Source organism: Neisseria sp. HMSC078C12 (assembly GCF_001838065.1).
Lineage (GTDB): Bacteria > Pseudomonadota > Gammaproteobacteria > Burkholderiales > Neisseriaceae > Neisseria.
Map to the genome: position 1 here is coordinate 90,945 of NZ_KV835608.1, position 56,828 is coordinate 147,772.

General features: G+C 48.2%; 56 protein-coding genes, 2 tRNA genes and 1 riboswitch (1 of these 59 only partly in view). Of the genes, 33 read left to right on the forward strand and 25 right to left on the reverse strand.

The window, feature by feature from the left end; genetic code table 11:
* Window positions 1-48 precede the first annotated feature (48 nt).
* From HMPREF2596_RS05460 to rlmD, 9 genes are all read right to left on the reverse strand, one after another.
* Window positions 49-1,608, reverse strand: coding sequence for a TerC family protein (locus tag HMPREF2596_RS05460; RefSeq protein ID WP_049323927.1), 1,560 nt, complete (start codon window positions 1,606-1,608; stop codon window positions 49-51).
* Between the two features lie 534 nt (window positions 1,609-2,142).
* Entirely contained in the window at window positions 2,143-2,538 is a 396-nt protein-coding gene (locus HMPREF2596_RS05470; protein WP_070850132.1) for a hypothetical protein, read from the reverse strand.
* Window positions 2,539-2,783: 245 nt separating this feature from the next.
* Window positions 2,784-2,859 (reverse strand) — tRNA-Asn (locus HMPREF2596_RS05475).
* A 98-nt stretch (window positions 2,860-2,957) separates the two neighbouring features.
* Window positions 2,958-3,317 carry a roadblock/LC7 domain-containing protein gene (locus tag HMPREF2596_RS05480; protein ID WP_003679682.1) on the reverse strand — a complete coding sequence of 120 codons (360 nt, stop codon included), beginning with the start codon at window positions 3,315-3,317 and terminating at the stop codon, window positions 2,958-2,960.
* Window positions 3,318-3,356: 39 nt separating this feature from the next.
* Window positions 3,357-3,998 (reverse strand): hypothetical protein, encoded by a 642-nt coding sequence (locus tag HMPREF2596_RS05485; RefSeq protein ID WP_003748732.1) that lies wholly within the window; start codon window positions 3,996-3,998, stop codon window positions 3,357-3,359.
* Between the two features lies 1 nt (window position 3,999).
* Entirely contained in the window at window positions 4,000-4,536 is a 537-nt protein-coding gene (locus tag HMPREF2596_RS05490) for a GTP-binding protein (protein ID WP_003748733.1), read from the reverse strand.
* A gap of 10 nt (window positions 4,537-4,546) precedes the next feature.
* Window positions 4,547-5,650: a response regulator gene (locus tag HMPREF2596_RS05495; RefSeq protein ID WP_070850134.1), complete on the reverse strand. Its 1,104-nt coding sequence runs from the start codon at window positions 5,648-5,650 to the stop codon at window positions 4,547-4,549.
* Window positions 5,651-5,673: 23 nt separating this feature from the next.
* Complete coding sequence (locus tag HMPREF2596_RS05500; RefSeq protein ID WP_070850136.1) at window positions 5,674-7,161, reverse strand: 23S rRNA methyltransferase; 1,488 nt, start codon at window positions 7,159-7,161, stop codon at window positions 5,674-5,676.
* A gap of 124 nt (window positions 7,162-7,285) precedes the next feature.
* Window positions 7,286-8,611, reverse strand: a complete 1,326-nt coding sequence (gene rlmD / locus HMPREF2596_RS05505; RefSeq protein ID WP_070850137.1) for a 23S rRNA (uracil(1939)-C(5))-methyltransferase RlmD — start codon at window positions 8,609-8,611, stop codon at window positions 7,286-7,288.
* A gap of 139 nt (window positions 8,612-8,750) precedes the next feature.
* Here rlmD and HMPREF2596_RS05510 point away from each other — a divergent pair, with 139 nt between their 5' ends.
* Window positions 8,751-9,812 (forward strand): L,D-transpeptidase, encoded by a 1,062-nt coding sequence (locus HMPREF2596_RS05510; RefSeq protein ID WP_070850139.1) that lies wholly within the window; start codon window positions 8,751-8,753, stop codon window positions 9,810-9,812.
* A gap of 95 nt (window positions 9,813-9,907) precedes the next feature.
* Here the strand turns inward: HMPREF2596_RS05510 and queC are convergent, their stop codons facing one another.
* Window positions 9,908-10,567, reverse strand: coding sequence for a 7-cyano-7-deazaguanine synthase QueC (gene queC, locus HMPREF2596_RS05515; protein ID WP_070850141.1), 660 nt, complete (start codon window positions 10,565-10,567; stop codon window positions 9,908-9,910).
* A gap of 3 nt (window positions 10,568-10,570) precedes the next feature.
* Window positions 10,571-10,616, reverse strand: a riboswitch (PreQ1 riboswitch).
* Window positions 10,617-10,686: 70 nt separating this feature from the next.
* Between queC and HMPREF2596_RS05520 the strand changes: the two genes are divergently transcribed.
* Window positions 10,687-11,286, forward strand: a complete 600-nt coding sequence (locus tag HMPREF2596_RS05520; protein WP_070850143.1) for a CDP-alcohol phosphatidyltransferase family protein — start codon at window positions 10,687-10,689, stop codon at window positions 11,284-11,286.
* Window positions 11,287-11,425: 139 nt separating this feature from the next.
* Here HMPREF2596_RS05520 and HMPREF2596_RS05525 read toward each other — a convergent pair whose 3' ends face one another.
* Together HMPREF2596_RS05525 and HMPREF2596_RS05530 are read right to left on the reverse strand one after the other, a co-directional pair.
* Entirely contained in the window at window positions 11,426-13,288 is a 1,863-nt protein-coding gene (locus HMPREF2596_RS05525; RefSeq protein ID WP_070850144.1) for a Pycsar system effector family protein, read from the reverse strand.
* Window positions 13,289-13,454: 166 nt separating this feature from the next.
* The gene (locus tag HMPREF2596_RS05530) at window positions 13,455-13,739 is read right to left on the reverse strand and encodes a PepSY domain-containing protein (RefSeq protein WP_070850146.1); all 285 of its coding nucleotides are present in this window, start codon (window positions 13,737-13,739) and stop codon (window positions 13,455-13,457) included.
* A gap of 442 nt (window positions 13,740-14,181) precedes the next feature.
* Between HMPREF2596_RS05530 and HMPREF2596_RS05535 the strand changes: the two genes are divergently transcribed.
* From HMPREF2596_RS05535 to HMPREF2596_RS05575, 9 genes are all read left to right on the forward strand, one after another.
* Entirely contained in the window at window positions 14,182-15,924 is a 1,743-nt protein-coding gene (locus HMPREF2596_RS05535) for a bifunctional alpha/beta hydrolase/class I SAM-dependent methyltransferase (RefSeq protein WP_070850147.1), read from the forward strand.
* Window positions 15,925-15,987: 63 nt separating this feature from the next.
* The gene (locus HMPREF2596_RS05540) at window positions 15,988-17,274 is read left to right on the forward strand and encodes a phosphatase PAP2/dual specificity phosphatase family protein (protein ID WP_283140407.1); all 1,287 of its coding nucleotides are present in this window, start codon (window positions 15,988-15,990) and stop codon (window positions 17,272-17,274) included.
* 2 nt (window positions 17,275-17,276) lie between these two features.
* On the forward strand, window positions 17,277-17,651 hold the full coding sequence (locus tag HMPREF2596_RS05545) for a hypothetical protein (RefSeq protein WP_049348283.1): 375 nt from the start codon (window positions 17,277-17,279) through the stop codon (window positions 17,649-17,651).
* Between the two features lie 62 nt (window positions 17,652-17,713).
* Entirely contained in the window at window positions 17,714-18,421 is a 708-nt protein-coding gene (locus tag HMPREF2596_RS05550; RefSeq protein WP_070850151.1) for a lysophospholipid acyltransferase family protein, read from the forward strand.
* Complete coding sequence (locus tag HMPREF2596_RS05555) at window positions 18,418-19,407, forward strand: phosphatidate cytidylyltransferase (RefSeq protein WP_070850153.1); 990 nt, start codon at window positions 18,418-18,420, stop codon at window positions 19,405-19,407. Before HMPREF2596_RS05550 ends, HMPREF2596_RS05555 begins: the two co-directional genes overlap by 4 nt.
* Before the next feature lie 108 nt (window positions 19,408-19,515).
* Window positions 19,516-20,136 (forward strand): DUF2238 domain-containing protein, encoded by a 621-nt coding sequence (locus HMPREF2596_RS05560; protein ID WP_070646683.1) that lies wholly within the window; start codon window positions 19,516-19,518, stop codon window positions 20,134-20,136.
* A 334-nt stretch (window positions 20,137-20,470) separates the two neighbouring features.
* Window positions 20,471-21,478: a ubiquinone anaerobic biosynthesis protein UbiU gene (locus tag HMPREF2596_RS05565; protein ID WP_070814894.1), complete on the forward strand. Its 1,008-nt coding sequence runs from the start codon at window positions 20,471-20,473 to the stop codon at window positions 21,476-21,478.
* Between the two features lie 10 nt (window positions 21,479-21,488).
* The gene (locus tag HMPREF2596_RS05570; RefSeq protein WP_070850155.1) at window positions 21,489-22,406 is read left to right on the forward strand and encodes a U32 family peptidase; all 918 of its coding nucleotides are present in this window, start codon (window positions 21,489-21,491) and stop codon (window positions 22,404-22,406) included.
* On the forward strand, window positions 22,393-22,839 hold the full coding sequence (locus tag HMPREF2596_RS05575; RefSeq protein WP_049348276.1) for a ubiquinone anaerobic biosynthesis accessory factor UbiT: 447 nt from the start codon (window positions 22,393-22,395) through the stop codon (window positions 22,837-22,839). Before HMPREF2596_RS05570 ends, HMPREF2596_RS05575 begins: the two co-directional genes overlap by 14 nt.
* Before the next feature lie 149 nt (window positions 22,840-22,988).
* Here HMPREF2596_RS05575 and ccoP read toward each other — a convergent pair whose 3' ends face one another.
* From ccoP to ccoN, 4 genes are read right to left on the reverse strand one after another with little or no spacing between them, the layout of a single operon-like run.
* Window positions 22,989-24,335: a cytochrome-c oxidase, cbb3-type subunit III gene (ccoP, locus tag HMPREF2596_RS05580; protein WP_083324989.1), complete on the reverse strand. Its 1,347-nt coding sequence runs from the start codon at window positions 24,333-24,335 to the stop codon at window positions 22,989-22,991.
* Window positions 24,335-24,532, reverse strand: coding sequence for a cbb3-type cytochrome oxidase subunit 3 (locus HMPREF2596_RS05585; RefSeq protein WP_003748776.1), 198 nt, complete (start codon window positions 24,530-24,532; stop codon window positions 24,335-24,337). Before HMPREF2596_RS05585 ends, ccoP begins: the two co-directional genes overlap by 1 nt.
* A gap of 4 nt (window positions 24,533-24,536) precedes the next feature.
* The gene (gene ccoO, locus HMPREF2596_RS05590; RefSeq protein ID WP_003748778.1) at window positions 24,537-25,148 is read right to left on the reverse strand and encodes a cytochrome-c oxidase, cbb3-type subunit II; all 612 of its coding nucleotides are present in this window, start codon (window positions 25,146-25,148) and stop codon (window positions 24,537-24,539) included.
* A gap of 24 nt (window positions 25,149-25,172) precedes the next feature.
* Window positions 25,173-26,606 carry a cytochrome-c oxidase, cbb3-type subunit I gene (gene ccoN / locus HMPREF2596_RS05595; RefSeq protein ID WP_003748780.1) on the reverse strand — a complete coding sequence of 478 codons (1,434 nt, stop codon included), beginning with the start codon at window positions 26,604-26,606 and terminating at the stop codon, window positions 25,173-25,175.
* Window positions 26,607-26,938: 332 nt separating this feature from the next.
* Here ccoN and HMPREF2596_RS05600 point away from each other — a divergent pair, with 332 nt between their 5' ends.
* From HMPREF2596_RS05600 to nqrM, 18 genes are all read left to right on the forward strand, one after another.
* On the forward strand, window positions 26,939-28,690 hold the full coding sequence (locus HMPREF2596_RS05600; RefSeq protein WP_070850157.1) for a M61 family metallopeptidase: 1,752 nt from the start codon (window positions 26,939-26,941) through the stop codon (window positions 28,688-28,690).
* A 78-nt stretch (window positions 28,691-28,768) separates the two neighbouring features.
* A complete protein-coding gene (locus HMPREF2596_RS05605; protein ID WP_049323902.1) occupies window positions 28,769-29,209 on the forward strand; it encodes a TIGR01244 family sulfur transferase in 441 nt (146 codons plus the stop codon).
* A gap of 422 nt (window positions 29,210-29,631) precedes the next feature.
* Complete coding sequence (locus tag HMPREF2596_RS05610) at window positions 29,632-29,928, forward strand: helix-turn-helix domain-containing protein (RefSeq protein ID WP_070850159.1); 297 nt, start codon at window positions 29,632-29,634, stop codon at window positions 29,926-29,928.
* A gap of 19 nt (window positions 29,929-29,947) precedes the next feature.
* Entirely contained in the window at window positions 29,948-32,506 is a 2,559-nt protein-coding gene (gene glnD / locus HMPREF2596_RS05615; protein WP_070850161.1) for a [protein-PII] uridylyltransferase, read from the forward strand.
* 789 nt (window positions 32,507-33,295) lie between these two features.
* Entirely contained in the window at window positions 33,296-33,763 is a 468-nt protein-coding gene (locus HMPREF2596_RS05620) for a pilin (protein WP_049344893.1), read from the forward strand.
* A gap of 99 nt (window positions 33,764-33,862) precedes the next feature.
* On the forward strand, window positions 33,863-34,336 hold the full coding sequence (locus tag HMPREF2596_RS05625) for a pilin (RefSeq protein ID WP_053088865.1): 474 nt from the start codon (window positions 33,863-33,865) through the stop codon (window positions 34,334-34,336).
* Window positions 34,337-34,739: 403 nt separating this feature from the next.
* Window positions 34,740-35,222 carry an Lrp/AsnC family transcriptional regulator gene (locus tag HMPREF2596_RS05630; RefSeq protein WP_003684427.1) on the forward strand — a complete coding sequence of 161 codons (483 nt, stop codon included), beginning with the start codon at window positions 34,740-34,742 and terminating at the stop codon, window positions 35,220-35,222.
* A 117-nt stretch (window positions 35,223-35,339) separates the two neighbouring features.
* Entirely contained in the window at window positions 35,340-35,936 is a 597-nt protein-coding gene (locus HMPREF2596_RS05635) for a DUF1415 domain-containing protein (protein WP_070850163.1), read from the forward strand.
* 13 nt (window positions 35,937-35,949) lie between these two features.
* Window positions 35,950-36,309, forward strand: a complete 360-nt coding sequence (locus tag HMPREF2596_RS05640; protein ID WP_070850165.1) for a YbaN family protein — start codon at window positions 35,950-35,952, stop codon at window positions 36,307-36,309.
* A gap of 440 nt (window positions 36,310-36,749) precedes the next feature.
* Complete coding sequence (locus tag HMPREF2596_RS05645; protein WP_070850167.1) at window positions 36,750-38,168, forward strand: sodium:proton antiporter; 1,419 nt, start codon at window positions 36,750-36,752, stop codon at window positions 38,166-38,168.
* A 336-nt stretch (window positions 38,169-38,504) separates the two neighbouring features.
* Window positions 38,505-39,848: a Na(+)-translocating NADH-quinone reductase subunit A gene (locus HMPREF2596_RS05650; RefSeq protein ID WP_070850169.1), complete on the forward strand. Its 1,344-nt coding sequence runs from the start codon at window positions 38,505-38,507 to the stop codon at window positions 39,846-39,848.
* Between the two features lie 2 nt (window positions 39,849-39,850).
* Entirely contained in the window at window positions 39,851-41,083 is a 1,233-nt protein-coding gene (locus tag HMPREF2596_RS05655; protein ID WP_070850171.1) for an NADH:ubiquinone reductase (Na(+)-transporting) subunit B, read from the forward strand.
* Complete coding sequence (locus HMPREF2596_RS05660; protein WP_003748805.1) at window positions 41,076-41,852, forward strand: Na(+)-translocating NADH-quinone reductase subunit C; 777 nt, start codon at window positions 41,076-41,078, stop codon at window positions 41,850-41,852. The genes HMPREF2596_RS05655 and HMPREF2596_RS05660 overlap by 8 nt, the downstream gene beginning before the upstream one ends.
* Window positions 41,852-42,478, forward strand: a complete 627-nt coding sequence (locus HMPREF2596_RS05665) for an NADH:ubiquinone reductase (Na(+)-transporting) subunit D (RefSeq protein ID WP_003684313.1) — start codon at window positions 41,852-41,854, stop codon at window positions 42,476-42,478. The genes HMPREF2596_RS05660 and HMPREF2596_RS05665 overlap by 1 nt, the downstream gene beginning before the upstream one ends.
* Window positions 42,479-42,481: 3 nt before the next feature.
* Window positions 42,482-43,075 (forward strand): NADH:ubiquinone reductase (Na(+)-transporting) subunit E, encoded by a 594-nt coding sequence (gene nqrE, locus HMPREF2596_RS05670; protein WP_003684365.1) that lies wholly within the window; start codon window positions 42,482-42,484, stop codon window positions 43,073-43,075.
* 13 nt (window positions 43,076-43,088) lie between these two features.
* Window positions 43,089-44,306: an NADH:ubiquinone reductase (Na(+)-transporting) subunit F gene (gene nqrF, locus HMPREF2596_RS05675; protein WP_003748808.1), complete on the forward strand. Its 1,218-nt coding sequence runs from the start codon at window positions 43,089-43,091 to the stop codon at window positions 44,304-44,306.
* Between the two features lie 132 nt (window positions 44,307-44,438).
* Window positions 44,439-45,509, forward strand: a complete 1,071-nt coding sequence (locus HMPREF2596_RS05680; protein ID WP_070850173.1) for an FAD:protein FMN transferase — start codon at window positions 44,439-44,441, stop codon at window positions 45,507-45,509.
* 17 nt (window positions 45,510-45,526) lie between these two features.
* Window positions 45,527-45,748: a (Na+)-NQR maturation NqrM gene (gene nqrM, locus HMPREF2596_RS05685; RefSeq protein WP_070590364.1), complete on the forward strand. Its 222-nt coding sequence runs from the start codon at window positions 45,527-45,529 to the stop codon at window positions 45,746-45,748.
* 228 nt (window positions 45,749-45,976) lie between these two features.
* Here the strand turns inward: nqrM and rpmG are convergent, their stop codons facing one another.
* The 6 genes from rpmG to HMPREF2596_RS05720 form a co-directional block, all read right to left on the reverse strand.
* A complete protein-coding gene (rpmG, locus tag HMPREF2596_RS05690; protein ID WP_003684373.1) occupies window positions 45,977-46,132 on the reverse strand; it encodes a 50S ribosomal protein L33 in 156 nt (51 codons plus the stop codon).
* 30 nt (window positions 46,133-46,162) lie between these two features.
* The gene (rpmB, locus tag HMPREF2596_RS05695) at window positions 46,163-46,396 is read right to left on the reverse strand and encodes a 50S ribosomal protein L28 (protein ID WP_002216391.1); all 234 of its coding nucleotides are present in this window, start codon (window positions 46,394-46,396) and stop codon (window positions 46,163-46,165) included.
* 250 nt (window positions 46,397-46,646) lie between these two features.
* Window positions 46,647-47,975, reverse strand: a complete 1,329-nt coding sequence (brnQ, locus tag HMPREF2596_RS05705) for a branched-chain amino acid transport system II carrier protein (RefSeq protein ID WP_070850176.1) — start codon at window positions 47,973-47,975, stop codon at window positions 46,647-46,649.
* Window positions 47,972-48,874, reverse strand: coding sequence for a segregation and condensation protein A (locus tag HMPREF2596_RS05710; protein WP_070850178.1), 903 nt, complete (start codon window positions 48,872-48,874; stop codon window positions 47,972-47,974). The genes brnQ and HMPREF2596_RS05710 overlap by 4 nt, the downstream gene beginning before the upstream one ends.
* Window positions 48,875-48,966: 92 nt before the next feature.
* Window positions 48,967-49,434: a hypothetical protein gene (locus HMPREF2596_RS05715; RefSeq protein WP_070850180.1), complete on the reverse strand. Its 468-nt coding sequence runs from the start codon at window positions 49,432-49,434 to the stop codon at window positions 48,967-48,969.
* A gap of 13 nt (window positions 49,435-49,447) precedes the next feature.
* Window positions 49,448-50,224: a tRNA threonylcarbamoyladenosine dehydratase gene (locus tag HMPREF2596_RS05720; RefSeq protein ID WP_070850182.1), complete on the reverse strand. Its 777-nt coding sequence runs from the start codon at window positions 50,222-50,224 to the stop codon at window positions 49,448-49,450.
* Between the two features lie 186 nt (window positions 50,225-50,410).
* Here HMPREF2596_RS05720 and HMPREF2596_RS05725 point away from each other — a divergent pair, with 186 nt between their 5' ends.
* Window positions 50,411-50,875 carry a universal stress protein gene (locus HMPREF2596_RS05725; RefSeq protein WP_003748822.1) on the forward strand — a complete coding sequence of 155 codons (465 nt, stop codon included), beginning with the start codon at window positions 50,411-50,413 and terminating at the stop codon, window positions 50,873-50,875.
* A 78-nt stretch (window positions 50,876-50,953) separates the two neighbouring features.
* Here HMPREF2596_RS05725 and hemL read toward each other — a convergent pair whose 3' ends face one another.
* Window positions 50,954-52,237 carry a glutamate-1-semialdehyde 2,1-aminomutase gene (hemL, locus tag HMPREF2596_RS05730; protein ID WP_070850184.1) on the reverse strand — a complete coding sequence of 428 codons (1,284 nt, stop codon included), beginning with the start codon at window positions 52,235-52,237 and terminating at the stop codon, window positions 50,954-50,956.
* A gap of 198 nt (window positions 52,238-52,435) precedes the next feature.
* Here hemL and HMPREF2596_RS05735 point away from each other — a divergent pair, with 198 nt between their 5' ends.
* The 3 genes from HMPREF2596_RS05735 (at window position 52,436) to HMPREF2596_RS05745 (ending at window position 55,765) form a co-directional block, all read left to right on the forward strand.
* The gene (locus tag HMPREF2596_RS05735; protein WP_004519559.1) at window positions 52,436-52,831 is read left to right on the forward strand and encodes a hypothetical protein; all 396 of its coding nucleotides are present in this window, start codon (window positions 52,436-52,438) and stop codon (window positions 52,829-52,831) included.
* A 71-nt stretch (window positions 52,832-52,902) separates the two neighbouring features.
* Entirely contained in the window at window positions 52,903-54,225 is a 1,323-nt protein-coding gene (gene miaB / locus HMPREF2596_RS05740) for a tRNA (N6-isopentenyl adenosine(37)-C2)-methylthiotransferase MiaB (protein ID WP_070850186.1), read from the forward strand.
* Window positions 54,226-54,454: 229 nt separating this feature from the next.
* A complete protein-coding gene (locus HMPREF2596_RS05745) occupies window positions 54,455-55,765 on the forward strand; it encodes an NCS2 family permease (protein ID WP_049333916.1) in 1,311 nt (436 codons plus the stop codon).
* A gap of 83 nt (window positions 55,766-55,848) precedes the next feature.
* Here the strand turns inward: HMPREF2596_RS05745 and HMPREF2596_RS05750 are convergent, their stop codons facing one another.
* Both HMPREF2596_RS05750 and HMPREF2596_RS05755 read right to left on the reverse strand, forming a co-directional pair.
* A complete protein-coding gene (locus tag HMPREF2596_RS05750; protein ID WP_070850419.1) occupies window positions 55,849-56,406 on the reverse strand; it encodes a hypothetical protein in 558 nt (185 codons plus the stop codon).
* Between the two features lie 392 nt (window positions 56,407-56,798).
* A tRNA-Glu gene (locus HMPREF2596_RS05755) sits at window positions 56,799-56,828 on the reverse strand; it runs 45 nt beyond the window's last position.

Below are 56,828 nucleotides of genomic sequence, written 5' to 3' on the forward strand. Positions count from 1 at the left end.
AAAGGCCGTCTGAACATTTTCAGACGGCCTTTACTAATTAGCCTTCACTTATTCTTCTTCCGGCAAACGGTTGATTTTCACACGGGCAATCCGTTGTCCGTCTTTTTCAACCACTTCAAAACGCCAGCCGTGATAATCGATGAAATCGCCTACATCAGGAATACTTTGCAACTCTTCCATAATCAAGCCGGCAACGGTATGAAAGTCCGCATCTTCCTCTTGGGCAGGCAAATTCAATTGAGAAGCCAATTCCACATACTCCAATGCACCATCCACAGAAAGCGTTTCATCCTGACTGGCTGGAGCAGCTTCTTCTTCCTCACGCTCAAACTCTTCGGGGAATTCTCCGGCAATGGTTTCCAACAAATCTTTCATGGTCACCATACCCAGCACTGCACCAAACTCATCCACCACCAGGGCATAATCCGCGCTGCTTTGACGGAACAATTCAATCGCATTCAACGCCGTCGTACTGTCCGGCAAAATCAACGGCTGGCGCAAGGCCGTCTGAATATTGATTTCTCCCGATTCAAGCAGCTGGTTCAGCAAATCTTTTTTACTGATATAGCCCAAAGGCTCATCTACACCTGCCTTACCGACAACCAACAAACGGCTATACGGCGTATTTTTCAACTGCGCATTTTGTTCTTCCCGACTTTGGGAAATATCCAATTTCTCGATTTCCCGACGCGGAATCATCACACCCATAATCGGACGCTCCGCCAAAGTCAGCACGCTGCGAATCATGGATTTTTCGTTTTCTTCAAAATGCTCGTCATCGCCGCCATTATCGCCTGCTTTTGCCAAAATGCTTTCGCGGATACCCATCATGCCCAACACATTTTCAGCGGTGCGCTTACGCCAAGAAGTACTGATGTAGTCATTTTTGCGGGCATTCTTTTGCGAAACCTGATTAAACAGTTCGATCAAAATCGAGAAGCCGATCGCCGCATACAAATAGCCTTTCGGAATATGGAAATGGAAGGCTTCCGCAATCAGGCTGAAACCAATCATCAACAAGAAACCCAAACACAGCATCACTACGGTCGGATGCTTGTCCACAAAGGCGGTCAACAGTTTGCTGGCGGAAATCATCACCGTCATTGCCACAACCACTGCACCCATTGCCACCACAATATGATCCACCATCGCCACTGCCGTAATAACAGAATCGATAGAAAAAACCGCATCCAAAATCAAGATTTGCGCCACAACGCCCCAAAAGGAAGAATGCTTCTTCTGCCCTTCAGCAACAGCAAATTGATTGTGGCCTTCAAGTCGTTCGTGCAGCTCGGTAGTCGCTTTATAAAGCAGGAAAATACCGCCGGCAAACATAATCATGTCTTTGCCGGAAATCTCCAAGCCGCCCAGTTCAAACAAAGGGCGCGTCAGCGTCATGATGTGCGCCATGAAGCCCAGCATGAAAATCCGAATAACGACAGCCAAACCCAAGCCCGTTATCCGCGCCCTATCCCGTTGCGACGGTTTGACCTTGTTTGCCAAAATCGCTACGAAAACAAGGTTATCAATACCTAAAACAACTTCCAAAACCAGAAGCGTGGCAAAGCCTATCCAAGTATGCGGCTCAGCCAACCAACTGAAATCCATAATGATTGCGTTCCTTTAAAATACAAAAAGGCAGCCGTTCCGCTTAAAACGGACAGACTGCCAAATTTCGGGCATAAATAAAGGGAAAGAAGCGGTATAACAACTACTCTGCTCTGCGTCTTTCATGAAAAATTTATGCCCCGGTCAAAAATAATGGCAAACAGTTTATCAGTTTGACGAAAGAAAGGCAAAGTCTGACAGCATATTTTCTTTTAAAAACAGCCTACAGCTGCCAACAAATCACTTTCTCCAGCGTTAACAAAAGGAATTGGTCGATATATTTGGTGATCATGGTTTGTGCGGTTTGCTGGAAGAAGGTGGTCATGAGAAATCCCCTAAATGTCTTGGTAGGAATTTAGGGGATTTTGGGGGATTTTGGGGAATTTTGCAAAGGTCTTCAGCTATATCAAAATAATCATCAGCCTATATAGTGGCATGTGGTATTACTCGGAAAAATAAAAAATGCCGTCTGAAATTAAGATTTTCAGATGGCACGGTTTATATAGACAATAATTTTCTTAGAAAATATAACGATTATATTCTTTCAGAAATTACGGATATACTTAATCTCCATACAGTTAAAGTAATTAATCTGCCATCTAAATAAGAATATTCTAATTGAAGAGCATCATCTTCAAAGCAAATATTTCCAGCTGTAAATGTATTGCCATCTAGCCTACCTGTTATCTTATATTGTGTACTATCACCTATTCTTTCAAAAGGAATAATAACAGATTCATCTGTATTAACCTCTTCCAATATAAACTTATCAATAATGAAATAGTCAAGTTCCACATTGTAAACTTTATTTACTTCAATAGCCATTGGACAATAATCAAGGAAACAATATAGATCGTTATTTTCTATAGAAAAATATGCAAATTCCTCAACTATTTCATCCATTTTTTTTAGCTTTGCTGAGTAAATCATTTTTAACCTTTCATAAATTATTTTACTTCATAAATTGCTTTATCTTTTGGATTGCTACGATTTATAGATCTCCAAAAGTCTTTTCCACTTTTCACATGGATGGTTGTGATGTAACCTTGATGATTTGTTCCTATAAAGGCTGATGAATTAAGTGTAATCATTTAATCAATTATCATCAAAATATCTTAAAATATTAACCAATAGATAAAATAAAAACCACCATACAAGATGGTGGTTTTCAAATCTGGCTCCCCGACCTGGGCTCGAACCAGGGACCTGCGGATTAACAGTCCGTCGCTCTACCGACTGAGCTATCGGGGAATTAAAAATGAGATTATATAGAAAATATCAGAAACCTGTCAAGCAACAATCTATATAAAAACAAAAATATTTTTATATCTTTTTAATTTATAAAACTTTTATAAGATTTCAGCAATTTGTTTGGCCGCACGTTTCGCATCCAACAAAATCAAACCCAATTTACCGCTTTCTTTTGCCATCAATGCCAACACTGCATTTTCACCTGCCTGACTCAGCAGAATATAGCCATTTTTACCTTTAACCATTACCTGATCCAACTCACCGCAAGCCAACTCGTGTACGGAACGATTACCCAATGCCAAAAGCGTTGCCGACATCGCACCTACACGGTCTGCATTCAAATGCGAAGGCAGCATGGTTGCGATCGGCAGGCCGTCTGTAGAAATAACTGCAGAAGCAGTGATATCCGCAGAGGTATTGTTCAAATCGCTTAATACAGAGATCAATAGTTGTTGCATAGTCGCTCCATTCTAAAATAAATATCGGTCAGGCAAAAATCAACGGCTGCCGTATCGGTGGTACAGCACTTTAACCAAAGTAACAAAAGCCTCTTTATTTAAATCAGGCATTCCGCCAATTACCAAAATCAGTTTGGTCATGCCAATATACAGTGGGAAAAAGGTCAATTCACTTTGGCCTGAAGGATCGCAAATACCCCATGCGCTATTATTGATATGCAGGTTATTGCGAATCAAAAGACGGTGATTGTCTTCCATTTTGGCCACTTCGCTCGCCAAAAGGCCCAATTCTTCTGCTGCCTCATGATGGAAATTGGCATTGGCAAAATACAAACCGTTTTCATCAGCCAATAAAGCTTTGCCAGAATTAGACAACTGTTCCAATAATGTCGGTAATTGTTCGTCAGTCAGATGGATGTCCTCTGTGCTGATTTCCTCATCACCGTACAAAAACTCCAAGCGTTGGAGGCGATATAACAAGTTTAAAGCGGTATTGATATCGCTGGTGTCTGCCCACGCCAAAAGTTTTTCACTACTGATGGTTTCAGACGGCTCTGCGCGCAACAAACCATACAATAAAGTTCTGCTGGCGCTGGGCGTATCACTTGAAACGGCATAATACGCACCTGCCGGTGTAATCTTAGGATATAAATTTGATTGTAAAGAGAGTGTCGCTTCCATCTTATACCTCTAATCCGGGGTCAATTGAGAACAACATGGCAGTAACCAATTGTTTTACATCGTCTTCTCGACGTGCATCAATCTCAAAAACCGGTACATTAAAATTATTCTGTGCTAAATATTTTTGATAAACATCTACGCTTGGCAAGGAGCGGATATCCATCTTCGTTACCCCTACAACCAAAGGCGCTTTTTTCAGCAACTCGCGGAACGCATCCAAGAAGAATTGCAAGTCTTTCAATGGGTTGCTTCTTGTATTATCTAAAAGAAGCACTAAGCCCATACTGCCTTGGCTCAGAATTTCCCACATAAAATTAAAACGCTCCTGACCAGGCGTGCCGTAAAGGTGAACCTTGGTTTCCTCATCCAAATGAATGACACCGTAGTCCATTGCCACAGTCGTGTACCCCTTGCGGACAAGTGTCATATCGGATGCGGATGCATCGGTTTGAACCGGCGGTTCATCAGATAAAGCTGAAATTGCAGTGGTTTTACCTACGCCGACAGGACCGGTAAAGATAATTTTATTTTCTTTCATGACGTGTCCTTTACGATTTACCCAGCAACTTACGCATCAGGCGTTGCAACAGGCCGCGAGGTTGTTCTTTAGACGGACCGGCAACTTTCTGAGCCTCTTTGCTCATTGCTGTTTCAGGTACGTCTTTGCTATTCACATCAATCTGTTCATTCAAGGAAGGCGTATTGTTCGCATCTGTTGCAAACTCTGTATCTGTCGCCAAAAAGCCTGTTATATATGTTGCCGATAAATAATTCAAAATATCAGGCATCTCTAATGGCATGACTTTATAGAGAACATTCAGATTAACGGATGTTTTCGTCAGAAATGCCGACAGACGCATAGATTCCGGAACATGCGCCAAACGGGTTAAGTTTGGCCAACGCTTGAGCGTAAAGACAGTTTGCGGCGTCATCGGATAAATCAGACGGCCTGATGCAGTCCAAATAGCCATCTGCCACAAGCATGACATAATGGTGACTTTGGCTTTTTCTTTCCATTGCGGATTATCAGGAACAGCCTTACACACAACTGCCAAGTTATCGTTTTTACACAATTTCTCCAGCTCATTGGCACTGACTGTCAGCAGCACACGTTGAATACTGGGAAACACGATCAATATCGGCTTGCCTTCATGCAAGACGGCAATATCTTGGTGTCCTTGACTGGCAAATTTCAGCGCACCCAACAAGCCTTTATTTGGATTAAATCGGCGAATGGTGGCTTTTCTTGCGCCATCGGAATTTGATTGTCCTTTATTCTCTTCAGCCGCTTGTTGTTCAGACGGCTCAAAAACATTCCCGCCCTGAGCCAGGCTGCGCAAAACAGGAAACAAGGTATCGAATTTAACCGGCTTGGCCAAATAAGGAGTCGTTACGGTTGGCAATTCAGAAGAAAACATCGCCACAGGTACTTCCGGATAAGTTTTCTTCGACTCTTTCCAAGCTTCTACACCTTCCGGAGTATCGGTATCAACCAATACCAAATCCGGCTTTTCATCAGAACCAGGAGAAACGATGACGTAATTCGTCGTATTGTGCATTTTAAATGCCATACGGAATACCGCCTGCTGTTGCTCACCCATCTCCTGTAACATAACCCGTATGGTTTTAATTTTTGGTAAATGATTATTCATTACTCGTACTTTCTACGATTATCTTATTTTTTTGAATATTGGTTCATTCGTTGCAAGAGACGGCTCATTGCCAAGACAACCTCTTCAGGCAGGCTGACAACACGCTCGCGCAACAAGCGCAGGAATTGCTCCAAACGTCCCCAGTCTTCGACGCGTTCGTACAAATCAAACAAGATGATGTACAGCTGCGATTCTTGAGGATACTGCAAAACAGCTTGTTCCAGAGTGCTGATAGCCAAATCCAACTGACCGTAGGCCAACAGAGATTCCACTTCTTTCAGAGCTTCATCGGCAGGTGAAGAGCTTGCGCTGATGACAGAAGAATCTTTTTGAACCAAATCGCGATATTTGGCTTTCATCTGCAAAGAACTTGGCTGAATATAACCGCGCTTCAAACCAATCTCTTTAATTTGCTGTTCAGACGGCCCTTTTTCCAAATCATCAAAAATTTCGTGATAACCAAGGCTATAACCCCAACCAAGCATACGTTCTTTTACTTGACGGCCATATTGGCCCAAAGAGTGGTAAAGCTTCCACAGATGCTTGGCAAACTGCCCTACTTCTTCATTCTGATAATCCAGACGCAAGGCATCGATAATGAGACCAGCAGGTTTCGCAGAAGTTTGGATTGCTTTGTTGTATTGATGCAAAGCAGTCTCGTAACTAATTTTGTCTTTCAGGATTTTTGCACTGCGCTCCGGCTTGGCAAAACCAATCACCGCGCCCATCTCTTCAGGGCTGATTTCGCCAAAGTCTTTCTTGCCTAATACGATAGGCGCGCGTTTGCCCATACCTGGCACGACAATACGTTCGGCCGAATCGTTTTCAAAGACAATATGCTCGTCGGAAGCAACTTCCAAACCGCTTTGTTCGCCAATTTGACGATCCACTTCCTGCATATTCCAACCGAGATGATGTTCGGCAAAAACGCGCAAGCGCAGGTTGGTTGAATCTAAAGCCAAACCGGCTTTCAAGTATTCGGCTACGCTGTCTTCAGAAAGGGAAGCACTATGGCGCTCAAGCGTATCTGCCAACATATCGATATTGCCGACGCGCAGATTCAAACCGATTAATTCATGAACCAGTTTTTCCGGTGCACCGTCTTCCAAAGTATTGAGATAACCGGCCAAAGACTCTGCAGCCTTACTCTCATAACCGAACTGTTTATAAACCTGGTATTCGGTCAATGGATCGACTTCTTGTGCAGAAACAGAAGCCGTAGCATTGCTTGAGCCGCTTCCGCCCCATTCCCAATCTTGATTATCTGCATTGGAAACTGTCTGGTTGACTTTCTCAATCCAGTCGTTTCCATCCTCAGAGGAGGCTGTATGAGCGGCAGATTTATGGCCGCCTTTTGATGCATGTGCGCTTTGTTTGCCTGAGTTGCCTCTTTGTTCGCTACTTTGTTTATGACGAACAAAAAACAACACCAGCAAAAAAAGCACCAGCAAAAAAATAGTTAAAAGTTGATAGTTCAAGAACACCTCCCGGTCTTGTGCTGCAAACTGCATTTATTAACATCTGTTGCTTTACACGCAACTTCAACATTATGAATTCCCCAAACGAATGATGATAACATGAATGCACTCATTTTTACATTAAAAACCCTACTCACATAAAGGACTTGATACCAATTTACAACTCAAACACACCGATGGATTCAACATGCGAGGTTTGTGCAAACATATTCATGATTCCTGCCGCCTTAAACTTATAGCCCTTATCCACCAAGACACCGGCATCCCGTGCAAATGTTGATGGATTGCATGAAACATATACTATCTTCTGAGGCAAAAACGGTTTGTGTAGTGATTTGACAACAGCATAAGCCCCGCTTCTCGGCGGATCCAGCAACATCTTGTCAAATTTTCCCCACGACTCAACAGTCTTTTCATCGGTATCGAACAAGTCGGCAACAGAAAACGTCATATTCTCGGCACAACGATTCAGGCGGGCATTTTCCCTTGCCCTATCTACCAAATAATCGGCGCCTTCAATACCGACAACCGATGCGCCACTTTTCGCCAGCGGCAAACTGAAATTGCCCAAACCGCAAAACAAATCGGCAATCCTCTCCCCTTTTTGAGGGTTTAAAAGCCTGACCGCCCTTGCCACCATCACTTCGTTTAATTGCGCATTAATCTGCGTAAAATCACCCGGCTTGTAAGGCATTTCTACATCAAACTGAGCAAAATTATAGTTCAGAGCAGGCACATTCTCGGGATAAAACGGCAAGGACTCGGCATGATCCTGCAGCCATATTTGCCATGCTTTTTCAGCACCCGACAATATCTTATCAAACCAATTACGCAATTCGCTTAATATTTGTCCAAACGGTTGATTTACGAAACGAATGTTGAGTACGGTTACATTTCTCCCGCAATAAAACTCAACAAATTTCACTTTTACACCGTCATCATGCAGTTTTTGCAGCAAATTTCGGACATCAGGCAATTTATCGGAAACATGTTTAGGCAAAATAGAACAATGGCAGATATTGACGACATCATGGCTTTTTTTAGCCTGAAAACCGAGTTTCAGACGGCCTTTTTTATCCACTGCAACACTTAAACGTGCCCTATCGCGATAATACCAGGAGAAACCATATAAAGGAGGCAAAATTATCTCCGGCTTGACCTTACCTATCCGTTCCAACTGTTCTTCCAAAATCCGTTGCTTTAATGCAACTTGCGCACCAAAGGAAACATGTTGGAGCGAACAGCCGCCACATGTATCAAAATAGCAACAAGCGGGTTCAACGCGTTCGGAAGAAGGTTTTAAAACCATTTCGACCTGAGCTTCTGCAAACTGCTTTTTTTCTTTATGAATGGCAAACGTTACACGCTCTCCGGGCAGCGCACCGCCGATGAATACAGTCTTCCCATCGACTCTGGCAACACCCCTTCCCTCATAATCCAAAGAAAAAACTTCCGCCTCTTGATACCGTTCTTTCACACTCATACCGTTTCCGTCAGACAGCCGCTTACCGGCCGTCTGACTGTCTTCCAATACCGAAAGCACATATTTTCTCACAAAAACACAGAGTTTCAGGTATCATGCGCCAAAAACTTTCATTTCAATCCCTACAAAAAAAGACGACATGAAAAAATTATTCCTTGGCCTGACAGCCGCTCTTCTGACCTCGGCCGCTGCTGCAAACACACTTATTCCAGACGTCTCTCCCGCCTCTTCCGGACAACACGTCGTTATCAATATTACGCAACAGCGTCTATTCCTCTACGACAACGGCAAACTGAGCAAAATTTATCCTGTTGCCGTCGGCAAAGCCATGACCCAAACCACTCTGGGTGAACACAAAATCGGCGCCAAAGCCTACAACCCGGTTTGGCACATCCCTAAATCCATCCAAAAAGAACGCAATGACGGCGTAAAAAGCGTACCGGCCGGCCCGAATAATCCGCTGGGTCCGGTATTTGTCCGTCTTGGCGACCCTAAATTGAGCCTGGGCATTCACGGCACCAATGCCCCTGCCAGCGTGCCCGGCGTCCGCAGCCATGGTTGCGTGCGCATGAAATCGCCTGACGCATTGGAATTTGCCAAAACCATCGCAACAGGTGCTCCTGCCTCCGTTATCTACCAAATGGCAAGCCTGAACGAAGATGCCAACCAAAACTTGTGGCTGGCTGCCTATCGTGACCCATACGACAAGAAAAACCTTGATACGGCTGCCCTGAAAAAAAGCATTGCCGCTTGGGCAAAAGCGCACGGCAAAACCATTCCTGCCACACGTGTGGATGCAATCCTGAAAGGACGCACCGGCGCGGCAAACTGTCTGACCTGCGCCAAAGGCGTGAAACTCAAATCGCCTTTAAAATCTTTGGCATGGACCAGCGGCACGGATGCTTACAGCAAACCAAAAGTCATGCCGAAACCGGCTCCTGCTAAAGATGTGGTATTGCCTCAAGGCACCGAAATCGAAGTCGATGCTACCGACGATACAAACAAGGCAGCATCCGAACCGAAACAAAGCGTTCGTCCGACTCCGGTGAAACCGGCAAAACCGGCTGCCAAACCGGCAACCACTCCGGCCGAGACGCCTGCTTCAGCGCCTAAAGCCGCTTCCGAACCGGCTACTGCCCCTGCCTCTGCGCCTGTGAAAGAGGCTCCGGCAAGCAGCGAACCGGAAGATTTGCTGTTCTAAGCAGAACAAAACACATAACCAAAGGCCGTCTGAAACGAATTGTTCAGACGGCCTTTTCGTATTACTGGATATTGGAAATAGATGCCCCTCTTAATTCAGACGGCCTTTTTGCTTTCCAAATATTCTGACAAGCCGCGCTCGCGCAAAATACAGCTCGGGCATTCATGACAACCGCCGACCACGCCGTTATAACAAGTATGCGTATGCTCGCGAATATAATCCAACATACCCATTTCATCCGCCAATGCCCAAGTTTGCGCTTTGGTTAAATACATCAAGGGCGTGTGGATTTGAAAAGCGTAATCCATAGCCAGATTCAGCGTAACATTCATCGACTTGACGAACACATCGCGACAGTCGGGATAACCCGAAAAATCGGTTTCGCACACGCCGGCAATGATATGGCGTATCCCCTGCCCTTTGGCGTAAATGGCGGCATAAAGCAAAAACAAAGCATTGCGCCCATCTACAAATGTATTGGGCAGGCCGTCTGAAGCCGTTTCAATGGACGCTGTATCATCCATCAACGCGTTATGCGTAATCTGTTGCATCAGGCTCAAATCGAGTACGGTCTGCTTCACGCCTAAATCTTGGGCAATCCAACGCGCGCGCTCCAATTCGATGGCGTGGCGTTGCCCATATTGAAAAGTGATGGCCTGCACATTTTCACGGCCATAGGTTTGAATTGCCTGAATCAGGCAGGTTGTTGAATCCTGCCCGCCCGAAAAAATAACGAGGGCTTGCTGTTTTTCCATTGTAAATTCCTAGTTTTGTTAACGCGGGAGGTTTGCGAACCGCGTGATTCGAAGATTGACGGATTATAACGGATTTCGTCTATAATCACGGCACTTCATTTTCTTTATATAGCATAATCATGAGCATCTACGCCCTGAAACCAAAATTCCAAAACCTGTTGCGCCCCATTGTTAAGAGACTGTATCAAAAAGGCATTACTGCCAATCAGGTTACCCTGTCTGCCTGCGCCGTTTCCATTTTGATCGGTTTGCTTTTAGCATTGTTTGCAGGTGTATCCACATTATTCTGGCTTTTACCGATCTGGTTGTTTGTCCGTATGGCACTGAATGCGATGGACGGTATGCTGGCACGGGAGTTCGGCCAACAATCGGCATTGGGCGGTTATTTGAATGAAATCACCGATATTGTTGCCGATGCTGCTTTGTATCTGCCTTTTGCCTTTATCGCACCCTTCGACGGTGTGCAAATTGCCCTGTTTATTTGGCTGGCGGCAATGACTGAGTTTTGCGGCGTTTTGGGGCAAGTTCATGGCAACGGCCGACGTTATGACGGGCCATTCGGCAAAAGCGACCGTGCATTCTTTATCGGCGCATTGTCCGTATGGTATGCAATCGCCGGCAGCTTCCATTCGACTTTCTATATCCTTATGTGGCTGGCATGCGCGGCACTGGTTTATACCTGCTACAAACGTGTCATCAATGGCTTGAAGACCGTCTGAAATTTATCCACGTTCTTGGGTTTATCATCATTGATTAGAGTATTCAAACCCATCAACCTGTTTTACTGAAAACAAGAAGGCCGTCTGAAACCATAAACTATCGGTTTCAGACGGCCTTTTATTCAGCAGCCAAGATAACTTACTGTTTACCCAGTTGACTGTAATCTACCAACATATACTTGGCAGTAATTTTCTGCGAAGCATTGCCTTCGTCGCCCATCAAAATCATCTGTGGCTTGCCGTTAACGGTAATCGAATCGACGGCTTCAACGTTGGTGATGTGTTGCAGATTAGGCAGAGAGATTTTTTGCGGCTCATCGGTCGGGTTACCGCTCCAAGTCCACAGTTGCGAGAATTTCTGTCCATTCTCATCCTTCACTTCATTGGCAATTACGTAGGTTTTCAACACAGGATCATAGTTGAGGGAACGGATACCTCCACCATCAATATCAATCACGGCCACTTCATCAAACTCAGGCTTGGCATTGTGCTCAAATACATCTTTCGGATTGCTGATAAACGCGACCAAAGCCATGTTGTTGAACTCAGGATCACGGAAGCCCAAAACGAGACGTTTTTTCACTGGATCAAACGCCATGCCCTCAATATTGATTTCTTCAAAAGAAACCTCAGCCTTAGTTCGCTCGCGAATCAAATCATGCAGCTTGTGATCGGTTTCCAAAACTTGCGTCAGATTGTCGTAGCTGGTCAGCCCCAACACATTGCCGTCTTGGATTTTAAAGCGCATCAGGTGTTCGCGGTCGGGCGAACGGTTGCCTTTACGGGTGCGCGAATGTGAAGTCAGCGCGTAGATAAAGCCTTCATCGTCGCACGCCAAAGCCTCCAAGTCACTGAGACGGCGTTTGAAACCGGTAATCACGCGCGTATCCAATGCCTCGTCTTCCACAAACCTGCCCGTTTTATCAATGCTGACAATACTGAACGCATGGTTGGGTTCGTCTTCCGCAATCAGCAAATTCCCGTCCGGAAGCTGTTGTACGGCGGAAGGCTCGTACACACCGTTAAACATATTGATTCCCATCGAACGCAGCTCTGCCGCATTGTTGGCCGGCGGTATCAGCAATGACGGCAATGTTTTCACGCCGATAAATGCCACCAGTGAAGCCAGCAAGCCCCAGCGGAATACCGCGTAAGACAAATTGATGTATTTGAACTGTTTGTCCGCCAACAAACCAAGCCAATAAAGATGGTCGCTCATCTTTTCATAGATTTGTTTACGGTCGCCCATAATCTCCTGCATCATTTCCCAATATTGATCTTTTTGCAGTTTCACACGGTCCTCATAAATCAAAATATTGGGTTGGCTGCCGCCAAAAAAGCGCGTTTCGGTACTACTGAGGCGGGTTTTCAAATCCCGCAGCTTAGAACGGCCGCGGATAAAATCCTTAAACCATGTCCGCGCCGCCTGCATTTTGCCGATACGTTCCGGCGAAGCAGAAAGCAATGCAAACACGATAGACGCGGCGGCAGTAATCATAAACGTACTGGCCGGAATCAAAAATTCGGGCGACGATGAAAAAATAAACGCACCCGAAATCATCAGTGCAGACACGATAAAACCATTCAACGAAATCATAATATTCGCTTTGGTTGCCGCCAGCGCCAACAATTCCATCTCCGAGCGTACAGCGTTGCGGAACATGGTTTCCACGCCCTTATTCGTACCTAACAAATCAGGCACATTCAAATCCTCGGCTTTATTTTTTTTCTTTTTCGCCTTGTCTTTTTTGCGTTTGGCTTTCTTTTCACTTTTTTCAGACGGCATCTCAGGATGTTCAACTGCTTCCTGATCTTCTACCGCCTCCTGAATTTCTACCGTTTCAGCCGCAACCTCAACTTCGTTTTCAACAGTATTGTTTCGATTGCGATCCCAAAAATCAACGTCCTGTTGGGAATCGGCAGATACACCGTCGTTTAAAGGTTTGCCTTGGTCGCCCATCTGCTTCGGCCGGCCATTCTCCTTCCAATCATTCAAATCCATATCATGATTCCCAACATCAAACACTTTGAATTAAATGGAAAATAAAAAACATATTTAGTTCATTTATTTTAGGTAATTTACATGCCGCTTACACTCTTTAAATACCTAAATAGCAAACTGTCGCAGAACCCAAAAGCCCTGCGACAATCCGCCTTGCATCAAAATATTAATAGTCGATGCGTTCTTTAATAATTTTCAAATCAGGGTAAGACAAAACAATGTCGTACTCACGACCATCTTTAAAAGCCTCGATATCCAACACAGGCTGGCCTCGACGGCTATCGGCGTCAATATCGTGAACTTGATAGCCACGTTGTTCCAACATTTTTACGGCTTTAGCACGATTTTGCTCGAAGTTTTTGTCGCTGTAGATTTTTTGTTCAATGTAATCGCTGGCACCGGCAGTAGCGGCAGACAAAGCAACGATGGCGGTCAATAAGAGTTTTTTCATGTTTGATTTCCTTTTCAAATGTGTATTCGGGTTTCGATGGATGTATTAAAACACAGTAAAATTAGCAGTTAATTAGTGCTTGGTTAAACGCAGTAAAGGCCGTCTGAAAACTATTCAGACGGCCTAAGCGATTCCCTTCCAGAAGAAATAAGAGAAAAAATTTGGCAATAATATGATAACGATAAGTCCCGTCTGACTGTATTTCGTAAATTAATGGCGAAACAAAAAGTTTATGATGATATGTCGGTAGTAGTTTGTAAGGTTATCCAAACGCCCTCTATCTAACTCTTTTAACAATCACTGTCATCAGTTTTAAGTGAAATTTGAAACCATCTTTTACCATATCTCTCCATCATTGCATTCGTCCGTCTATCGGATAATCATTGCATTTATTCGATATGTCATGATACTGTTCAAGAAATATGACTATTAGGAGCTTCTTATGTCCGAACAGCAAAAATACTTTTCTACCCAAGACGGGACTTCGCTTTTCTACCGCTATCGCCCTGCTGCCGACGGTTCTTCCGACAAAGCCATCGTGCTGTTTCATCGCGGACATGAGCATTCCGGCCGGATGATGTTTGTGGCGGATGAGCTGGGTTTTGATGATTTTGCCTATTTCGCTTGGGACGCGCGCGGTCATGGTTACAGCCCTGGTGAACGTGGCGATAGTCCGAGTATTGGCACTTCGGTTGCTGATGTAGATGATTTTATCCGACACATCCAAAGCGAATACGGTATCAAACCTGAAAACATTTGCGTGATTGCGCAAAGTGTCGGTGCGGTATTGGTTTCTACTTGGTTGCACGATTACGCGCCGAAAATCCGTTGCGCCGTATTGGCTTCGCCTGCGTTCAAAGTCAAACTCTATGTTCCGTTTGCCCGTACCGGTTTAAAAATTATGCAAAAATGGCGTGGTAATTTCTTTGTCAACAGCTACGTCAAAGCCCACTATCTGACCCACAATAAAGAACGCCAAGACAGCTACGATAACGATCCGCTTATTGCCCGCGCTATTTCTGTACGCATCCTGCTGGGTTTATATGAAGCGGCCGAACGCGTCGTTGCCGATGCACAAGCGATTACTACGCCTGTACAACTGTTGATTTCAGGCAGCGATTGGGTCGTTCATCACAAACCACAACACGATTTCTACAACCGTTTGGGCAGCCATATTAAAGAGCGCCATATCCTGCCAGGTTTCTACCACGATACTTTAGGTGAGCAAGACCGTGAAATCGCGTTTGTGGAAATGCGCCGTTTTATCCGCGAGCGTTTCAACCAACCTTTGCAACCAGCTGATTTAACCCAAGCCCATTTGCACAGCGACAGCCGCCGCGAAGCTGACGAACTGGCTACGCCTTTGCCTATTTGTTCGCCACGCGGCGCATTTTGGGCAATATATCGTGCCTCGCTCAAACTGGGGGCGAGCTGGAGTGAAGGCTTGAGAATCGGTCAAGAAACAGGTTTTGATTCGGGCAGCACGCTGGATTACGTCTACCGCAATCAACCGCAAGGCAGCAACGCTTTCGGCGTATGGGTGGACAAATACTATCTCAACGCCATCGGCTGGCGCGGCATCCGCCAACGCAAAATCAATATCGGCAAAGCCATTCAGACGGCCTCAGCCAAACTGCGTGAAGCAGGGAAACCTGTACACGTTTTGGATATTGCGTCCGGTCATGGCCGCTATGTATTGGATGCCCTGACTGCCGACACATTGCCTGATTCCGTACGCTTGCGCGATTACAGCCCGATTAATGTCGAAGCCGGACGCAAACTGATTGCCGAGCGTGGTTTGCAAAACACGGTAACCTTCAATGAAGTCAATGCCTACGACCGCGCCAATTATCACGATTTGCAACCGCGTCCAACATTGGGCATTGTATCTGGTTTACACGAATTATTTGCCGACAACGATTTGATTTTGAACTCGCTCTACGGCTTCGGCGAAGCCATTGAAACCGGCGGCTACCTGATCTACACCGGCCAGCCGTGGCATCCGCAACTGGAAATGATTGCCCGTGCCCTGACCAGCCACAAAGCAGGCAGTCCTAACTGGGTAATGCGCCGCCGCAGTCAGCAGGAAATGGATCAGTTGGTTGAAAAAGCCGGTTTTGAAAAAATCCATCAATGGATAGACGAAGACGGTATTTTCACCGTGAGCTTGGCAGTGAAGAAATAAAAATAAAGGCCGTCTGAACATTTTTTAACTTTCAGACGGCCTTATTAAACCATGTACCTATCCATGAAACCCTCCCTAAAAACCTCCCTACTCAAGCTGATTTTAGTCGGTATCCTGTTCTACACCAGCTACGGCCTGTCCAATCATTACACGGCATCGCTGGACTATGTGCCTGAAATCGCTTTTGCATGGGAGCGCAATATTCCGTTTTGGGCATGGACGATTGTGCCTTATTGGTCGCTAAACCTGATGTATGCCGCGGCTTTTTTCCTTTGCCGTGATACACATGAACAAAACCGATATGTAGCGCACCTTGTAGCCGCCCAACTGATTGTGACTCTTTGCTTTGTGCTGTTTCCGCTGCGTTTCGGGTGGCCTAAACCGCCTGCCGATGGGCTGTCAGGCTGGCTGTTTGATTCATTGGCTGCATTTGATTTGCCGTACAACCAAGCGCCATCTTTGCATATCGCGTTGGCGATTATCGTGGGTGCATTTTATTGGACGCGCTTTCCTAAAATCCGCCTGCCGCTTTTCTTATGGCAAAGCCTGATTGCCTTGTCAGTACTGACGACTTATCAACATCATTTTATTGACGTGCCAACCGGAGCATTGCTCGGCTGGCTGGTGTTGTGGGCTTTCCCGCGTCAGATGGCTTCGCCGTTAAAACTGGGTTCAAGTAATGTACACTCAAAAAAGATTGCGCTGCTGTATTTGCTTGGTGCGTGTTTGATGGCTTTACCTGCGCTGCTGGGTGGTGTGTGGCTGTGGTTGATATGGATGAGCGTGTCTTTGCTGATGATGACCTTTGCCTATTTGACTGGAAATGTAAACGTATTCCAAAAACAGGCTAACGGTAAATTATCGGCAGCTGCGACAGTTTTGCTGTTGCCTTATCTGGTGGGCGTACGGCTAAACATGGCGTATTGGTTACGCGGTAAAGCAAAAACGGCACCAGTCCGCCATGATGTATTGATTGGCAGCATTTTAGGGATTTCAAACCATCTGCCTGCGGTATTGGATGTATGCGCCGAATATCCCTGCCGTAGCCATCAAGGAGAATATCGCGCTCTGCCTTTACTGGATATGGTAACGCCGTCTGAAAACGATTTGGTTCAGACGGCCTTGGTATTGGAAACCTTGCGCCAAAAACACGGCAAAGTATTGGTATGTTGCGCTTTAGGTTATGGAAGAAGTGCCGCGGTGGTGCTGACGTGGCTGCTGGTCTATGGTGACTGCAAAAACTTGGCGCAGGCGAAGGCCGAACTCAAACAGGCTCGGCCGCAAATGGTATTATCGCCGGCCACTGACCAGGTAGTCGAAGCTGCGGCCAACCGTTTAAAACAAGGATGATGATGGACAACGCAACCGATAGCCGTATTACTGCCCACCTACTCTCTACCGCACATTATGTTGCCGCCTGCAATGCCTTGCTGCTCGCCTTGTCGGCAAAATATGGCGGCACATGGTTTGCAGTGCAACTTGTCTTAGCAGCGGTTTTGTTGTACTGCCATATCCGCGTTCACTTCGACCGCCGCGTGTTCCAAGACTTTGCCGACAACTGCTACTCGCCTGAAGACTTTGACCAATCCTTACAGCAAAACGGTTTGCGTCAAATTTCAGGCAGCCGCACTTTGACCCAACGGATAAACGGCGCACTTTCCTTATGGCGCAAAAGCTTATACCTGACCGCCGCACAATTTTTAATTTTGCTTATCCAAAGCATTTGATTATTTTGCTGATTTACCCAAACTGAATCCTTAGCAGTATCTCACCTCCAAAGGCAGAAATAATGAAAAACTTCCTTAAAAAACAACTTGCCTGGCTAACCGACCAAGCCTTGTGTCTGTCGGTCTCTTTTCTTACGGGCGTACGTCCTAAAAGTCCGCGCGAGCTGACATTCAATCAGCACCAAAAAGTTTATTACGCCAATCACGGCAGCCATGGTGATTTTGTGTTGGTATGGATTTCCCTGCCCCGCCGCTGGCGTTTGTCCACGCGCCCTGTCGCCGGTTCGGATTACTGGCTGACGAGCAAACTCAAACGCTTCATCATTCAAAACGTTTTCAATGCCTTGCTGATTCCGCGCCATAGCGATAATCCGCAAGCGATTACCGAACAGATGAAAGACGCGCTGAACGCAGGCGACTCCTTGATTATTTTCCCTGAAGGCACGCGTAACACTGACGACAACACCTTCCTGCTGCCGTTCAAGTCCGGCATTTATCATCTGGCAAAAAGCAAACCCAATACCGAATTTGTTCCGATTTGGATAGACAACATCAGCCGCGTACTGCCCAAAGGCAAAATCCTGCCTATACCGCTTTTGTGTGAAGTCCATATCGGACAGCCGCTTACCTTGCAGGAAAACGAAGACAAAGACAGTTTTTTGACACGCAGCCGTGAAGCGCTGCTGGCACTCAGGCCGTCTGAAAACGACCGCAGCGAGCTTCGCCAAAATAAACCTGAAGTTCATCAAAACAAAGGAGGACAAGCATGAGCCTTTCTACGACTTCCCAACAAATCATTGTCGAACAAGCCGCCGCTCATCTGACTCCGCAAGCCGGCTATATTTTTGTCAGCGTATTTGCCGTATTGTGTTTCGCCAGCATCATCGGACAATGGCTCAAGCGCAAAAACGGTGCAGATAATGCCACCATCGCCAACCTCAACGCCCGCATTTACGCATGGTGGCTGATGACGCTGGTGTTGCTGGGCGCGTTTTGGTTCGGCAAAATCGGAACGGTTGTACTGTTTTTCCTGATTTCATTTGCCACACTGCGCGAATTCATGACCCTCGTCTATCGCCGCCGCAGCGACTATTACAGCATGGTGGTCTGCTTTTACCTGCTGCTGCCAGTGCAATACTATTTCGTCTATGACGGCTGGTACGGCATGTTCAGCATTTTTATTCCGGTTTACGGCTTTTTGATACTGCCGATTATTGCCAGCCTCAGCGGCCAAACCGCGCACTTTTTGGAACGTGCCGCCAAAACACAATGGATGGCGATGATTTGCATCTTCTGCCTGTCCCATGTTCCGGCGCTGATGTTTCTAGACTTGGACGGCTTCGACAACGGCAACAATATCCTGTTGCTGATTTTTCTGATTGGCGTGGTACAAGTATCGGATGTATTGCAATACGTTTGGGGCAAACTGATTGGCGGTGCAAAAATCATGCCTTCGCTTTCGCCGTCAAAAACCATTTCCGGTACAGTCGGCGGTATTTTGTCGGCCACGGCCATTGCCGCGTTGATGGCGCCGATTACGCCTTTCTCCCACGGCCAAGCGGCCGTTATCGGCTTCATCGTCTGCATGATGGGCTTCTTTGGCGGCCTGGTTATGTCTGCCATCAAACGCGATTACGGTGTCAAAGATTGGGGCAATATGATACGCGGCCACGGCGGCATGCTTGACCGCGTGGATTCGATTTGCTTTGCCGCACCCGTGTTTTTCCACATCACCCGTTATTTCTGGAACGGCTAAACTTCAGGCCGTCTGAAAACTATTTTTCAGACGGCCTTTAATATCCGAAACTGCCAATCCACCGATTCGTTATACAATACGCAACCCTTGTTATTACATACACACAATATGAATAAACCCTCTCCAATCTTTCCCATTTTTCTTGCTACGATTATCTTCGCCCTCATTGTTTGGTCAGGTATCAATCCCCATGACCGCGCAGTCTGGTACGCCGAAATCATCCCCGTAGCCTCCGTATTCTTCCTTCTGGTTGCCACCTACCGCATTTTCCGCTTCAGCAACCTGGCCTACTTATTCATGAGCTTCTGGCTGATTATGCATTCCATCGGCGCATACTATACTTTTGCCGATGTACCGTTTGAATCCATCAACCGCTTTGTCGAACCGATTTTGGGCGAAAACCGCAATCATTACGACCGTATTGCCCACTACATCATCGGCTTTTATGCCTACCCGATGGCCGAATGGCTGCTGCGCCGCAAGCTGTGTAATCTGCCGCTGGCCTTGTTTTTCTCCCTGTTCTTCATCATGAGCGTGGCTGCCGCCTATGAAATCATCGAATGGCAATATGCCGTTATCGACGGCGGAGAGGCCGGACTGGAGTTCTTGGGTTCTCAAGGCGATATTTGGGACGCGCAAAAAGACATGCTTGCCGATACTTTGGGCGCGTTAACCTCGCTGTTTATTTTTGTGTTTACCCGACCCGATAAACGTTTGGGTTTCTCTTAAATATATCCCTTTAAAGCAAAAGGCCGTCTGAAACCAGATTTTCAGACGGCCTTTTTTCATTTTTCTATCGCTATTATTGTAAAAATTAATAAATACGATAGTTAAAAACATAAGCCGATTTTGAAACAAAATCCGTCATCAAAATTTTTAAGCACATGAAATATATAAAAAACAACGTCTGTTAAGATTTTGTAAACAATATGCCTACGTCAACCTGAATTTTTCAATTTGATTTAAATCAGCATATCTTGTGTCATTAATCCATAAAATATCCGGAATTCTACAAAATATTGATTAACCCGATAGAGGTTATCATCAAGACGAGGAACACAAAATGCAGAAAATTCCAGAATTGGTCTGCCCCGCCGGCAACCTGCCTGCACTGAAAACCGCTGTGGACAACGGTGCGGACACGGTTTACATGGGTTTGAAAGATGCGACCAATGCACGAAACTTTCCGGGACTGAATTTCGATATGAAATCGGCGCGGGAAGGCGTAGCTTACGCCCATGCGCGCGGGCGCAATGTACTGATGGCCATCAATACATTCGCACAAGCGGGCCAAGTGGAGCGTTGGCACGCCGCTGTGGATACGGCGGCGGATTTGGGTGCCGATGCGATTATTGTTGCCGACCCCGCCATCATGGCGTATGCGGCAGACAAACATCCGAATTTACGCCTGCATATGTCGGTACAAGGTTCGGCCACCAATTACGAAGCCATCAATATGATGAAAGAGCTGTTCGGCATCCGTCGTGCCGTTTTGCCGCGCGTACTGACCATCGATCAGGTCAAACATGTGATTGACAATACTGATGTGGAAATTGAAGTCTTTGGCTTCGGCAGTTTGTGTGTGATGGTGGAAGGCCGTTGCATCTTGTCGAGCTATGCAACAGGCGAATCGCCCAATATGCAAGGTGTCTGCTCTCCGGCAAAATCCGTCCGCTGGGAACAACTGCCCGACCGCATGAACGTACGTCTAAACCAGGTATTGATAGACCAATACAAACCCAATGAACCGGCAGGTTATCCAACCTTGTGCAAAGGCCGCTTTGAAGTCAATGATGAAACTTACTATGCTTTGGAAGAACCGACCAGCCTGAATGTTTTGGAAATGTTGCCCGAACTCATCAAAATCGGTGTGTCCGCCATCAAAATCGAGGGACGCCAACGCAGTCCGATGTATACGGCGCAGGTAACCAAATCCCTGCGCCAAGCACTGGATGCAGCCGCAGCCAACCCGTCGCATTTCAAAGTCAATCCGTCCTGGAACAATGCCTTGAGCAAAGTTTCGGAAGGTCATCAGACAACTTTGGGCGCATACAACCGCCCATGGAAATAAGGGGAAAAAAATGAATTCATTGAAATTGTCGCTGGGCCCTATTTTATTTTTCTGGCAAAAAGAAGCCCTGCTGGAATTTTACGTTTCCATGCTGGATACGCCGTTGGATACGGTTTATTTGGGTGAGGTAGTCTGCTCACGCCGTCAGAAAATGCGCTTTGCCGACTGGTTCGGACTGGCTGAAGACCTGGCAGAAAGCGGTAAAGAGATTATTCTTTCCTCACAAGTCCTGCTTGAAAGCGAATCCGATCTGAAACGCCTGCGCAAAATCACGGAGCAGGGAAAGTTTAAAGTTGAAGCCAACGACATGGGTGCGGTCAAATTGGCACGCGAACACGGCATCCCGTTTGTTGCCGGAGCAAGCCTGAATATCTACAACGAAACCACTTTGGACGTATTCCGAAAATTAGGGGCATTCCGCTGGATTGCACCGTCCGAGCTGAGCCGCGATAAGGTTGCCGAAATCATCAAGGCTTCAGACGGCATTGAAACCGAACTCTTCGCTTGGGGCAAAATGCCGCTCGCCTATTCATCACGTTGCTTTACCGCCCGCCATTACAATCTGAATAAAGACAGTTGCGAATTCCGCTGCCTCGACCACGAGCACGGTATGGCCATGAATACGCGCGAAGGCCAGCCGTTTCTCACCATCAACGGCATCCAAACCATGTCTTACGGCTGCCAAAACCTACTGCCCCACTATGAAGATTTGAATAAAATCGGCGTGAATATGCTCAGACTGTCGCCACAAATGCACGGCATGGCTGAAATTATCCAAATTCACCGCGATGTATTGGACGGAAAAGCCACATGGGAAGATATCCGCCCCGAATTGGAACGACTGACTACCGGAACACTGGTTGACGGCTATTGGCGCGGTCAGCCCGGTATTGAAACCGTGAAGGAGGCATATTATGGCGCTGCCTGAAATCGTATTACCCAAATGGATGGCGAAAATCGGTACCAAACTTCCTGGCAAACCTCCGCGCTTTGTTTTGGTCTCTGTATTGAATACCATGCTGAAAAAAGGTTTACTGCCTGCCGATATGGAACTTTTTGCCGGAAGGAAATTTGAAATCGAAGTTTTGGATGCCGGTATCAAAGTGCGGTTTAGTGCCGATACGGAAAAATTCCTGGACGACAACTTCAGCGGCGCTCCCGATCTGAGATTGGCTGCCAACGGCATAGACTTCATGCGTATGATGATGCGCGAGGAAGATCCCGACACCTTATTTTTCAACCGTAAATTGCAAATCGAAGGCGATACGGAACTGGGGTTAATTACCAAAAACTTACTCGACAGCGTCGAGTGGCCTTTCAGCGAATGGTTCCTGAAACGCAGTACGTCCACTTTGGATTGATTAATTTTGGTTGAACCAAGAACAAAGGCCGTCTGAATGTTTCAGACGGCCTTATATATTTTGCCTCTTTGATATGTTTTTCTTATTGGTTTTATCAAATATAAAAAAGCGTACCTTGTTAGGTACGCTTTTTTCAATCCGACTCAAAATTAGAATTTTGCACCGGACTCATTTGCCATAAAGTCTACAGCCGCTTTAACTTCATCGTCACTCAAGCTGCTGTTGCCGCCTTTGGCAGGCATTGAATTAAAACCTTCAAGCGCGTGTTTGTGCAAAGTATCTTTACCTTGCTTAATTCGAGGAGCCCAGTCGTCTTTTTTACCGACAACAGGTGCGCCCGGAATCATACCGCCATGACATGTTTTACAGTTGGCTTCAAAAACAGCTTTGCCGTCTACCTTAACCGGAGCTGCTTCTGCTTTTTCAGCAGGTTTGGCTTCAGTAGCCGGAGCAGCTTTGGCATCTGAAGCAGCTTTATCGGCAGCAGGAGCCGAAGCGGCCGCCGGAGCAGAAGCATCGGCAGGTTGAGCTGCCGGAGCAGGCTCAGCTTTTTTAGCAGGAGCTTTTTTACCGTCTTTGTTGGACAAACCCCAAACATAAGCAGTCATGATGTGCAGCTTGTCTTTATCGAGGAAGTGACCCCAAGCAGGCATTTGACTGCTGCGGCCGTTGGTAATGGTTTCGGTAATCGCTTTTTGAGTACCGCCCCACAACCATACATCGTCGGTCAGATTCGGGCCGAGGCCTTGGATACCTTGACCTTTGTCGCCGTGACAAGTGAAACAGTTGGCAGGTGGGCCGCTAAACAGGACTTTACCGCGTTCGGCGCGTTCCTCATCGTATTGGCCTTTAGGTTTAGAAAGGGACATCACATAATGTGTTACGTTTTTCACGCCTTCTTCACCCAAAGCAGGACCCCAGGCCGGCATAGAGGCAGTACGGCCTTTTTCGATGGTTTCCTGAATCTTTTCAGGTTCACCGCCCCACAACCAATCGTCGTCGGTCAAATTCGGGAAGCCTTTTGAGCCTTTGGCATCTGAGCCGTGACATTGGATACAGTAGGTATTGAAAAGGTTTTGTGCAATAGCACGGGCTTCAGGGTCTTTAGCCACTTTCTCAATCGGCATATTGGAAAATTTAGCATACACTTTACCGTATTGCTGATTGGCTTTGGCAACTTCTTCTTCATATTGACCATGGCTGCTCCAGCCCCACAGGCCTTTGTAATCGCCGATACCTGGATACATAATCAGGTAGCCGACGCCAAACAGCCATGTGCAGACATAAAGCCAAAACCACCAACGTGGCAGAGGGTTGTTGTACTCCGAAATACCGTCCCACTCATGACCTGTGGTTTTTACTTCTTCGCCTTTTTTAGGGCGTTTCACAACGTTTTGCGAAAGCAGAAGCCAAGCCAGGCCGATGAAGCTGAGCACGACGATAACGGCAATATATATACTCCAGAAACTACTGGTAAATTGGGATGTTGTGTTCATTATTTTGCTCCGTGATCACGGACTGACTGAGCTTGATCGTCCTTTTCAGACGGCCTTTGTTCGTCATTATCGAAAATACTGCTGGCAGCATCGTCATAGTTTTTCTTATTGCGTCTATTGAACACAATATAGAGGACTAAAATAAAGCTGATGAATACCCAAACAGTAAAGAGCGAGCGAGCCCAGTTAGCGTCCATGATGTTACCTTACGTTTTTCAATGCCAAGCCCAAGCCTTGCAGGTAGGCGATAACAGCGTCCAGCTCTGATTTGTTGGCCAGCATTTCAGGTGCTTTGGCAATTTCTTCATCGCTGTAAGGTGTACCCACTTTACGCAGGGCTTTCATATGCGCCACAGTTGCCTCGGCATCGACTTTATTGCGTGCGAGCCATGGGAATGCAGGCATATTGGACTCCGGCACAACGTCGCGCGGGTTCAGCAGGTGGATGCGGTGCCATTCATCGGAATAACGGCCGCCGACACGAGCCAAATCCGGACCGGTACGTTTAGAACCCCATTGGAACGGATGGTCATAAACAGACTCACCGGCAACGGAGTAATGACCGTAACGTTCAGTTTCTGCACGGAATGGACGAATCATTTGAGAGTGGCAGTTGTAGCAGCCTTCGCGCACATAAATATCGCGACCGGCCACTTGCAGGGCGTTATATGGTTTCACGCCGGGTGCAGGTTCGGTAACTGCCTTGGTGAAGAACAGCGGAACAGCCTCGATCAGAAGGCCGACGCTGACTACAAGCAGGGTGAATACAATCAGTACACCGACTTTTTCTTCAGCTAATTGTTGTAATTTCATTTTGGTAGCCTATCTTTCTTGTCATTAGTGGTGTTGAGTTTGAGAAACCGCAGGAATCTCAGCATCAACTGCTTTACCACTGATAGCAGTACGGTAAACGTTATATGCCATGATGCACATACCGCTCAGGTACAGAAGACCGCCGGTGAAACGAATCATGTAGTAAGGCATGGTACGTTTTACGGATTCAACGAAGGAATAAGTCAGCGTGCCGTCGTCATTCAAAGAACCCCACATCAGACCTTGCATTACGCCGGCAATCCACATTGCAGCGATATACAGAACCACGCCGATGGTCGCAATCCAGAAATGCGCCTCAACCAATTTGGTGCTGTACATTTCATTTTTGCCGAACAAGCGGGGAATCATATAGTAAACGGAACCGATGGTTACAAAGCCCACCCAGCCCAATGCGCCGGCGTGAACGTGTGCAACAGTCCAGTCGGTGTAGTGGCTCAGAGCGTTAACGGTTTTGATAGACATCATCGGGCCTTCGAAGGTAGACATACCGTAGAAAGACAGAGAAACGATCAAGAATTTCAAAATCGGGTCGGTCCGCAGTTTGTCCCATGCGCCGGACAGAGTCATGATACCGTTGATCATACCGCCCCAAGAAGGCGCAAACAGGATCAAAGACAATACCATACCCAAAGATTGAGTCCAGTCAGGCAATGCAGTGTAGTGCAAGTGGTGAGAACCAGCCCACATATAAGTGAAAATCAAAGCCCAGAAGTGGACGACGGACAAGCGGTAAGAGTAAATCGGACGGCCTGCTTGTTTAGGAACGAAATAGTACATCATACCCAAGAAGCCGGCTGTCAGGAAAAAGCCCACCGCATTGTGGCCGTACCACCATTGAACCATCGCATCAATCGCACCTGCGTAAACCGGATAAGATTTCATCAAACCGGCAGGGATACTGATATTATTGACGATGTGCAACAGTGCAACGGCCAAGATAAAGCCGCCGTAGAACCAGTTGGCAACGTAAATATGTTTGATTTTACGTTTGGCAATCGTACCGAAGAATACGATGGCGTAGGCAACCCACACCAGCGTAATCAAAATGTCGATAGGCCATTCCAACTCAGCGTATTCTTTACCTTGGGTGTAACCCATAGGCAAGCTGATGGCCGCAGCCACGATAACGGCCTGCCAACCCCAGAAGGTAAATGCAGGCAACCAACCGCCAAACAGACGGGTATTACATGTACGTTGAACAACGTAGTATGATGTACCGATCAAACCGCAACCGCCGAATGCAAAAATAACCGCATTGGTGTGCAGAGGACGCAGGCGGCCGAAGTGGAACCAAGGTCCGATATTGGATAAATCGAGGGCCGGAGCAAAAAGCTGGGCAGCGACAATAACGCCGACCAACATGCCCACAATACCCCAAACTACAGTCATGATGGCGAACTGGCGCACCACTTTGTAGTTATAAGTTTGTGTGTCCATGGAAGTCTCCATAAATTATGGGTATAAAAAATTTTTATCTCACCCCAACCCCTGCATTTACGAAAAGCGCAATACGGCCAAGGCTCAAATTTTTCTAAATTTAACATAGACACCACAACATGCCAAGCAAAATTACATTCCAAATTGCATAAAATATTTAGCAAGACATAAATTCATTTCTTTTATAATCAATAAATTATTAAAACATACGCATTAAATCGGACAGGGTATTTTTTCAAGCCCCCTTTTTCATACAGTTTTATTGATATAGATTAAGCCTACCCTTTAAAACCCCTTCTTCTTAATAAACTTTAGCAAATTAACCAATAGCTATGATTAATTACAAAATTACTCCCAACTTTCTGTCTCATGAATGGCACATCACCTTATCATTCACTCAAACCAATGATTCAGAAACAGAAATCAGCTTACCCAACTGGGTTCCCGGCAGCTACCTCATCCGTGACTTTGCCCGCCACATCACACACATCAGCGCGCGCTGCAACGGCAAAGCCCAGCCACTGACACAAACCAGCAAAAACCATTGGCAAACCCCTGCCCTCAGTGGAGCGTGGGAAATTTACTACACTGTTTACGCATTCGACTTATCCGTTCGCGGCTCGTTCCTCAGCACCGAGCGCGGCTTTTTCGACGGCGCGTGTCTATTCTTAAAAGTCCACGGACAAGAACACCGGCCACATCAAATCGAATTTTCCACCCTGCCGCACACATGGCAGATAGCCACCACCCTGCCCCAAACCTCGGCGACCACTTTTCAGACGGCCTCATACGCCGAGCTTATCGACCACCCGGTTGAAATAGGCATCATCGAATTTCTCGAATTTGAAGCACAAGGCATTCCCCACCGTATTGCATTAAGCGGCATCTATCCCGATTTTGACCGCTCCCACTTCCTCGCCGATATTCAAAAAATCTGCGAAACCGAGTTGGCGATGTTCCCCTCCCCTGCCCCGTTTACCAAATACCTTTTCTTACTACATCTGGGCGACAACCTCTACGGTGGGCTGGAACACATCAGCAGCACCGCCCTGCTCGCCGACCGCCACAGCCTGCCACCCTATAATATGGACGAGGCCGACAAAGCCTATACCGAATTGCTCGGCCTTTTCTCCCACGAATACTTCCACGCATGGAACGTCAAATCCATCAAGCCGGCCGTATTCGCACCTTACAACCTCGACCAAGAAAACTACACCGAGCAACTTTGGGCATTTGAAGGCATTACCTCCTACTACGACGACCTCTTTCTAGCCCGAAGCAAAACCATCAGCCCCGAAGCCTACCTTACCCTGCTTGCACAAGGCATAACACGCGTCCAGCAGACACAAGGCCGTCTGAAACAAACACTTGCCCAATCCAGTTTCAGCGCATGGGACAAATTCTACAAACAAGACGAAAACAGCCCCAACGCCATCGTCAGCTATTATCAAAAAGGCGCACTAGCCGCACTTTGCCTCGACCTCATCATCCGTGAAAAAAGCCAAGGCAAATACACCCTCGACAGCGTGATGCAGCAACACTATCGCGACTGGTGTAATACCCATCAAGGCATACCCGAAAAACACTGGCAAACCCGTTGCCAAGAAATAACCGGTTTAGATTTAGAAACCTTCTTTCAGACGGCCTTATACAGCACCGAAGACCTTCCGCTCGCAGAATGCCTGCAAAGCGTAGGTGTCAAACTCGACTTTATCCCCCTGCCCCGCCAACACGGAGGAGCATTTGCAAGCGAACCCCAATCGGTTGCCCCAGCCAACGATTTGGGCGCACGTTTCAAACAAAACAGCGACCATGCCGTCCTGACTCATGTATTCAATGGCGGCAGCGCAGAAAATGCCGGACTCTGCCCGCAAGACAAAATCATCGCCTTGGGCGGCTACGCCTGCAACGACCTTGCAGCGCAGTGGAGCAAACTGCCTATCGGTACGCGCACCACCATCCATTTCTTCCGCCAAGGCCTGTTGCGCGAAACCAGCATCACCGTCCAAGCAGCAGAAGCCAATACCGCCCTGCTGCACATTACCGATCGCCAAAAACTCGAAAACTGGTTGTACAATCATTAAATAAAACTTCAAACGGCCTGCTACTTCACAGGCCGTCTGAAATCAACATACCCATTCAATATAAAGAAAGGAAAAACTATGCCCATCCGCAAGCTGACCGACTCCCTCTATATCGCCCCCCAACTGACCGAAGCCGATGTCCAAGAAGCCGTACGCCTCGGCATCCAAACCGTCATCTGCAACCGCCCGGACGGCGAAGAAGAAAACCAACCGGCTTTTGCCGAAGTCCAAAACTGGTTTAAAGAGGCCGGCATCAACCAATTCTCACACCAGCCCGTTGTCGCGCCTCAAATCAACGCAGCCGATGTTGCAGCCTTTCAAAATCTGTTGCAACAATCTCCAACTCCTATTCTTGCCTTCTGCCGTACCGGCACTCGCTGTTCCCTGCTTTGGGGTTATCATCAAGTGCAGCACGGCGCATCCGTAGCCGAAGTGGTTGCCGCAGCCGAACAGGCAGGCGTCAACCTCAGCAACTTTGAAGCCCGCCTGCAAGAAGCCAAAGATAAAGGTTTGGCTTAATACCTAAGTTATATCGTAAATAGTAGTCCTTAAAGCCATCAGGCCGTCTGAAACCGATTATTCAGACAGCCTGATGGCCTCAGCTTATTTATAATTTATTTCCACTATCTTGGAGATATATTTTCTAAATTAAAACAGAATTGACCTGTGTCAATACCCCAATCCTATTTTCATTTATAATGCCTTCCAATGATTCAGGGCCATGCCCGAATCTTCCAGTTTCCTCGATAAGAGCCAGCTCTCTTATTAAATGATTTTTCTTTCCTCTTGATGTGTGTGTGTTTGGGTGTGGCTGAGTGCCACCCCCTTTTTTTATACCTACCCTCTTGAAGGCCGTCTGAAACTTTCAGACGGCCTTTCCTTTCCCCTAGCAAAAATAGTATAAAATCCCCTTATCGTTCAAACCACAAACCCAAAACACCATGGTCAACAAACTCACTCCCCCTCCCAGCCTGCCCGATCCGCAAGACCTCCGCGCCGTTATCGCCTACAACATGCGCCTCTATCGCGTAAACCACGGCTGGTCGCAAGAAGAACTCGCACGCCAATGCGGACTTGACCGCACCTACGTCTCCGCCGTCGAGCGCAAACGTTGGAACATCGCCCTTTCCAACATCGAAAAAATCGCATCCGCACTCAAAATCGCCCCTTACAAACTTCTCCTTCCGCCGCAAGAAATGCTCCGCCAAATGACCGAGCCTGCCGACCCCCAAGCCTAATTCACAACCAGACACCATCATGACCGCCGCCCAACAAGCCATCCAAACCTACCGGCAGCAAAAAGCCGCAGCAGAAACCGCCTACCGCCAAAACAACCGCCCTACCGCTTACTTCCGCGACCATATCGCCGCTGCCGAAACCCTGCTGCAAACCCTCTGGCAAATCCACTTTCCCGACAGCAACGACATCAGTCTGATTGCCATCGGCGGCTTCGGGCGTTGCGAACTCTATCCCCATTCAGACTGGGACTTGGCAATTATTTCCACCGCACCATTTTCAGACGGCCTGCAACAGCAAACCGCCCAATTTATCCAAACCCTTTGGGATGCACACCTCAATCCTGCTATCAAAAGCGGCAGCATAGAAGAAATCCTCCAAAGCACCCAAAACGACATTACCGGCGAAACCGCCTTTCTTGAAGCACGCCATCTCCAAGGCAACGCCAACCTTACCGCCCAACTTCTAAACAAACTCAACACACGCCGCAACACAGCCGCCTTTATCGAAGCCAAACTCCTCGAAATGGAGCAACGCCATACCAAATCCCAAGGCACAGGCGCACAACTCGAACCCAACATCAAAACCTGCCCCGGCGGCCTGCGCGACATCCACACCCTTATCTGGACAGCCAAAGCACAAGGCATAGACAGCAACCCCACCGCCCTCGTTACAGCCGGTGTCCTCACTCGCACCGAAGCCGGCATGCTGGCCCATGGCTACCGCCGCCTCGCCAACATCCGCATTCACCTCCACCTTACCGCCGACCGCCCCGAAGACAGGCTGCTTTTCGACTACCAGTCCCAAGTTGCCGAAAGCTTAGGCTATACCCAACCCGACATCCGCGGCAGAAGCGAAGCCCTGATGCACACCTTCTACCGCGCCACCAAAGCCATCAAACAACTCAACGGCATCCTCATTCCGGTTCTCAAAAACCATCAAACCTCCAGCCGTCCCCAACATATCCATCCCATCGACAGCCGCTACAAACGCATCGGCCACCAAATCGCCGCCAACGACCTTGCCCTGTTCGAGCAAAATCCCGAACACATCTTCACCATCATCCAAACCATGCAGGAGCAAAACATCACCACCATCGAGCCGCAAACCCTGCGCGCATGGTGGGCGGCTACACGAAAAATCAATACCCGTTTCACCCAAAATCCAGAAAACCGCCGCCGCTTTATCCAATTCTTCAAACACGGCACCGGCCTTACCCAAACTCTCCGTTTTCTCAACCTCTACGGCGTACTTGGCCGCTATCTCCCCGCATGGGAAAAAATCACCGGACTGCTCCAACACGACCTCTTCCATATTTACCCCGTAGACGACCACATCCTGACCGTCGTCCGCAATATGCGCCGTCTCGCCATCGAAACCCACAGCCACGAAATGCCCGAGGCCAGCGCCATCATGCAGGCCTACCCACGACCGCATGTCCTCTACACCGCCGCCCTGCTGCACGACATTGCCAAAGGCCGTGGCGGCGATCACGCCAAAGAAGGCATCAAAGACGCACAACAATTCGCCGCCAACCATTACTACACCGAAGAAGAAAGCCACCTCCTCGCATGGCTGGTTGAAAACCACCTGCTCATGTCCACCGTTGCCCAAAAAGAAGACATCCAAGACCCGCACGTCCTCCAAGCCTTTTGCCGCCGTATTCCCACACGCGAATACCTCGACGCACTCTACCTGCTTACCATTGCCGACATCCGCGGCACCAACCCCAAACTTTGGAATACATGGCGCGCCAGTCTGCTCCAAACCCTCTACCACAGCACCGCCGCCGTCTTAAACAGCAAACACCACGATCCCGAACGCCTCCCCAACCGACGCGAACAAGCCTCGACCGATCAGCTCACGCGCGCGGCCGTTCCCCTCAAAAACCAACAAAAACTCCGCCGCATCCTCGGCAGTGCATACTACGTCCGCCATCAGACGCGGGAAATCCTCTGGCACACCGCAAACCTCGCCTACGACACCCAAAGTCCGGCCGTCCGCAGCCGCATCCTTCCCCAAAGCAACAGCCTTCAAGTCATGGTGTTCATGCCCAATGGCGACCGCCTCTTCGCACGCCTCTGCCGCATCTTCAGCAGCCACCGCTTCGACATCCAAGCCGCCCGCGCCTTCATTACCGAACACGACTACATCCTCGACACCTTTATCCTGCAACTTCCCGACAATCTCCCGCCCGAAGAATATCCCGACCGCCAAAGCGCACTCGAAGCCGAACTCAACAGCTTCATCCACGGCAATACCACCGTCCAAAAACAAAGCGGCCGCCCACACATCAGCCGCCGCATCCGCCACATCCCCATTCCACCTACCGTAATCATCACCCCCGAAGAAGATTATCCCGGCTGGCACACCATAGACATCACCGCCGTCAACCGCCCCCACCTCCTCGCCGACATCGCCGAGACCTTCTTCGCACACAACATCAGCCTGCGCTACGCCAAAATCACCACCTTGGATCAGCGCATTGAGGACAGCTTCATTACCTACAGCCCATCCCTACAAGACCCGCAAACCCAAAACACCCTAAAACAGGCATTGATCGAAGTCTTGACCCCATAAAGGCCGTCTGAACATCTTAAAAACATAGGGTGAGCATTTTTTGCTCACCCTAATCACATCCAAATATATAAACATCCTGAATATACTCTTTTAAAACACTCAAGAAATCCAAAACTTTAAAATTCACAACAGACCATTGCTCTGACATAAAACTACATTCTAAAATCATAACCCATATGAATATAATTCCAATAACAAATTTTCATTCACCTATTACACCAAACCCTCTTTAAAAATTCTTCCTTCCAAATCTTTTCCTCATCCATATTCAAACAAAATACGCATTCAAAATAAAATCCATAAAAAACAAAAAAATAAAATCAAAAAATATTAAACCTACCGATTAATCCATAAAGATACCGTCCATCTAAATCAATTAACATATTATTAAAAAACTTAATTTCTGACAAAAAACGTCACACACCCAAACTTGTCTCCCCTCCCTGTCACAAAAAACACAAAACTGACAAAAAACGTCAACCATCCAAATTCCCTAAAATCCTGAAACTTTCAAACAAAACCTCATAAAACTTAAAAATTAAAAAATAAACCAAATAAAAACAATGAATAAAAAATAAAAAATAAAATTTTTAATCAGTTTTGCGCACTTGGCACACAGACTGCTTGTAACAACACATCCGATAAGGCCCAAGCCTCAAAGCAGCAAGCCCGACGGAAGCTGTATATTCCTTCTTACTTATGGTTTACTCATAATACATAGTGCCAAGCACATTACGGACTTTTTACTTAAACATAATTATTCACACTTTCAAACTGGAGTTTTAAACAATGAAAGCAATCCAAAAAGGTTTTACCCTGATCGAATTGATGATCGTCATCGCCATCTTGGGCATCTTGGCCGTAATCGCTCTGCCTGCGTACCAAGACTACACCATCCGCGCCAAAGTATCTGAAGGCTTGGGTCTCGCAGCTCCTGCAAAATTAGCTGTGGTTGAAACTGCCGCAGCACTTGGTGGTTTGAAAAAAGTTAATGAAAATAATACTGATAATAGTGGTTATAAATTCGTAGAAACCAAGTACGTTAAAAGCATTACTATTGGAGAGAAGGGTGTAATTAAAGTTGTAACTAAAGATACTGGAGCAAAAGAAAATCCTGAATTTACTCTGACCCCAAGCCAAGCTTCAGGTAATATTGAAGCACCAATCGAGTGGGCATGTACTAAAGATAAAGGTGAAGAGAAACATTTGCCTGCTAACTGCCGAACTGCTACTCCTGCTCCTGCTAATAATCCATAATTTTTACATAAACAGCACATTTCAGATAAAAGCAAATCCCATAAGATTATTATGGGATTTGCTTTATAAAAATAAAAAACTTGAAAACGATACACTCAAATGAATACCCCATTTCAAGCCCAAAAAGGTTTTACCCTGATTGAGCTGATGATAGTTATCGCCATCCTCGGTATTCTGGTTGTTGTCGCCATACCCACTTATCAAAACTATATCGGTAGGGCGCAAGCCTCCGAAGCACTATACCTTGCCGACGACCTGAAAACCGAAATCAGCATTGCCTCAGCGGTAAATAACCGCCTGCCCAATGCAGAGGATGTCAGCAAACAAGGCGCAATCGGCGTTACCGCTCAACGCATCGGCGGCACATACATCCAAAACGGTGGCGTAACTGTAGAAGCAGATACAGGCAAAATCAGTATTCCTTTCGATAAAGGGCAAAACAAAGGCAAAGTCCTGACCCTGACCCCTTATCGAAATCATAACGATTCGACTTGGTTGCTCAACTGGCAATGCGGCGGAACACTCGATCCGATGATGGTTCCCGCCATGTGCCGTGACAACTCAAACGGATAACGACCAAGCATATACCCTAAGAAAAATACAAAAATACATTGCGAAGAAAACACCCCAAACAAAGCCAAATACAAACGCGGAAAACGAATCAAAGCAAAAGAACAAAACTCTCCAAAACAAGGTCATTAAGAGCCTGAATCATCACATTACGAAAATAAATGCCGTCTGAAATCATTTTCAGACGGCCTCTTTATATCCAATCCTAATATGACATAAAACTTTAATCTTGATTAGTTTCAGACGGCCTTCATCTTTTCACCACTACATAAAACAAATTCGCAACACTCCTGATAAGACAATTTGTCGCCCATCTGAACTCAATATATAATTTAACCATACAAGTCTTTATTTTTAAGCATTTTTCATTTTTAAAACATACATTGCCTACATTGGGAGAAACATCATGCCTCATCTGAATTTAGATAAAACAGATTTAAAGATTCTGCAGGTTTTGCAGGAAAATGGGCGGTTGAGCAATGTTGAGCTTTCTGAAAAGGTGGCACTCTCCCCTTCTCCCTGCCTGCGCCGTCTCAAACAGCTTGAAGATGCTGGCATTATTCAAAAATACGCGGCCCAGCTTTCTCCCGTATCTTTGGGCTTGGGCTTGCAGGCTTTTATCCGTGTATCGATTAGCAAGGCAAAAGATGCGCGTGAGGATTTTTCCGAATCTGTCCGCGCTTGGCCGGAAGTATTGAGCTGCTTTGCGTTAACGGGTGAAACCGACTATCTGCTCCATGCTTTTTTTACCGATATGAACGCGTTTTCCCATTTTGTTTTGGACACGCTGCTTTCGCACCACGGCGTGCAAGATGCGCAATCGAGTTTTGTGTTGAAAGAAATTAAAAACACGACCGCTCTGCCTTTGGTTCATTTGGTTCAGGATTAATGATTTGAAACTGATAAAGGCCGTCTGTTGTTCAGACGGCCTTTTAAATTTCTATGGTTTGCGTTCACATCCATACACTTGTATACTTTTTAAGAATAATTCACATAAGCTTTTACCATGACTGACACCGCCCATCTCGACGCCCATACTGTTTCAGAACATACCAAACAATGGCTGGAAAAAGCCGTTATCGGGCTGAATCTCTGCCCGTTTGCCAAAGCGCCGCACGTTAAAAACCTGGTTCGCATCGTTGTCAGCGAAGCCCGTCATTTAGACGGTTTCCTTGAAGACTTGGATCGTGAATTGCAGCTTCTGGGCAATACGCCTGCTTCGGAATTGGAAACCACTTTACTGGTTCATCCGACGCTGTTCCCTGATTTTGAAATCTTCAACCAAATGTTGGAAATCGCCGATGATGCCGTTGTAGAAAACGAATTGGAAGGTATTGTCCAAATTGCGCCGTTCCATCCTGATTTTCAATTTGAAGGCACAGAGGCCGACGACATCAGCAACTACACCAACCGCTCGCCCTACCCGACTTTGCACCTGATTCGTGAAGACAGCATTGCCAAAGCGGCTGAAGCGTTTCCCGATGCCTCGGCAATTTTTGACCGCAATATCGCGCTGCTGGAAAAAATGGGGCATGAGGGCTGGGATAAGTTGGATATTCCGCGTTGTCCATTCCCGCATCACAAGCCGTCTGAAAACAACTAATTGGTGATGGAAGATGATTCGTCATCTATTGATTTTTTGCGGTGCATTGTCGCTTATCTTGGGTATTATCGGCATTTTCCTGCCATTTCTGCCAACCACGCCTTTCATTTTATTGACCGCTACTTGCTGGGCACAGGCTTCGCCGCGCTTTCACAATTGGCTCTATCATCACCGCTATTTCGGCCCAATCATACAAAATTGGGAAAACAACGGCGCCGTGCCGCGCAAGGCAAAATTCTTCGCTATCGGCATGATGACCTTTTCTTGCCTGTTGATGTTTTGGCGGTTTCCGGAACGCTGGTGGATCGGTGTCATATCGTCAATCTGTTGCAGCTGCGTGGCCGTGTGGATGTGGCTGCGGCCGGAAGCATAAAATAAAGCAAGTGGGCATTTTTGCTCACCTGTTTTTGTTTTTACACCCGATTTATCCGTCAAAACAATCAGTAACACCTAAAACACCCTATTCAACCCTCATTTTTCAGACGGCCTCTATTTATTCAATCAAATGTAAATTTTAGCTAAAATTAATCTAAATTGTTTTTCTGATAGGATTATTATTAATAATTCAAACCCCTGTTTCAAAACCACTTTTCTACTACTTTCGACTACTTCCATCCCTTTTATTTCTTTATTTGTATCAACATTTCTTTTGATTCCAATATTCTAAACCGTCCCTTAACACTTGCTTTGCGTTATACTTTCCCCTGACACAACCGCGCAGTTCGTCTGGATATTTCAGACGGCCTGAATATTTCACCGCCGTACTTTCTCAACAAAGTTCCTAACGGCGCAACAGAATAAAAAGGAAATACTATGCGCTACCTCTCGTTTTTACTGCTGCTTGCCGCCTTCCCGGCTGCGGCATCCGATTTTGACGGCTCGTCCGCCAGCCTGCTTTGGGGTCTGCCGTTTGCCCTGATTCTCTTGTCCATTGCACTCGGACCTCTGTTTTTCTCCCGTATTTGGCACCACCACTTCGGCAAAATTACCGCGTTTTGGACGCTGCTGTTTTTGACGCCGTTTATCGTAACCTTTGGTTTCAGCGCCGGCGTACATACCGTTGCCCATGCGTTGGTTGAAGAATACATTCCGTTTATCCTGCTGCTTTTGGCACTCTATACCATTTCGGGCGGTATTTTTGTCAGCGGCGACTTGCACGGCTCGCCGAAATTAAACACCACCCTGTTGGCAGTCGGTACGGCTTTGTCGTCCGTCATGGGGACGACAGGCGCGGCGATGTTGATGATTCGTCCGCTTTTGAAGGCCAACCATAAACGCCACTACCGCGTTCACATCGTGATTTTCTTCATTTTCTTGGTGGCGAATATCGGCGGCGGTCTGACTCCTTTAGGCGATCCTCCTTTGTTCTTAGGATTCCTGAAAGGCGTAGATTTCATGTGGACGGTCAAACACATGCTGATGCCTGTATTGATCAGTTCTGTGATTTTGCTGGCCGTTTTCTACATCATCGACAGCCGACACTTCAACCGTGAACAAAGCGAACACCTTGCTCCTGCTCCTTCCGATAAAGAAGAAAAAGTCAAAATTTACGGCAAATGGAATTTCCTGTTGCTGGCAGGCGTAGTCGGCGCAGTTTTGCTCTCCGGCCTGTGGCAGCCGAATCATCCGGGTTTCGAGATTTTGGGCAGCCACTATGCACTGCAAAACTTGGCACGCGATGGTATTTTGCTGGCTCTGACCGCCGTATCTTGGATTATTACGCCCAAACAAGTACGCGCAGGCAATGAGTTCAACTTCGAGCCGATTGCCGAAGTGGGCAAACTGTTTTTGGGTATCTTTATTACCATTTCGCCCGTCTTGGCGATTTTGAAAGCCGGTGAAGCAGGCGCACTGGGCACTGTCGTTTCTCTGGTTCACGACGCGGCAGGCAATCCGATTAATGTGATGTATTTTTGGATGAGCGGCATTTTGTCGGCATTCTTGGATAACGCGCCGACTTATTTGGTGTTCTTCAATATGGCAGGGGGAGATGCCCAAGCCTTGATGACAGGCCATCTGTTCCATTCGCTGCTGGCCGTATCCATGGGCTCCGTATTCATGGGCGCGCTCACTTATATCGGCAATGCGCCGAACTTCATGGTCAAAGCCATTGCCGAGCAGCGCGGCGTACCGATGCCCTCTTTCTTCGGCTATATGGCATGGTCGGTGATTGTATTGGTACCGCTGTTTGCCCTGCATACGATGATTTTCTTCGTTTGGCAGCTCTTTTAAACTTAAGGCCGTCTGAAATTCAGACGGCCTTTTATTTTCTAACAAGCCAGCAAACATAATTCTTAAATATCAATTAGTTAAAATTTTTTCGCTTTAACATTTCATTACATATCCCTACTTTTTTCCCACTTTTCCCGTAAAAATAAGCGTAAAACTGACATAAAACGGCCCATACCTGATAGAATCTAAAGCTTTGCTGTTTGCGTTTATTCGTTGTTTTTATAGCAAACCTCTGCTTTTTTCAGACGGCCCGTCCTTTGTTTCAAAGCATTACATGCCGTCTGAAAAAACAATCCGACATCCGAATCTCAACCCACCAAAAAGTAACGCATCCTTATGATTAAGATAAAAAAAGGCTTAGACCTGCCTATCGCGGGCAGACCGGAGCAAGTCATTTATGACGGTCCGGCCATCACCGAAGTCGCGTTGCTTGGCGAAGAATATGTCGGCATGCGCCCCTCGATGAAAATCAAGGAAGGCGAAGCCGTCAAAAAAGGCCAAGTGCTGTTTGAAGACAAAAAGAATCCGGGCGTAGTATTTACCGCGCCGGCTTCAGGCAAAATCGCCGCGATTCACCGTGGCGAAAAGCGCGTACTTCAGTCAGTCGTGATTGCCGTCGAAGGCAACGACGAAATCGAGTTCGAACGCTACGCACCTGAAGCGTTGGCAAAATTGAGCAACGAAGAGGTGCGCCGCAACCTGATTCAATCCGGTTTGTGGACTGCGCTGCGCACCCGTCCGTTCAGTAAAATCCCTGCTGTCGATGCCGAGCCGTTCGCCATCTTCGTCAATGCGATGGACACCAATCCGCTGGCTGCTGATCCTACGGTCATTATCAAAGAAGCCGCCGAAGACTTCAAATGCGGCCTGTTGGTATTGAGCCGCCTGACCGAACGTAAAATCCATGTGTGTAAAGCAGCCGGCGCAGACGTGCCGTCTGAAAACGCTGCCAACATCGAAACACATGAATTTGGCGGCCCGCATCCTGCCGGTTTGAGCGGCACGCACATTCATTTCATCGAGCCAGTCGGCGCGAATAAAACCGTTTGGACCATCAATTATCAAGACGTGATTGCCATCGGACGTTTGTTTACCACAGGCCGTCTGAACACCGAGCGCGTGATTGCCTTAGGTGGTTCCCAAGTCAACAAACCGCGCCTCTTGCGTACCGTTTTGGGTGCGAAAGTATCGCAAATTACTGCGGGCGAATTGGTTGACGCGGACAACCGCGTGATTTCCGGCTCAGTATTGAACGGCGCGATTGCACAAGGCGCGCACGATTACCTCGGCCGCTACCACAATCAGATTTCCGTTATCGAAGAAGGCCGCAACAAAGAGCTGTTCGGCTGGGTTGCGCCGCAGCCGGACAAATATTCCATCACGCGCACAACCCTCGGTCATTTCCTGAAAAACAAACTCTTCAAGTTCAACACAGCCGTCAACGGCGGCGACCGCGCCATGGTACCGATCGGCACTTACGAGCGCGTGATGCCGCTGGACATCCTGCCTACCCTGCTTTTGCGCGATTTAATCGTCGGCGATACCGACAGCGCTCAGGCTTTGGGTTGCTTGGAATTGGACGAAGAAGACCTCGCTTTGTGCAGCTTCGTCTGCCCGGGCAAATACGAATACGGCCCGCTGTTGCGCAAGGTGCTGGAAACCATTGAGAAGGAAGGCTGATTATGGGCTTGAAACATTTTCTTGAAAAAATCGAACCGCACTTCCTGCCGGGCGGCAAACATGAAAAATGGTATGCCCTCTACGAAGCTGCGGCGACGATTTTCTATACATCCGGCGCAGTAACGCGCAAAGCGGCCCACGTCCGCGACGCGCTCGACTCCAAGCGCATGATGATTTTGGTGTGGCTGGCTTTGTTCCCTGCCATGTTTTACGGCATGTACAACGTCGGCGTACAGGCATTCGGTGCGTTAACGCCCGATTTGTTGCAACAAAATATCTCCAACGACTGGCATTACGCCCTTGCCAATGCTTTGGGCATCAATATGTCGTCTGAAGCGGGCGTGTTGGGCAAAATGCTGTTCGGCGCGATTTACTTCCTGCCGATTTACGCAACCGTATTTATCGTCGGCGGTTTCTGGGAAGTCTTGTTCGCCACCGTGCGCAAACACGAAATCAACGAGGGTTTCTTCGTGACTTCGATTCTGTTTGCTTTGATCGTTCCGCCTACGCTGCCGCTGTGGCAGGCCGCCTTGGGTATTACCTTCGGCGTGGTGGTTGCGAAAGAGGTATTCGGCGGTACGGGTAAAAACTTTATGAACCCTGCGCTGGCAGGCCGTGCCTTCTTGTTCTTCGCCTATCCTGCCAATATTACCGGCGACACCGTTTGGACGGCGGTTGACGGCTATTCCGGCGCAACCGCGCTGGCTCAATGGGCGGCACACGGTGCAGACGGCCTGCAAAATGCCGTTACCGGTAAATCCATCACTTGGATGGATGCGTTTATCGGTAATCTGCCCGGTTCTATCGGCGAAGTATCTACTTTGGCGCTTTTAATCGGCGGCGCGTTTATCGTGTTTGCCCGCATCGCTTCTTGGCGCATTATTGCCGGCGTGATGATCGGTATGATTGCCATGTCTTCGCTGTTTAACTTCATCGGTTCGGACACCAATCCGATGTTCGGCATGCCTTGGTATTGGCATCTGGTTGTCGGCGGCTTTGCCATCGGTATGCTGTTTATGGCGACCGACCCCGTTTCCGCTTCCTTTACCAATGTCGGCAAATGGTGGTACGGCGCGCTGATTGGTGTGATGTGCGTATTGATCCGCGTGGTCAACCCTGCTTACCCCGAAGGCATGATGTTGGCGATTCTGTTTGCCAACCTGTTTGCCCCGATTTTCGACTATTTCGTCGCACAAGCGAACATCAAACGCAGAAAGGCGCGCAGCAATGGCTAAGAAATTCGATAAAGACAGCTTCAGCGGCACGCTGATTGTAGTATTGGTTGTCAGCCTGATTTGTTCCATCATCGTTGCCGGTGCGGTCGTCGGCTTGAAACCCATCCAAGAGAAACAAAAACTCCAAGACAAACAAGGCTATATCCTGAGTGTAGCCGGTTTGATGGATAAAAACACCGACATCAGCAAAACCTTTGCCGAGCGTATCGAGCAACGCGTTGTCGATTTGGCAACCGGCGAATACGTGAAAGATGCGCCGAAAGACTTCAGCGCGCGCATCGCAGGCAAAGACCCTGCCCAAAGCATCCAAATCAAACCCGAAGACGATTTGGCAGGTATCAAGAGCCGTGCCAAATACACCGAGGTTTATCTGGTAAAAGGCGATGACGGCAAAGTCAGCCAAATCATCCTGCCTATGCACGGCAACGGTTTGTGGTCTGTTATGTACGGCTTTGTCGCCATCCAACCCGACGGCAACACCATCAACGGCATCACTTACTACGACCAAGGCGAAACCCCGGGCTTGGGCGGCGAAATCGGCAATCCGTTGTGGCAACAAAAATTCGTCGGCAAAAAACTGTTTGACGAACAAGGCAAGCTCGCCCTGCATGTCGGCAAAGGCGCAAGTTCGGACAAAGAACACGGCGTAGATGCCCTCTCCGGCGCATCGCTGACATCTAAAGGCGTGCAAGGTTCGTTCGCCTACTGGTTCGGCGAAAACGGCTATATCCCCTACCTGAACAAATTGAAATCAGCAGGAGCACAATAATGGCTGACATGAAACGCTTGAAATATTTGATGTTTTCACCCTTTATCGACAACAACCCGATTGCCTTGCAGGTTTTGGGGATTTGTTCGGCTTTGGCGGTTACCACCAAGCTTCAGACGGCCATCGTGATGGGTATTTCCGTAGCTTTGGTAACCGGTTTTTCCAGCTTCTTCATTTCTTTGGTACGCAACTACATCCCCAACAGCATCCGTATTATTGTGCAAATGGCGATTGTTGCCTCTTTGGTAACGCTGGTTGACCAACTGCTTCAGGCCTTTGCTTATGAGCTGTCCAAACAGCTCTCCGTATTTGTCGGCCTGATTATTACCAACTGTATCGTGATGGGCCGTGCCGAAGCATTCGCCATGAAAGAGCCGCCGCTGGAAAGTTTGGTGGACGGTATCGGCAACGGCGCAGGTTACGGCATGATGTTGATCATCATCGCAACCATCCGCGAACTGATCGGCTCAGGCAAGCTCTTTGGCTACACCATTTTCCAAACCGTACAAGATGGCGGCTGGTATCAAACCAACGGCTTGTTCCTGCTCGCCCCTAGCGCGTTCTTCATCATCGGTTTCTTGGTATGGGGTCTGCGCACTTGGAAACCTGAACAGGCGGAGAAATAACACATGGAACATTACTTAAGCCTCTTTGTAAAATCCGTCTTTCTGGAAAACATGGCACTTTCCTTCTTCTTGGGGATGTGTACATTTTTGGCGGTATCTAAAAAAGTATCCACTGCATTCGGTTTGGGCGTTGCCGTTACTTTCGTACTCGGCCTATCCGTCCCTGCCAACCAACTCGTTTATTCGCTGTTGAAAGACGGCGCGCTGGTTGAAGGCGTGGATTTGACCTTCCTGAAATTCATCACCTTCATCGGCGTGATTGCTGCTTTGGTGCAGATTTTGGAAATGTTCTTGGACAAATTCGTCCCTGCCCTCTACAACGCATTGGGTATCTACCTGCCTCTGATTACCGTAAACTGCGCGATTTTCGGTGCCGTATCGTTTATGGCGCAACGCGAATACAACTTCGGCGAGTCCGTTGTATACGGTTTCGGTGCAGGTTTGGGCTGGCTTTTGGCTATTGTCGCTTTGGCGGGCATCACCGAAAAAATGAAATATTCGGATGTCCCTAAAGGCCTCAAAGGCTTAGGCATTACCTTTATCGCCGCTGGCCTGATGGCAATGGCGTTTATGTCGTTCTCCGGCATCCAGTTATAAGAAAGGAATCGGCATGGAGATTATTTTAGGTATCGTGATGTTTACCGTCATCGTCTTGGTTTTGGCACTGATGATTCTGTTTGCCAAATCCAAGTTGGTGAGCGAAGGCGACATCACCATCAAAGTCAATAACGAAAAAGAGTTGACGATGCCTGCAGGCGGCAAACTGCTGGGTGCGCTTGCCAGCCAAGGTATCTTCGTTCCCTCCGCCTGCGGTGGCGGCGGCTCATGCGGTCAATGCCGCGTTGTCGTGAAAAGCGGCGGCGGCGACATTCTGCCAACCGAGTTGTCCCACATCAGCAAACGCGAAGCGCGCGAAGGCTGCCGTCTGTCTTGTCAGGTCAACGTCAAAACCGACATGGACATCGAAGTACCGGAAGAAGTGTTCGGCGTGAAAAAATGGGAATGTACTGTCATCTCCAATGACAACAAAGCCACGTTCATTAAAGAACTCAAGCTTGCCATTCCCGAAGGCGAAGAAGTTCCTTTCCGCGCCGGCGGCTACATTCAAATTGAAGCCCCTCCTCATACAGTTGCCTACAAAGACTTCGACATTCCTAAGGAATACCATGAAGACTGGGACAAATACAATCTGTGGCAATACGTTTCCAAAGTGGACGAGCCGATTTTGCGTGCCTACTCTATGGCTTCATATCCAGAAGAAAAAGGCATCATCATGCTGAACGTGCGTATCGCCACACCGCCTCCACGCGTACCCGATGCGCCTCCGGGACAAATGTCGTCCTACATCTGGTCGCTCAAACCCGGCGACAAAGTAACCATCTCCGGTCCGTTCGGCGAATTCTTTGCCAAAGATACCGATGCCGAAATGGTATTTATCGGCGGTGGTGCGGGTATGGCGCCGATGCGTTCCCACATTTTCGACCAGCTGAAACGTTTGAACTCCAAACGTAAGATTACTTTCTGGTATGGTGCCCGTTCTAAACGTGAAATGTTCTATGTTGAAGACTTCGACCAACTCGCGGCAGAGTACCCGAACTTCACATGGCACGTCGCCCTGTCCGACCCATTGCCTGAAGACAACTGGGACGGTTACACAGGATTCATCCACAACGTGGTTTACGAAAACCACCTGAAAAACCACGAAGCACCGGAAGACTGCGAATTCTACATGTGCGGCCCTCCAATCATGAACCAGTCCGTGATCAAAATGCTCAAAGACTTGGGCGTGGAAGACGAAAACATCCTCTTGGACGATTTCGGCGGCTAACCAACAAAAAGGAAGAAACTTCGGTTTCTTCCTTTTTTATTGCCAGGCCGTCTGAAAATCATACTTTCAGACGGCCTGAACCTTTCTTTTACGATACAATAAAGGCTTCAAAAAATAATCCGCAAATCCCTTATGCCGTTTCTTTCCAATTCGTTTTACCGTCCGATAATCGGTTGCACCGTTGCCATCTTTTCCGCACTCACACTCTCTGCCTGCCAACCTGAAAAACAACAACAAACCATCACCCTGCAAGGCGAGACCATGGGCACGACCTATACCGTCAAATACCTTTCAGACGGCCAAGACAAACTCCCCTCACCTGCCGAAATACAAAAACGCATTGATGACGCGCTTAAAGAAGTCAATCGGCAAATGTCTACCTATCAGACCGATTCCGAAATCAGCCAATTCAACCAGCTGCGTACCGTCAATCAGGCCATGCCCATTTCCCAAGACTTTGCCTATGTAACCGGCGAAGCCTTGCGTTTAAACAAACTGACGCACGGCGCACTGGACGTAACCGTCGGCCCTTTGGTCAACCTTTGGGGATTCGGCCCGCAAAAAGAAATCACGCACGAACCGACCGCACAAGAAATCCAACATGCTTCAGAAATGGTCGGTACGGACAAACTCAAACTTTCCCAAGACGGACAGCATCCCACACTCGCCAAAATCCATCCCGAAGTCTATTTAGACCTATCCTCCATCGCCAAAGGCTTTGGTGTAGATAAAACCGCCGCCGAACTTGAAAAACTCAATATCGGCAATTATTTGGTAGAAATCGGCGGCGAGTTGCATGGCAAAGGCCGCAATGCGCAAGGCAACCCTTGGCGTATCGGCATCGAGCAACCCAATATCGTTCAAGGCGGCGCCACTCAAATTACCATTCCATTGGACAATAAATCACTGGCCACATCCGGCGACTACCGCATTTTCCATGTCGATAAGTCAGGCCGTCGCCTTTCCCATATCATCAACCCCAAAACCAAACAACCCATCAGCCACAACCTTGCTTCCATCAGCGTAGTAGCAGAAAACGCCACACTTGCAGACGGCCTTTCCACCGGATTGTTCGTTCTCGGGGAAACCGAAGCGCTTAAACTTGCCGAGCAAGAAAATCTCGCCGTTTTCCTTATCATCCGAACTCCGCAAGGCGGCTACCATACTAAAATGTCCAGCGCATTCAAGAAATTATTAAACTAACCTTCAGGAATACACACATGAAAACCCTCCTTCTGACTTTCGGCATCTTTATCATTGTCATCCTCGGCATGGCAGTCGGCTATATTTTCTCTAAACGCACCATCAAAGGCAGCTGCGGCGGCATTTCCTCTCTCGGCATGAAGAAAATGTGCGATTGCGACACGCCATGCGATACCTTGCAAAAAGAGCTGGATAAAAAACAACATTCCGACAATCAAGGCATCAAGATCGATCATTAAGTCTTTGTTGAATGTTTATTCATAACTCAAGGCTGTTTATCCCCCATCAGGCCGTCTGAAAAACAAAAGAGCGTGATCCCAATGGATATACGCTCTTTTGTTTTGCCTCTTCCAAAGCAATCCAAAAATATCTTGCCCACCCGTTTAAATCAAAACCACTCCAAACCAATCATGAAACAAAAAGAAAAGCTCCTGCAAAACAGGAGCTTTTTCTTGGAAGAAACCGGATTATTTCAATTTAGTTTCTTTATAAATAACGTGTTTACGGGCTACTGGGTCAAATTTTTTGATTTCCAGTTTGCCAGGCATAGTACGTTTGTTTTTAGTAGTTGTGTAGAAGTGACCAGTACCAGCGCTGGACTCCAGTTTGATTTTATCGCGCATTGCAGTAATCCTTAATTAATGGTGTTTAAATTAAGCTTCGCCGCGAGCACGCAAATCAGCCAATACGACATCAATGCCTACTTTATCGATGGTGCGCAATGCAGCGTTAGAAACGCGCAGGCGAACCCAGCGGTTTTCACTTTCTACCCAGAAACGACGTGATTGCAAGTTAGGCAAAAAACGACGTTTGGTTTTGTTGTTGGCGTGTGATACGTTATTGCCAGACATCGGGCGCTTACCGGTCACTTTGCAAACTCGTGCCATGGTTAGTCTCCAAACTTCTAAAATAGTAAAACGCGATTTATACCACGAAATCCGCCTTCAGTTCAAGTCGTTTACTGAAAAAACGGAATTTGTGGAAATAAACCTTCTCAATATGTTGCATCTGCGAAACGGTATCTCGCAAAGCCTTAACTTTTCAATTATAACGGATTTCTTCAAAAAAATCATCTGTCGTTTGCGCGGTCGGTGAAATAAACAGGCCGTCTGAACATTTCAGACGGCCTGCTTGTCATCATGCTTTTTTCTTCAACGCCGCATTCAAAATGCAGCCGAGTATAAAGCAGGCTAAAGAAGGAACAACCCACCCTAAACCGATATGGTAAAACGGCAATGCGCGCTCTATGGCGGCGGCGGTGTCGGCATCCAATCCAAACGCAGCTTTATAGGCATCGAGCAAACCGACCATAAGGGCCGCCATCATGGTGCAGAAATAGACAATACGGCCGCCGCCGAACAGTTTATCCGTCAAAGCCAGCAGAATGATGACGATGGTCAGCGGATACAACAGCATCAGCATTGGAATGGAAAACTGCAAAATCGCTGAAAGGCCTTTATTGGCCAACAGGATAGACACCACCGTATTCAGTATCACAAAGACTTTATAAGAAATACCCGGGCAAAGACGGTTGAAATATTCGGCGCATGAAGTAATTAAGCCAACCGCCGTACTCAGACAAGCCAGCAGCACCATGACACCAAGCAACACAATACCGGCCGTACCGAAATAATGCTGTGCGGTTTTAGACAAAACCGACGCGCCGTTTTCCTGCAAGCCGATACCGGCCACACCTGTCGCACCCATATAGCCGATAAACAGGTAAACCACTGCCAGACAAGAAGCCGCCAACACGCCCGAAATCGTCGTGGTCTTCAGCAAATCCGCGCGGTTGTCCACGCCCATGGCGCGAACGGCATCGATGACGATAATGGCAAACACCAGCGAAGCCAGCGCGTCCATGGTGCCGTAGCCTTCCAAGATGCCTTTAACCAATGGATGCGCGGCAAAATCGCCTTGTGCAGTTTGTGGCATACCCATCGGGTTAATAGCGGCATAGCCGACCAATATTGCAATTGCCAGCAACAAAACGGGCGTAAGGATTTTACCGATACGGTCAACCAGTTTCCCCGGAGAAATCGACAGCCAATAAGTCATGCCGAAAAACACCAGACTGAATACGGCCAATGCGATGCTTTTCCAAGATTCATCAATGAAAGGAGAGATGGCGGTTTCAAAAGATACCGTTGCCGTACGCGGCATGGCAAACAAGGGGCCGATTGCCAGATAAAGCGCGGCGGCAAAAGTCACGCCGTACCAAGGCGCAACACGGGAAGCCAGCGCTTCCACATCGCGCGAGCCGGAATAGCCGACGGCAATCACGCCCAGCAATGGCAACCCCGCCCCGGTCAACAAAAAGCCGAACATTGCCGAAAGCCAGTTTTCACCGGCCTGCTGCCCCAAATAAGCCGGGTAAATTAAGTTACCTGCGCCGAAAAACAGTGCAAACAGCATCAAACCCACCGCCCATAAAGAGGCCTTGCTGCGACTTGTCATCGAATTCATCTTAAATTCTCTTTTTCCAAATACCTGTTATCGGTTTCATCGGCTTCAAGGCCGTCTGAAAGCATTTCGGCTTCGTTTGTTTCCAAACCGTCTTTCAGGCTGATTTCGATTTCGCCATAATTTTCCGACTGTACGATACGCACCAAGCCTTCTTTGGCCAGTTCCAGCAATGCAATAAAATTGACCACCACATATGCCGCGCCCTGCTCCGGCTTAAACAAATCGCTGAACTTGCTGATGCCGCTTTCGTTCAAACGGCGCAAAATCGCCGTCATCTGCGCGCGCACGGAAATGGTTTCCCGTACCACTTCATGACTGCGCGTATGCTTGGCACGCGACAAAATACCCAACCAAGCCTGCGTCAAATCGGCAACGTACACTTCCGGCAACTTCGCTTCGACCGCAATTTCCAGCGGCAAATACGCCCAAGCAAAATCACGTCCGGCGCGCGGCAACGCATCCAAGCCCTGAGCCGCCAGTTTCATCTGTTCGTAAGCCAACAGACGGCGCACCAACTCGGCACGCGGATCCGCCTCTTCATCCTCAACTTCTTCAGGACGCGGCAATAACAGGCGCGATTTAATTTCAATCAGCATTGCCGCCATCAGCAGGTATTCCGCCGCCAAATCAAACTGATATGCCTCCATTTGGGCAATATAGTGCAGATACTGCTCGGTAATCTTCACCATCGGAATATCGAGGACATCGATATTTTGCTTGCGGATAAGGTACAGCAGCAAATCCAACGGCCCTTGGAAGCTGCTCAATACCACCTTCAACGCATCAGGCGGAATAAACAAATCCTGCGGCACATCGGTAACAGGCTGACCGAACACCCACGCAACGGTATGTTCAGACGGCGTTGCGGCAGTGGAAGAAATAAGGTGTTCTGAAGGCATGGTTAAAGGGTCTTTTTCTTTTTAAGTTTAGTAAGAAGTTTCATCAACAAAAGGCCGTCTGAAACGAGGACAACCCGTTTTTAATATAGAAATCAGCGATTTTTACGATTGATTTGCAAAGAAACGATGGCGACGGCAAAGGTCTGGGCCAAGGCCATGCCCAACAGCGGCAGGCTGGCGAAAACCGTACCCGTCAGTACCGAACCAATATCTCGGGACAACACAAAACCATCCCTCGCCAGCATCGCCACCATCAAAGCCGACAACAGCAAACTTTCGCAGCCGACCAAAAACCAAATCATTTTAACCGAACGGCGTTTGCGCCATTTCATGATACCGGCGTGTACAAGGCTGAAGATCACGATAGACAGAAACGGATAAAGAAAAGTGGTGAACGGGCGGGTATAACCGCTTTGCACACACAAATAATCGCCCGGCAGCGTATTGCATTCCATCACATCGAGAAACATCGGATCAACGGCATACATCAACACGCCGAACCATACCGCATAAATCAGGCTGGCGATAAAGTAGGCTTTAAAAAATCGGCTCTTCACCATCTTCCCCTACCCCTCACTTCCGCCCTGCGATATACTCCACCGCAGCCTGCGCACAATACAGCCCAAACGAAGCCGTTACCAGCATACTCGCGCCATAGCCCGCGCAGGACAAACCTTGCGGCGCGGCATCGGTCGAACACGCTTCGCCGGATTGCGGCGGCGTAATATTCTCGGTTGAATAAACGCAAGGCACGCGCATTTTTTCTTTGGTATCGCGGCTGAAGCCGTAGCGTTTGCGCAAGGTGTAGCGCAAGTTGGAAAGCAGCGGATCGTGGGTAACGCGGCTCAAATCGGCGGTTTGAATCAACGCCGGATTTCTCTGTCCGCCCGCGCCGCCGCTGATAATAAACGGTTGTTTATGTTGCACGAAATACGCCGCCATCGCCGCTTTGACACGGATTTGGTCGATGGCATCGATGACGAAGTCAAAAGGCCGTCTGAAAAGCTCGTCCAGATTGTCTTCCGTCACAAAATCTTCGATTTCCGTCACTTCGCATTGCGGATTGATTTGGGCAATGCGTTCGCGCAAAGCGGTAATCTTTGCCTTACCGAAATCATCGGTCAAAGCGTGCAATTGGCGGTTGACATTGGATTCGGCAACATTGTCCAAATCAATCAGCGTTAAACGACCGATGCCGCTCCTCGCCAACGCCTCCACCGCCCACGAGCCGACGCCGCCGACGCCGACCACGCACACATGCGCGCGCGAAAAGCGCGCCAGCGCTTCGTCTCCGTAAAGTCTGGCAATACCGCCAAAGCGGCGCGAAGAAAGAAAAGCGGCGTCCTGCATAAGCAACCTTGTGATATATCAATAAATTAATGAAAAACGCGACAGGCGATTCGGACAGACATTATACTTGAAAGCAGATGGGCTGTTGTACCTGCCCGAAAGAGTTTATAATCGTTTCACATTCAGACAAGTTCTGATTTCATATTAAACGAAAGTGCCGCTACTCGGCGCAAAAGGAGAATGAATATGTACAAACATCTGGTTGTAGCCGTTGACGGTAGCGAGACCTCCCTCAATGCATTGAAACACGCCGCCGAACTGGCAAGCCTCAACAAAGCCCAACTGACTTTGGTTCACGTTGCCAACCCTGCCGAATACATGGCTTTGGCGCCTGAATTCCTGCAACACGAAAGCTACGAAGCCGCCGCCGTTGCCCAAGGCAACGAAGTTTTGGATTTCGCAGAAAAAACAGCGCGTGAAAACGGCGTTGAAAACATCGTAAAACACCTGTTGGTCGCCAACAAAGGCGCGCGCGAAATGGCGCAAGACTTGGTTGACTACGCCGACGAAAACGGCGCCGACCTGCTGGTACTCGGCACACACGGCCGCACCGGCCTGATGCACCTGCTGATGGGCAGCTTCGCCGAAACCGTAATGCGCCAAAGCCACCTGCCTCTGCTGATTATCCGCAGCAAAGCCGAAGAAGCATAATCAAGCATTGATTTAAAATAGCGAAAGGCCGTCTGAATATTTTTCAGACGGCCTTTTTTCACATGACAGCTTCAGCTTTTATTTCGCCATTTCTTTGAACACTTCGTGTGCCGCAGCAATGGTTTCGTCAATCAGCTCGGGCGTATGCGCGGCGGAAACAAAGCCGGCTTCATAAGCGGACGGGCCGAAGGCAACATTGCGGTCGAGCATACCGTGGAAGAAATGTTTGAAACCTTCAATATTGGAACGCGCCATATCGGCGTAGTTTTGCGGTGCATGGTTAGCAAAATACAGACCGAACATGCCGCCCACGCTGTCCGCCGTAAATTCAACGCCATGCGCTTTGGCCGCGTCGGCGATACCGTTGGCGAGGCGTTGGGTCAGGGCAGTCAGGTTTTCATAGAAGCCTTCGCGCTGAATGATTTCCAACGTTTTCAAACCGGCGGCAACCGCAATCGGGTTGCCGGACAATGTGCCTGCCTGATACACGCCGCCCAACGGGGAAATACATTCCATAATGTCTTTACGGCCGCCGAACGCCGCCAAAGGCATACCGCCGCCGATTACTTTGCCCATGGTGGTCAAATCAGGTTTGATGCCGTGCAAAGATTGCGCGCCGCCCAGCGCCACGCGGAAACCGGTCATCACTTCGTCGTAAATCAACACGGCACCGTGTTTTTCAGTCAATTCGCGCAAGGTTTTGACAAAGGCTTCAGACGGCCTAACCAGATTCATATTGCCGACAAAAGGCTCCAAAATCACACAGGCGATGTCATTGCCGCTTTGAGCAAAGGCTTCTTCCAGTTGGGCGATATTGTTGTATTCGAGTACCAAAGTGTGTTTGGTAAAGTCAGCAGGCACACCGGCGGAAGAAGGATTGCCAAACGTCAGCAGACCGCTGCCTGCTTTCACCAACAGGCTGTCGGAATGGCCGTGGTAGCAGCCTTCAAACTTGATGATTTTGTCGCGGCCGGTAAAACCGCGTGCCAGACGGATGGCGGTCATCGTCGCTTCCGTACCGGAGCTGACAAGGCGCAGCTGCTCGACCGACGGCATGATTTTGGCGATTTCTTCGGCAATGACAATTTCGCCTTCAGTCGGCGCACCAAACGACAAACCGCCCAATGCCGCTTCGCGCACAGCTTCAATGACTTCAGGATGGGCGTGGCCGACAATCGCAGGGCCCCAAGAGCCGACATAGTCGGTATAACGCGTGCCGTTTTCGTCCCAAACATACGCGCCTTCTGCCTTTTTGATAAAGCGTGGCACACCGCCGACGCTGCCGAATGCGCGCACAGGAGAGTTTACGCCGCCGGGAATAATGGCTTTGGCGCGGTTGAACAAGCTTTCATTACGGTTCATGGTCAATTCTTTCGTAAGAGGTCGTCTGAAAATCAAATTGATGCCATTTTAACACCAAATCCTTTTCAGACGGCCCAAGCTTCAAAATAAGAATCGGGCGCAAAATCAAAATTATTCTTTAAAAACAAACACTCTATCCACATTTTTCCTGCTTGTGCTATAATCCGCGACCTATTGAAACAATAAAAGAAAAGCATCATGTTACGCGGATTCATACTCAGCCTCGCCCTTTTGGCGTCCTCCCTCGTCCATGCACAACGCAGCCTGCCCGACGATATGGATGTGGCCGTCTTAAAGACTGTCGATTTACCTTATCTGAAAGTCAGCAAAGGTGGTTTTTCTTGGACGCGCCTGCTGACCTTGGGCATTGTGGACGGCAATGCGGCCAAACTGCAAATCACGCGCTTCACCAAAATCCACGATGAAAACGATCGTTTCATTCCTATGGGCCGCCTGCTGAATCAAACCGGCAAAGCCGTCGCGTTCAAATACAACGAAGAAAGCCGCCTCGTCCGCGAAATCTGGATTCTGACCGACGCTGAGGCCGACAGGTTTGCCGCTCACGCCAAAGCGCAAAAACAGGCGGAAGAATAACTTTCAGACGGCCCGGGTATTCAAAGGCCGTCTGAACCCTTTTACAACAAGCAAGTCAATCAAAACAAACCATGAAAAAAGTATTTATCCGCACCTTCGGGTGCCAAATGAACGAGTACGACAGCGAAAAAATGCTGTCCGTCCTCGCCGAAGAACACGGCGGCATCGAACAGGTTACCCAACCTGACGACGCCGACATCATCTTGTTCAACACCTGCTCCGTGCGTGAAAAAGCGCAAGAGAAAGTCTTCTCCGACTTAGGCCACGTACGTCCGCTCAAAGAGAAAAACCCAAACGTAATCATCGGCGTTGCCGGCTGCGTTGCCTCACAAGAAGGCGAAAACATCGTCAAACGCGCTCCGTATGTGGACGTGGTTTTCGGCCCGCAAACACTGCACCGCCTGCCCAAACTCATCGTCGACAAAGAAACCACCGGCCTGTCTCAAATCGACATTTCCTTCCCCGAAATCGAGAAATTCGACCACCTGCCGCCTGCGCGCGTAGAAGGCGGTTCGGCATTCATTTCCATTATGGAAGGCTGTTCCAAATACTGCTCTTACTGCGTCGTCCCTTACACCCGCGGCGAAGAATTCTCCCGTCCGCTCAACGACGTATTGACTGAAATTGCCGGTTTGGCGCAACAAGGCGTTAAAGAAATCAACCTCTTAGGCCAAAACGTCAATGCCTATCGCGGCGAAATGGAAAACGGCGAAATCTGCGACTTCGCCACTTTGTTGCGCATCGTCCACGAAATCCCGGGCATCGAACGCCTGCGCTTTACCACCAGCCATCCGCGCGAATTTACCGACGCGATTATCGAGTGCTACCGCGACCTGCCCAAGCTGGTTTCCCACCTGCACCTGCCGATTCAAAGCGGTTCCGACCGCGTATTGAGCGCGATGAAACGCGGTTATACCGCCTTGGAATACAAATCCATCATCCGCAAGCTGCGCGCCATCCGTCCTGATTTGTGCCTCAGCTCTGACTTTATCGTCGGCTTCCCGGGCGAGACCGAGCGCGAGTTCGAGCAAACCTTGAAACTGGTCAAAGACATCGCCTTTGACTTGAGCTTCGTCTTTATTTACAGTCCGCGCCCCGGTACGCCTGCCGCCAACCTGCACGACGACACGCCGCACGAAGAAAAAGTACGCCGCCTCGAAGCTTTGAACGAAGTTATCGAAGCCGAAACCGCACGCATCAACCAAACCATGGTCGGCACGGTTCAACGCTGCTTGGTCGAAGGCATTTCCAAAAAAGACCCCGACCAACTGCAAGCCCGTACCGCCAACAACCGCGTGGTCAACTTTACCGGCACACCCGACATGATCAACCAAATGATCGATTTGGAAATCACCGAAGCCTACACCTTCTCCTTGAAAGGCAAACCGGTATAAGCACACACAAACAAAGGCCGTCTGAAACTGTTCAGACGGCCTTTATCTTGGTTCGGCACGGCATTATCTGATTCATGTATTTTTATTACCCGAACAAAAGGCTTTTCAGTATAATACCGCCCGAAAATTCCCTTATCTGTTGAGAAGTTAAGGCCAAAAACCAAACTTTTTGCAGACCAATCCGACGATGCCGTCCCGCAAGCGGCTTTCCCAAAAGGAATATTTTTAAATGAGTTCTTCAAATCAAAGCGTTTTGGAACGATTGTTCAACCTGAGTGCCAATCAGACCAACGTCCGCACTGAAATCATGGCCGGTTTGACCACCTTCCTCGCCATGTGCTACATCATCATCGTCAACCCCCTGATTTTGGGCGAAACCGGCATGGATATGGGCGCAGTATTTGTGGCCACCTGTATCGCCTCCGCCATCGGCTGTTTCGTGATGGGCTTTGTCGGCAACTACCCGATCGCCCTCGCGCCGGGCATGGGTTTGAACGCCTACTTTACCTTTGCCGTCGTCAAAGGCATGGGCGTGGACTGGCGTGTGGCTTTGGGTGCCGTTTTCATTTCCGGCATCATTTTCATCCTGTTCAGCTTCTTTAAAGTGCGTGAAATGCTGGTCAACGCCCTGCCTATGGGCTTGAAAATGTCGATTGCCGCAGGTATCGGCCTCTTCTTGGCATTGATTGCGCTCAAAGGCGCAGGCGTGATTGTGGCCAATCCTGCCACATTGGTCGGCTTGGGCGACATCCACCAGCCTACCGCCCTGCTGGCGATGGCAGGCTTTGTCATGGTGGTTGCACTCGGCCACTTCCGCGTCAAAGGCTCCATCATCATTACCATTCTGACGCTGACCGCCGTCTCCACCGTCTTGGGCTTGAGCGAGTTCAAAGGCGTGGTCGGCGAAGTCCCAAGCATTGCGCCGACTTTCATGCAGATGGACTTCAAAGGCTTGTTTACCGTCAGCATGGTCAGCGTGATTTTTGTATTCTTCCTGGTTGACCTGTTTGACTCTACCGGCACCTTGGTCGGCGTTTCCCACCGCGCAGGCCTGTTGCAAGACGGCAAACTGCCGCGTTTGAAACGCGCCCTGCTTGCCGACTCAACCGCCATCGTCGCCGGTGCCGCCTTGGGTACGTCTTCTACTACCCCTTATGTTGAAAGCGCGGCAGGTGTTTCTGCCGGCGGCCGCACCGGCCTGACTGCCGTTACCGTCGGCGTACTGATGCTGGCCTGTCTGATTTTCTCGCCGCTGGTTCAAAGCATTCCTGCATTCGCTACCGCTCCCGCCCTGCTCTATGTTGGCGCGCAAATGTTACGCAGCGCGCGCGAAATCGATTGGGACGACATGACCGAAGCCGCACCGGCATTCCTGACCATCGTCTTCATGCCGTTTACCTACTCGATTGCCGACGGTATTGCGTTTGGCTTTATCAGCTACGCACTCATCAAACTCTTGTGCAACCGCACTCAAGACGTACCGCCTATGGTATGGATTGTCGCCGTGTTGTGGGCATTGAAATTCTGGTTCTTGGGTTAAACTGTTCAAAAGAACAGGCCGTCTGAAAACTTTTCAGACGGCCTGTTTTATTTTACCCAGCGTTTAAAGCTGTCGGTAAAAGATTATTTTTTCACTTTTTTAGCGGCAGGTTTAGCGGCAGCTTTCGCGCCTTTGTCCAATGCGCAGAAGCGGGTAACGATTTGATCAACCACTTCTTGTTTGCCGTTTACTTCGGTAGTACCGCGGATAGTCAGCATGTTGCCGTCAACTTTGTCCACGTTGGCTGCAGTAGCTGCTTCAGCAATCCAAGCAACGTTACCGCCCCAGAATGCGTTTACATCTTTGCTGCTGTCAGTGATACGGAACAGGTTTTCAGTTACTTGACCTTTGTATTTTACTTGAGCGGCAACAACTTCGTTGCCTTTGAAGCCGTACATGACGCTCAGAGGCTCTTTGCCGTCTTTACCGCATTTGTAGTGAACTTCTTTAGTACCGTCGATAGAGTCCACTTTCAAAGTATTAGGTACTGGAGCTTGAGCTTGTTGAGCCTGAGCTTGAGTTTGTTGTTGCGCAGTAGGAGCAGCTTTGGCTTCAGGTTTGGCTTTAGAACCGCTGCTACATGCAGTCAGGGCAACAGCCGCCAAAACGGCAGGAACGATTAATTTAACATTCATATTCATAATTGACTCCCAAATGGTTTCAATAAAAAACCGGCAAACGCCGGCTGACATTTACACATTAACAGAGATATTCCGTCTTGTCTTTATCTCAGACGGCATTTTTTAAGAAAAGTTCAAATAAATATTTTTATTCTATAAAATCAAGAAATTATAAATATGAAATCATGTAAATTCAGGTTTGGGAATTTTTAAGATAAATACTATTGTCAATAAATCGGGTTTTGACAATAGTAAAATAAGATTGAAAAGCGCATAGAAACGACAAAATTCAGGGCAATTGATTTTACACACTTCTGTCTCTTGAGTTGCCGTGAGTTTCAGACGGCCTTCAACACAAACAAGAAATGCAATAAAAAAACGCAATCTAAAACAGATTGCGTTTTTTTGAAAACTGGCACGCCCACGGGGAATCGAACCCCGGT

What these genes read in the sequence shown, in the direction of transcription:
- HMPREF2596_RS05735 (WP_004519559.1), top strand. Translation starts at nt 52,436, where the DNA reads ATGTTACGCGGATTCATACTCAGCCTCGCCCTTTTGGCGTCCTCCCTC.
- HMPREF2596_RS05565 (WP_070814894.1), top strand. Translation starts at nt 20,471, where the DNA reads ATGCAGAAAATTCCAGAATTGGTCTGCCCCGCCGGCAACCTGCCTGCA.
- HMPREF2596_RS05725 (WP_003748822.1), top strand. Translation starts at nt 50,411, where the DNA reads ATGTACAAACATCTGGTTGTAGCCGTTGACGGTAGCGAGACCTCCCTC.
- HMPREF2596_RS05680 (WP_070850173.1), top strand. Translation starts at nt 44,439, where the DNA reads ATGCCGTTTCTTTCCAATTCGTTTTACCGTCCGATAATCGGTTGCACC.
- nqrF (WP_003748808.1), top strand. Translation starts at nt 43,089, where the DNA reads ATGGAGATTATTTTAGGTATCGTGATGTTTACCGTCATCGTCTTGGTT.
- HMPREF2596_RS05650 (WP_070850169.1), top strand. Translation starts at nt 38,505, where the DNA reads ATGATTAAGATAAAAAAAGGCTTAGACCTGCCTATCGCGGGCAGACCG.
- HMPREF2596_RS05635 (WP_070850163.1), top strand. Translation starts at nt 35,340, where the DNA reads ATGACTGACACCGCCCATCTCGACGCCCATACTGTTTCAGAACATACC.
- HMPREF2596_RS05490 (WP_003748733.1), bottom strand. Translation starts at nt 4,536, where the DNA reads ATGAAAGAAAATAAAATTATCTTTACCGGTCCTGTCGGCGTAGGTAAA.
- ccoO (WP_003748778.1), bottom strand. Translation starts at nt 25,148, where the DNA reads ATGAAATTACAACAATTAGCTGAAGAAAAAGTCGGTGTACTGATTGTA.
- rpmB (WP_002216391.1), bottom strand. Translation starts at nt 46,396, where the DNA reads ATGGCACGAGTTTGCAAAGTGACCGGTAAGCGCCCGATGTCTGGCAAT.
- HMPREF2596_RS05745 (WP_049333916.1), top strand. Translation starts at nt 54,455, where the DNA reads ATGAGTTCTTCAAATCAAAGCGTTTTGGAACGATTGTTCAACCTGAGT.
- HMPREF2596_RS05470 (WP_070850132.1), bottom strand. Translation starts at nt 2,538, where the DNA reads ATGATTTACTCAGCAAAGCTAAAAAAAATGGATGAAATAGTTGAGGAA.
- HMPREF2596_RS05610 (WP_070850159.1), top strand. Translation starts at nt 29,632, where the DNA reads ATGGTCAACAAACTCACTCCCCCTCCCAGCCTGCCCGATCCGCAAGAC.
- brnQ (WP_070850176.1), bottom strand. Translation starts at nt 47,975, where the DNA reads ATGAATTCGATGACAAGTCGCAGCAAGGCCTCTTTATGGGCGGTGGGT.
- HMPREF2596_RS05575 (WP_049348276.1), top strand. Translation starts at nt 22,393, where the DNA reads ATGGCGCTGCCTGAAATCGTATTACCCAAATGGATGGCGAAAATCGGT.
- HMPREF2596_RS05645 (WP_070850167.1), top strand. Translation starts at nt 36,750, where the DNA reads ATGCGCTACCTCTCGTTTTTACTGCTGCTTGCCGCCTTCCCGGCTGCG.
- HMPREF2596_RS05555 (WP_070850153.1), top strand. Translation starts at nt 18,418, where the DNA reads ATGAGCCTTTCTACGACTTCCCAACAAATCATTGTCGAACAAGCCGCC.
- HMPREF2596_RS05510 (WP_070850139.1), top strand. Translation starts at nt 8,751, where the DNA reads ATGAAAAAATTATTCCTTGGCCTGACAGCCGCTCTTCTGACCTCGGCC.
- ccoP (WP_083324989.1), bottom strand. Translation starts at nt 24,335, where the DNA reads ATGAACACAACATCCCAATTTACCAGTAGTTTCTGGAGTATATATATT.
- HMPREF2596_RS05480 (WP_003679682.1), bottom strand. Translation starts at nt 3,317, where the DNA reads ATGCAACAACTATTGATCTCTGTATTAAGCGATTTGAACAATACCTCT.
- HMPREF2596_RS05500 (WP_070850136.1), bottom strand. Translation starts at nt 7,161, where the DNA reads ATGCAGTTTGCAGCACAAGACCGGGAGGTGTTCTTGAACTATCAACTT.
- rlmD (WP_070850137.1), bottom strand. Translation starts at nt 8,611, where the DNA reads ATGAGTGTGAAAGAACGGTATCAAGAGGCGGAAGTTTTTTCTTTGGAT.
- nqrE (WP_003684365.1), top strand. Translation starts at nt 42,482, where the DNA reads ATGGAACATTACTTAAGCCTCTTTGTAAAATCCGTCTTTCTGGAAAAC.
- HMPREF2596_RS05485 (WP_003748732.1), bottom strand. Translation starts at nt 3,998, where the DNA reads ATGGAAGCGACACTCTCTTTACAATCAAATTTATATCCTAAGATTACA.
- HMPREF2596_RS05540 (WP_283140407.1), top strand. Translation starts at nt 15,988, where the DNA reads ATGAAACCCTCCCTAAAAACCTCCCTACTCAAGCTGATTTTAGTCGGT.
- HMPREF2596_RS05530 (WP_070850146.1), bottom strand. Translation starts at nt 13,739, where the DNA reads ATGAAAAAACTCTTATTGACCGCCATCGTTGCTTTGTCTGCCGCTACT.
- HMPREF2596_RS05560 (WP_070646683.1), top strand. Translation starts at nt 19,516, where the DNA reads ATGAATAAACCCTCTCCAATCTTTCCCATTTTTCTTGCTACGATTATC.
- HMPREF2596_RS05655 (WP_070850171.1), top strand. Translation starts at nt 39,851, where the DNA reads ATGGGCTTGAAACATTTTCTTGAAAAAATCGAACCGCACTTCCTGCCG.
- HMPREF2596_RS05585 (WP_003748776.1), bottom strand. Translation starts at nt 24,532, where the DNA reads ATGGACGCTAACTGGGCTCGCTCGCTCTTTACTGTTTGGGTATTCATC.
- HMPREF2596_RS05545 (WP_049348283.1), top strand. Translation starts at nt 17,277, where the DNA reads ATGGACAACGCAACCGATAGCCGTATTACTGCCCACCTACTCTCTACC.
- HMPREF2596_RS05660 (WP_003748805.1), top strand. Translation starts at nt 41,076, where the DNA reads ATGGCTAAGAAATTCGATAAAGACAGCTTCAGCGGCACGCTGATTGTA.
- ccoN (WP_003748780.1), bottom strand. Translation starts at nt 26,606, where the DNA reads ATGGACACACAAACTTATAACTACAAAGTGGTGCGCCAGTTCGCCATC.
- glnD (WP_070850161.1), top strand. Translation starts at nt 29,948, where the DNA reads ATGACCGCCGCCCAACAAGCCATCCAAACCTACCGGCAGCAAAAAGCC.
- HMPREF2596_RS05495 (WP_070850134.1), bottom strand. Translation starts at nt 5,650, where the DNA reads ATGAATAATCATTTACCAAAAATTAAAACCATACGGGTTATGTTACAG.
- hemL (WP_070850184.1), bottom strand. Translation starts at nt 52,237, where the DNA reads ATGAACCGTAATGAAAGCTTGTTCAACCGCGCCAAAGCCATTATTCCC.
- HMPREF2596_RS05710 (WP_070850178.1), bottom strand. Translation starts at nt 48,874, where the DNA reads ATGCCTTCAGAACACCTTATTTCTTCCACTGCCGCAACGCCGTCTGAA.
- miaB (WP_070850186.1), top strand. Translation starts at nt 52,903, where the DNA reads ATGAAAAAAGTATTTATCCGCACCTTCGGGTGCCAAATGAACGAGTAC.
- HMPREF2596_RS05550 (WP_070850151.1), top strand. Translation starts at nt 17,714, where the DNA reads ATGAAAAACTTCCTTAAAAAACAACTTGCCTGGCTAACCGACCAAGCC.
- queC (WP_070850141.1), bottom strand. Translation starts at nt 10,567, where the DNA reads ATGGAAAAACAGCAAGCCCTCGTTATTTTTTCGGGCGGGCAGGATTCA.
- nqrM (WP_070590364.1), top strand. Translation starts at nt 45,527, where the DNA reads ATGAAAACCCTCCTTCTGACTTTCGGCATCTTTATCATTGTCATCCTC.
- HMPREF2596_RS05525 (WP_070850144.1), bottom strand. Translation starts at nt 13,288, where the DNA reads ATGGATTTGAATGATTGGAAGGAGAATGGCCGGCCGAAGCAGATGGGC.
- HMPREF2596_RS05620 (WP_049344893.1), top strand. Translation starts at nt 33,296, where the DNA reads ATGAAAGCAATCCAAAAAGGTTTTACCCTGATCGAATTGATGATCGTC.
- HMPREF2596_RS05520 (WP_070850143.1), top strand. Translation starts at nt 10,687, where the DNA reads ATGAGCATCTACGCCCTGAAACCAAAATTCCAAAACCTGTTGCGCCCC.
- HMPREF2596_RS05715 (WP_070850180.1), bottom strand. Translation starts at nt 49,434, where the DNA reads ATGGTGAAGAGCCGATTTTTTAAAGCCTACTTTATCGCCAGCCTGATT.
- HMPREF2596_RS05750 (WP_070850419.1), bottom strand. Translation starts at nt 56,406, where the DNA reads ATGAATATGAATGTTAAATTAATCGTTCCTGCCGTTTTGGCGGCTGTT.
- HMPREF2596_RS05600 (WP_070850157.1), top strand. Translation starts at nt 26,939, where the DNA reads ATGATTAATTACAAAATTACTCCCAACTTTCTGTCTCATGAATGGCAC.
- HMPREF2596_RS05720 (WP_070850182.1), bottom strand. Translation starts at nt 50,224, where the DNA reads ATGCAGGACGCCGCTTTTCTTTCTTCGCGCCGCTTTGGCGGTATTGCC.
- HMPREF2596_RS05630 (WP_003684427.1), top strand. Translation starts at nt 34,740, where the DNA reads ATGCCTCATCTGAATTTAGATAAAACAGATTTAAAGATTCTGCAGGTT.
- HMPREF2596_RS05625 (WP_053088865.1), top strand. Translation starts at nt 33,863, where the DNA reads ATGAATACCCCATTTCAAGCCCAAAAAGGTTTTACCCTGATTGAGCTG.
- HMPREF2596_RS05640 (WP_070850165.1), top strand. Translation starts at nt 35,950, where the DNA reads ATGATTCGTCATCTATTGATTTTTTGCGGTGCATTGTCGCTTATCTTG.
- HMPREF2596_RS05665 (WP_003684313.1), top strand. Translation starts at nt 41,852, where the DNA reads ATGGCTGACATGAAACGCTTGAAATATTTGATGTTTTCACCCTTTATC.
- HMPREF2596_RS05535 (WP_070850147.1), top strand. Translation starts at nt 14,182, where the DNA reads ATGTCCGAACAGCAAAAATACTTTTCTACCCAAGACGGGACTTCGCTT.
- HMPREF2596_RS05460 (WP_049323927.1), bottom strand. Translation starts at nt 1,608, where the DNA reads ATGGATTTCAGTTGGTTGGCTGAGCCGCATACTTGGATAGGCTTTGCC.
- rpmG (WP_003684373.1), bottom strand. Translation starts at nt 46,132, where the DNA reads ATGCGCGATAAAATCAAACTGGAGTCCAGCGCTGGTACTGGTCACTTC.
- HMPREF2596_RS05605 (WP_049323902.1), top strand. Translation starts at nt 28,769, where the DNA reads ATGCCCATCCGCAAGCTGACCGACTCCCTCTATATCGCCCCCCAACTG.
- HMPREF2596_RS05570 (WP_070850155.1), top strand. Translation starts at nt 21,489, where the DNA reads ATGAATTCATTGAAATTGTCGCTGGGCCCTATTTTATTTTTCTGGCAA.